This is a genomic window from Pseudomonas sp. NFX5, assembly GCF_049132125.1.
GTDB lineage: Bacteria > Pseudomonadota > Gammaproteobacteria > Pseudomonadales > Pseudomonadaceae > Aquipseudomonas > Aquipseudomonas marginalis.
In genome coordinates this window covers 335044-392714 of record NZ_JAFMZG010000031.1, presented here as the reverse complement: position 1 = coordinate 392714, position 57671 = coordinate 335044, and the positions used below count along the sequence as shown (strand labels likewise).

Annotated in this window: 50 protein-coding genes (2 of these 50 only partly in view); 20 read left to right on the top strand and 30 right to left on the bottom strand. The window is 55.4% G+C overall.

The features are described 5' to 3' along the window. Window positions 1–717, bottom strand: partial view of a CHAD domain-containing protein gene (locus J1N02_RS22475; RefSeq protein ID WP_065928093.1) — the 5' portion only. 45 nt of this gene lie to the left of the window's left edge; only the first 717 of its 762 coding nucleotides appear in the window; it begins with the start codon at window positions 715–717; the stop codon falls past the left edge of the window. Between the two features lie 44 nt (window positions 718–761). Continuing rightward, entirely contained in the window at window positions 762–1040 is a 279-nt protein-coding gene (locus J1N02_RS22470; RefSeq protein ID WP_017848818.1) for a hypothetical protein, read from the bottom strand. 216 nt (window positions 1041–1256) lie between these two features. Between J1N02_RS22470 and J1N02_RS22465 the strand changes: the two genes are divergently transcribed. Then, window positions 1257–2294 carry a patatin-like phospholipase family protein gene (locus J1N02_RS22465; RefSeq protein ID WP_065947440.1) on the top strand — a complete coding sequence of 346 codons (1038 nt, stop codon included), beginning with the start codon at window positions 1257–1259 and terminating at the stop codon, window positions 2292–2294. Between the two features lie 225 nt (window positions 2295–2519). Here J1N02_RS22465 and J1N02_RS22460 read toward each other — a convergent pair whose 3' ends face one another. The 6 genes from J1N02_RS22460 to kdpF all read right to left on the bottom strand — a co-directional run bounded on the left by J1N02_RS22460 (window position 2520) and on the right by kdpF (window position 10511). Next, on the bottom strand, window positions 2520–3209 hold the full coding sequence (locus tag J1N02_RS22460; RefSeq protein ID WP_027604142.1) for a response regulator: 690 nt from the start codon (window positions 3207–3209) through the stop codon (window positions 2520–2522). 37 nt (window positions 3210–3246) lie between these two features. Then, window positions 3247–5898, bottom strand: coding sequence for a sensor histidine kinase (locus J1N02_RS22455; RefSeq protein WP_027604143.1), 2652 nt, complete (start codon window positions 5896–5898; stop codon window positions 3247–3249). A 136-nt stretch (window positions 5899–6034) separates the two neighbouring features. After that, entirely contained in the window at window positions 6035–6580 is a 546-nt protein-coding gene (kdpC, locus tag J1N02_RS22450) for a potassium-transporting ATPase subunit KdpC (RefSeq protein ID WP_405126116.1), read from the bottom strand. A gap of 64 nt (window positions 6581–6644) precedes the next feature. Next, complete coding sequence (kdpB, locus tag J1N02_RS22445) at window positions 6645–8702, bottom strand: potassium-transporting ATPase subunit KdpB (protein ID WP_405126117.1); 2058 nt, start codon at window positions 8700–8702, stop codon at window positions 6645–6647. A gap of 15 nt (window positions 8703–8717) precedes the next feature. Further along, window positions 8718–10412, bottom strand: coding sequence for a potassium-transporting ATPase subunit KdpA (gene kdpA, locus J1N02_RS22440; RefSeq protein WP_065928096.1), 1695 nt, complete (start codon window positions 10410–10412; stop codon window positions 8718–8720). Between the two features lie 9 nt (window positions 10413–10421). After that, the gene (kdpF, locus tag J1N02_RS22435; protein ID WP_003218754.1) at window positions 10422–10511 is read right to left on the bottom strand and encodes a K(+)-transporting ATPase subunit F; all 90 of its coding nucleotides are present in this window, start codon (window positions 10509–10511) and stop codon (window positions 10422–10424) included. Between the two features lie 412 nt (window positions 10512–10923). Here kdpF and eat point away from each other — a divergent pair, with 412 nt between their 5' ends. Then, window positions 10924–12288 carry an ethanolamine permease gene (gene eat / locus J1N02_RS22430; protein ID WP_027604147.1) on the top strand — a complete coding sequence of 455 codons (1365 nt, stop codon included), beginning with the start codon at window positions 10924–10926 and terminating at the stop codon, window positions 12286–12288. Window positions 12289–12398: 110 nt separating this feature from the next. Further along, window positions 12399–12566, top strand: coding sequence for a DUF2897 family protein (locus J1N02_RS22425; protein ID WP_003172675.1), 168 nt, complete (start codon window positions 12399–12401; stop codon window positions 12564–12566). A 6-nt stretch (window positions 12567–12572) separates the two neighbouring features. Here J1N02_RS22425 and J1N02_RS22420 read toward each other — a convergent pair whose 3' ends face one another. Beyond that, window positions 12573–13421: an urea carboxylase-associated family protein gene (locus J1N02_RS22420; RefSeq protein ID WP_421147764.1), complete on the bottom strand. Its 849-nt coding sequence runs from the start codon at window positions 13419–13421 to the stop codon at window positions 12573–12575. A gap of 15 nt (window positions 13422–13436) precedes the next feature. Beyond that, window positions 13437–14081, bottom strand: a complete 645-nt coding sequence (locus tag J1N02_RS22415; RefSeq protein WP_092359056.1) for a GntR family transcriptional regulator — start codon at window positions 14079–14081, stop codon at window positions 13437–13439. A 131-nt stretch (window positions 14082–14212) separates the two neighbouring features. On the opposite strand from J1N02_RS22415, the gene J1N02_RS22410 reads away from it, so the two are divergent. Next, the gene (locus J1N02_RS22410; protein ID WP_419480218.1) at window positions 14213–14791 is read left to right on the top strand and encodes a TetR/AcrR family transcriptional regulator; all 579 of its coding nucleotides are present in this window, start codon (window positions 14213–14215) and stop codon (window positions 14789–14791) included. Between the two features lie 17 nt (window positions 14792–14808). Here J1N02_RS22410 and J1N02_RS22405 read toward each other — a convergent pair whose 3' ends face one another. Beyond that, window positions 14809–15141, bottom strand: coding sequence for a ComEA family DNA-binding protein (locus tag J1N02_RS22405; protein WP_027604151.1), 333 nt, complete (start codon window positions 15139–15141; stop codon window positions 14809–14811). Between the two features lie 525 nt (window positions 15142–15666). Here J1N02_RS22405 and J1N02_RS22400 point away from each other — a divergent pair. Genes J1N02_RS22400 through J1N02_RS22345 form a run of 12 tightly spaced genes read left to right on the top strand, consistent with a single transcriptional unit; the run spans window position 15667 to window position 29018 of the window. Continuing rightward, the gene (locus J1N02_RS22400; protein ID WP_065947437.1) at window positions 15667–17097 is read left to right on the top strand and encodes a mannose-1-phosphate guanylyltransferase/mannose-6-phosphate isomerase; all 1431 of its coding nucleotides are present in this window, start codon (window positions 15667–15669) and stop codon (window positions 17095–17097) included. Continuing rightward, entirely contained in the window at window positions 17090–18175 is a 1086-nt protein-coding gene (gene gmd, locus J1N02_RS22395) for a GDP-mannose 4,6-dehydratase (RefSeq protein WP_065947436.1), read from the top strand. The genes J1N02_RS22400 and gmd overlap by 8 nt, the downstream gene beginning before the upstream one ends. 20 nt (window positions 18176–18195) lie before the next feature. Continuing rightward, window positions 18196–19125 carry a GDP-L-fucose synthase family protein gene (locus tag J1N02_RS22390; RefSeq protein ID WP_098480028.1) on the top strand — a complete coding sequence of 310 codons (930 nt, stop codon included), beginning with the start codon at window positions 18196–18198 and terminating at the stop codon, window positions 19123–19125. Next, entirely contained in the window at window positions 19122–20291 is a 1170-nt protein-coding gene (locus J1N02_RS22385; protein WP_421147763.1) for a DegT/DnrJ/EryC1/StrS family aminotransferase, read from the top strand. Before J1N02_RS22390 ends, J1N02_RS22385 begins: the two co-directional genes overlap by 4 nt. Window positions 20292–20302: 11 nt before the next feature. Continuing rightward, window positions 20303–20989 carry an FkbM family methyltransferase gene (locus J1N02_RS22380; protein ID WP_421147762.1) on the top strand — a complete coding sequence of 229 codons (687 nt, stop codon included), beginning with the start codon at window positions 20303–20305 and terminating at the stop codon, window positions 20987–20989. After that, the gene (locus J1N02_RS22375) at window positions 20986–22002 is read left to right on the top strand and encodes a glycosyltransferase family 10 domain-containing protein (RefSeq protein ID WP_421147761.1); all 1017 of its coding nucleotides are present in this window, start codon (window positions 20986–20988) and stop codon (window positions 22000–22002) included. The genes J1N02_RS22380 and J1N02_RS22375 overlap by 4 nt, the downstream gene beginning before the upstream one ends. Then, window positions 21992–23446 (top strand): lipopolysaccharide biosynthesis protein, encoded by a 1455-nt coding sequence (locus J1N02_RS22370; RefSeq protein ID WP_421147760.1) that lies wholly within the window; start codon window positions 21992–21994, stop codon window positions 23444–23446. Before J1N02_RS22375 ends, J1N02_RS22370 begins: the two co-directional genes overlap by 11 nt. 2 nt (window positions 23447–23448) lie before the next feature. Beyond that, window positions 23449–24315 carry an alpha-1,2-fucosyltransferase gene (locus J1N02_RS22365; protein WP_421147759.1) on the top strand — a complete coding sequence of 289 codons (867 nt, stop codon included), beginning with the start codon at window positions 23449–23451 and terminating at the stop codon, window positions 24313–24315. Next, the gene (locus J1N02_RS22360) at window positions 24312–25268 is read left to right on the top strand and encodes an NAD-dependent epimerase/dehydratase family protein (RefSeq protein ID WP_421147758.1); all 957 of its coding nucleotides are present in this window, start codon (window positions 24312–24314) and stop codon (window positions 25266–25268) included. The genes J1N02_RS22365 and J1N02_RS22360 overlap by 4 nt, the downstream gene beginning before the upstream one ends. Further along, window positions 25258–26319 carry a glycosyltransferase family 2 protein gene (locus tag J1N02_RS22355; protein ID WP_421147757.1) on the top strand — a complete coding sequence of 354 codons (1062 nt, stop codon included), beginning with the start codon at window positions 25258–25260 and terminating at the stop codon, window positions 26317–26319. The genes J1N02_RS22360 and J1N02_RS22355 overlap by 11 nt, the downstream gene beginning before the upstream one ends. Before the next feature lie 32 nt (window positions 26320–26351). After that, window positions 26352–27794 carry a hypothetical protein gene (locus J1N02_RS22350; RefSeq protein WP_421147756.1) on the top strand — a complete coding sequence of 481 codons (1443 nt, stop codon included), beginning with the start codon at window positions 26352–26354 and terminating at the stop codon, window positions 27792–27794. 39 nt (window positions 27795–27833) lie between these two features. Continuing rightward, window positions 27834–29018 (top strand): glycosyltransferase family 4 protein, encoded by a 1185-nt coding sequence (locus J1N02_RS22345; RefSeq protein WP_421147755.1) that lies wholly within the window; start codon window positions 27834–27836, stop codon window positions 29016–29018. 35 nt (window positions 29019–29053) lie between these two features. Here the strand turns inward: J1N02_RS22345 and J1N02_RS22340 are convergent, their stop codons facing one another. The 17 genes from J1N02_RS22340 to mtnA form a co-directional block, all read right to left on the bottom strand. Further along, window positions 29054–31054, bottom strand: coding sequence for a polysaccharide biosynthesis protein (locus tag J1N02_RS22340; protein ID WP_065947430.1), 2001 nt, complete (start codon window positions 31052–31054; stop codon window positions 29054–29056). Window positions 31055–31144: 90 nt separating this feature from the next. Next, window positions 31145–32161 carry an MraY family glycosyltransferase gene (locus J1N02_RS22335; protein WP_146475754.1) on the bottom strand — a complete coding sequence of 339 codons (1017 nt, stop codon included), beginning with the start codon at window positions 32159–32161 and terminating at the stop codon, window positions 31145–31147. A gap of 101 nt (window positions 32162–32262) precedes the next feature. Further along, on the bottom strand, window positions 32263–33225 hold the full coding sequence (locus J1N02_RS22330) for a UDP-glucose 4-epimerase family protein (RefSeq protein WP_065947428.1): 963 nt from the start codon (window positions 33223–33225) through the stop codon (window positions 32263–32265). After that, window positions 33222–34421 carry a glycosyltransferase family 4 protein gene (locus J1N02_RS22325; RefSeq protein ID WP_421147771.1) on the bottom strand — a complete coding sequence of 400 codons (1200 nt, stop codon included), beginning with the start codon at window positions 34419–34421 and terminating at the stop codon, window positions 33222–33224. The genes J1N02_RS22330 and J1N02_RS22325 overlap by 4 nt, the downstream gene beginning before the upstream one ends. Window positions 34422–34490: 69 nt before the next feature. After that, complete coding sequence (locus J1N02_RS22320) at window positions 34491–35621, bottom strand: UDP-N-acetyl glucosamine 2-epimerase (RefSeq protein ID WP_065947426.1); 1131 nt, start codon at window positions 35619–35621, stop codon at window positions 34491–34493. A gap of 67 nt (window positions 35622–35688) precedes the next feature. Beyond that, complete coding sequence (gene wbjC, locus J1N02_RS22315) at window positions 35689–36807, bottom strand: UDP-2-acetamido-2,6-beta-L-arabino-hexul-4-ose reductase (protein WP_065947425.1); 1119 nt, start codon at window positions 36805–36807, stop codon at window positions 35689–35691. Window positions 36808–36810: 3 nt separating this feature from the next. Continuing rightward, window positions 36811–37845 (bottom strand): polysaccharide biosynthesis protein, encoded by a 1035-nt coding sequence (locus J1N02_RS22310; protein WP_065947424.1) that lies wholly within the window; start codon window positions 37843–37845, stop codon window positions 36811–36813. A 664-nt stretch (window positions 37846–38509) separates the two neighbouring features. Beyond that, window positions 38510–38806 (bottom strand): integration host factor subunit beta, encoded by a 297-nt coding sequence (gene ihfB, locus J1N02_RS22305; protein ID WP_003218804.1) that lies wholly within the window; start codon window positions 38804–38806, stop codon window positions 38510–38512. Window positions 38807–38937: 131 nt separating this feature from the next. Next, entirely contained in the window at window positions 38938–39222 is a 285-nt protein-coding gene (locus tag J1N02_RS22300) for a hypothetical protein (RefSeq protein WP_421147754.1), read from the bottom strand. Between the two features lie 151 nt (window positions 39223–39373). Then, the gene (gene rpsA, locus J1N02_RS22295; RefSeq protein WP_027604177.1) at window positions 39374–41059 is read right to left on the bottom strand and encodes a 30S ribosomal protein S1; all 1686 of its coding nucleotides are present in this window, start codon (window positions 41057–41059) and stop codon (window positions 39374–39376) included. Window positions 41060–41179: 120 nt separating this feature from the next. Next, complete coding sequence (gene cmk, locus J1N02_RS22290) at window positions 41180–41869, bottom strand: (d)CMP kinase (RefSeq protein ID WP_003172653.1); 690 nt, start codon at window positions 41867–41869, stop codon at window positions 41180–41182. Then, window positions 41866–44076 (bottom strand): bifunctional prephenate dehydrogenase/3-phosphoshikimate 1-carboxyvinyltransferase, encoded by a 2211-nt coding sequence (locus J1N02_RS22285; RefSeq protein WP_421147770.1) that lies wholly within the window; start codon window positions 44074–44076, stop codon window positions 41866–41868. The genes cmk and J1N02_RS22285 overlap by 4 nt, the downstream gene beginning before the upstream one ends. A gap of 28 nt (window positions 44077–44104) precedes the next feature. Beyond that, window positions 44105–45217, bottom strand: a complete 1113-nt coding sequence (gene hisC, locus J1N02_RS22280) for a histidinol-phosphate transaminase (protein ID WP_421147753.1) — start codon at window positions 45215–45217, stop codon at window positions 44105–44107. Window positions 45218–45226: 9 nt separating this feature from the next. After that, window positions 45227–46321: a prephenate dehydratase gene (gene pheA / locus J1N02_RS22275; protein WP_421147752.1), complete on the bottom strand. Its 1095-nt coding sequence runs from the start codon at window positions 46319–46321 to the stop codon at window positions 45227–45229. Beyond that, window positions 46321–47406 (bottom strand): 3-phosphoserine/phosphohydroxythreonine transaminase, encoded by a 1086-nt coding sequence (serC, locus tag J1N02_RS22270; protein WP_146475757.1) that lies wholly within the window; start codon window positions 47404–47406, stop codon window positions 46321–46323. Before serC ends, pheA begins: the two co-directional genes overlap by 1 nt. A gap of 110 nt (window positions 47407–47516) precedes the next feature. Next, window positions 47517–50171, bottom strand: coding sequence for a DNA gyrase subunit A (gene gyrA / locus J1N02_RS22265; RefSeq protein ID WP_092359021.1), 2655 nt, complete (start codon window positions 50169–50171; stop codon window positions 47517–47519). 421 nt (window positions 50172–50592) lie between these two features. Continuing rightward, complete coding sequence (mtnA, locus tag J1N02_RS22260; RefSeq protein WP_421147751.1) at window positions 50593–51663, bottom strand: S-methyl-5-thioribose-1-phosphate isomerase; 1071 nt, start codon at window positions 51661–51663, stop codon at window positions 50593–50595. Between the two features lie 109 nt (window positions 51664–51772). Here mtnA and J1N02_RS22255 point away from each other — a divergent pair, with 109 nt between their 5' ends. From J1N02_RS22255 to J1N02_RS22240, 4 genes are all read left to right on the top strand, one after another. Next, the gene (locus J1N02_RS22255; protein ID WP_074844549.1) at window positions 51773–53104 is read left to right on the top strand and encodes a TRZ/ATZ family hydrolase; all 1332 of its coding nucleotides are present in this window, start codon (window positions 51773–51775) and stop codon (window positions 53102–53104) included. 64 nt (window positions 53105–53168) lie between these two features. Then, the gene (ubiG, locus tag J1N02_RS22250) at window positions 53169–53867 is read left to right on the top strand and encodes a bifunctional 2-polyprenyl-6-hydroxyphenol methylase/3-demethylubiquinol 3-O-methyltransferase UbiG (protein WP_003172645.1); all 699 of its coding nucleotides are present in this window, start codon (window positions 53169–53171) and stop codon (window positions 53865–53867) included. Between the two features lie 4 nt (window positions 53868–53871). Then, window positions 53872–54543 (top strand): N-acetylmuramic acid 6-phosphate phosphatase MupP, encoded by a 672-nt coding sequence (mupP, locus tag J1N02_RS22245; RefSeq protein ID WP_027604184.1) that lies wholly within the window; start codon window positions 53872–53874, stop codon window positions 54541–54543. A gap of 188 nt (window positions 54544–54731) precedes the next feature. Continuing rightward, window positions 54732–55472, top strand: coding sequence for a YciK family oxidoreductase (locus tag J1N02_RS22240; RefSeq protein WP_027604185.1), 741 nt, complete (start codon window positions 54732–54734; stop codon window positions 55470–55472). A 121-nt stretch (window positions 55473–55593) separates the two neighbouring features. Here the strand turns inward: J1N02_RS22240 and J1N02_RS22235 are convergent, their stop codons facing one another. After that, window positions 55594–57108: an ABC transporter substrate-binding protein gene (locus J1N02_RS22235; protein ID WP_065939299.1), complete on the bottom strand. Its 1515-nt coding sequence runs from the start codon at window positions 57106–57108 to the stop codon at window positions 55594–55596. Continuing rightward, window positions 57090–57671, bottom strand: partial view of an ABC transporter ATP-binding protein gene (locus tag J1N02_RS22230; RefSeq protein WP_421147750.1) — the 3' portion only. The gene runs 438 nt beyond the window's last position; the window shows 582 of its 1020 coding nt (coding positions 439–1020); its start codon lies beyond the right edge, outside the window; it ends in the stop codon at window positions 57090–57092. Before J1N02_RS22230 ends, J1N02_RS22235 begins: the two co-directional genes overlap by 19 nt.

The following is a 57671-nucleotide window of genomic DNA, read 5'->3' as shown; positions in this document are numbered from 1 at the left end:
CCCTTCGGCCTTGGCCATGGTGCGATGCCAAATCGCAACACAGGGCTGCAGATCGGCTTGATGTTCGGCCTGGGCCAACCATTGCCAGCAGTCATGCCAATCACCCAGTGCCGCTTGGGCTTTCTTCAGGCGTGGCAGGGCATTGGCGGGCAACTTATCCAGCTGGGGGTAAGCCTCGGCGGCATAGCGCACACGCTTGATCAACAAGCGCAAACGGTGGCGATCATGGTCTGGGTCTTTCAGCGCTTGATCGAGTTTCTGCCATTGCCTGGCCAGGCGCTTCTCAATGCGCGGTCGCAAACCCTTGAGCAATTTCTGGTGCTCCGAGGCGCGGATAAAGCGCGGGAATGCATCAAGGATCAGCAGCAGATGGGCAACTTCCGGGCCTTGCGCCACCTGGCGATAGGCGTCGGGTTGCAGGCGCAGGCGTCGATCAGCGGCCTCGTGATAACCATGCTGATGCAAATACGCCGCCAGCACCTCTCGGTCGCGCAGCGGCGTCGTCAACTGGCCGACCGTGCCGGCGGCCAATTCAAGCTGTTCCACACCCGGCAGCCCGCGCAAAGGACGCAACAGACTGCGCAGGCGGCGCACGGTGGTGCGCAGATCATGCAGGGCTTCATCATCGGTGACTGCAGCGAGGCGAGCCTGGCAGCTCAGTAACCCTACTTCCAGGCCAATGACCTGAGCGACTAACTGATCGACCAAAGCTGACATCCTGCCCTCACTCTCAGATGAAAAATCCCACTCTGCTCTGCACGTTAACGCCCGGCGCGCGACTCACGAATATAGAACCGCGCTTTTTCGGCCTTGTTGGCGCAGCCTTCAAACGCCTCGAATTGCTGCTGGGTCTTGGCGCCAGTCAACAACGACAAAGCCTTGGAGTAGCTGACGGTGCCGGCAAAACCTTCGGCCTTGGCCAGGTCGAGCTCTTTCCAGGCGGCATCCAATTGCGAGCCACAGCTGTCGCGGTATGCGGTTTTCCCGGCACAACCCGCCAGGGCCAACATGATCACAGGCACACACATCCAGGCTTTCATCGATGACACCTCAAAATAAAGAAAAACAGTCGTACGCTGTAGACGTTGCCTACAAGAAAAAGTGCCTTGTCCTTAGCCTGAAATCGGTAGTACCTATTGCCAGAGCATACCCGAGCCTGGGCGCTATTCTTGAAAAATATTGCCAGGCGCAACCAAGATTGAAGCGGCCCCCACAATAGGCGCATTGTGGGCCCCCGTTTATGAAGGACATCGACCATGAAGAAACGTGTTGCCTTGGTGTTGGGTTCCGGCGGGGCCCGGGGCTACGCCCATATCGGGGTGATCGAGGAAATCGAACGGCGCGGCTACGACATCGCCTGTATCGCCGGTTGCTCCATGGGGGCCGTGGTGGGCGGGATCTACGCCGCCGGCAAACTGGACGAGTATCGAAACTGGATTGAAAGCCTCGACTACCTCGACGTGCTGCGCCTGGTGGACGTGAGTTTCCGCCTTGGGGCGATTCGTGGCGAAAAGGTCTTCGGGCAAATCCGCAAGATCGTCGGCGAGATCAATATTGAAGAGCTGCGCATCCCCTACACCGCCGTTGCCACCGACCTGACCAACCAACAGGAAATCTGGTTCCAGGAAGGCTGCCTGCACCAGGCCATGCGCGCCTCGGCGGCGATTCCCAGCCTGTTCACCCCGGTGATGCAAGGCAACCGCATGCTGGTGGACGGCGGCCTGCTCAACCCGCTGCCGATCGTGCCGGTGGTGTCGAGCCATTGTGACTTGATCATCGCGGTCAACCTCAACGCCACCAACCAGAAACACTACCAGTTGCCGGTGATCCAGCGCCCGCCGGCATTCAAGAGCCGCTTCAACAGCCTGGCGAAATCACTGGGGTCGCACCTGCCGTTTCGCCGCAAGCAGGCCGAGCAGTTGATGAAACTTGAGCAGGAAGCCTTGCAGGCCCAGGCGGCCGAGATCAATCCGTGGCTGGAGTCGGCCGAACCCGAATCCCAGCAACCTGCCGCCGCTCCGGAAAAGCCGGGGGCGCCGAAGTCGGCCACCGGTTCATTCATCATCGATAACGTCGGGCCGGCGTCATTGCTGGATCTGATCAACCAGAGTTTCGAGGTGATGCAGACTTCGCTGGCGCAATACAAGATCGCGGGCTACCCGCCGGATGTACTGATCAACGTGCCGAAGCGGGTGTGCCGGTTTTTCGAGTTCTACAAGGCGCCGGAGTTGATCGCACTTGGGCGGGAAATTGCCAGTGATACCCTGGATCGCTATGAGAGTGAGCAGCGCTGAGACAGCTGTGTCGCTAGAGCCGTGGTGAGCGGGCTTGCCCCGCGTTGGGCTGCGCAGCGGCCCCACTCAATGAGGAGCGCGCAGTGTCAGGTACTCCTTTGGGCCTGGTTTTGGGGCTGCTACGCAGCCCAGCGCGGGGCAAGCCCGCTCACCACAGAATCCACAGAATCCACAGAACCACAGAACCACAGAACCACAGAACCACAGAGAGGCTGACAGATCGCCTCAGGCACTCAATAATCGATACCCCACTCCAGCCTCGGTCACGATAAACCTCGGCTGGGTCGGATCGTCCGCCAGCTTCTGGCGCAGATGCCCCACCACAATCCGCAGGTAGTGACTGTCGTCGGTGTGGGTCGGGCCCCAGATGTCCTTGAGCAGTTGCTGTTGGGTGATCACCCGTCCCGGATGCCGCGCCAGTTGTGCCAGCACCGCGTATTCCTTGCGGGTCAGTGCCACCTCGGCGCCGTCCAGCAGCACGCGGCGATAGGCCAGGTCCACCGTCAAGGGGCCAAACTGCAGCGCCGCTTCCTGGGTCTCGCCCACCGGCGCCTGGCGCAACAAGGCGCGCACGCGGGCCAGGAACTCCTGGATGCCGAAGGGCTTGGTGACATAATCATTGGCGCCACCGTCGAGGGCTTCGACTTTCTGCCCTTCGCTGGCCCGCACCGACAGCACCAGCACCGGTACCGTCGACCACTCACGAAACTCGCGCAACACCTGCTGGCCGTCCATGTCCGGCAGGCCCAGGTCGAGCACCAGCAAGTCGGGTTTGCTCAACGCCGCCTGGGCCAGGCCTTCGTTGCCGGTACCGGCCTCGATCACTTTGTAGCCCTGGGAGGCCAGGCTGATGCGCAGGAATTTGCGGATCTGCGGTTCGTCATCAATGACTAAAATCGTCGCGGTCTGGCTCATGGCGTCCAATCAACATCCGTAGAGAAAACAGGGTAGCTCACGCCTCGCCTTCCAGGCCAGGCTGTGTCGGCAACGGCAGGAACAGCGTGATACAGGTACCGCGCCCCTCAATGCCATCGGCCACGCTGATATGCCCACCATGGGCGCCGACCATGCCCTGGCAGATCGCCAGGCCGAGGCCGGTGCCCTGCCCGCCTCGATCACCGCGTGCGGCGGTGTAGAACATGTCGAAGATCTTCGCCCGCTCATCCTCAGGAATACCGGGCCCCTCATCCGCCACGGCGAAAAACAATCGGTTATCCGAGACGCCGGCGCTCAGTTGCAATCGACCGTGGGGCGGTGAAAAGCGCGCGGCGTTTTCCAATACATTGACCAGTGCCTGTTCGATCAACGCAGCATGGACATAGAGCAGCGGCAACTCCGCCGGCACATCGGTGCTCACCTGCAGCGGTGCCAGCACCGCGCGCAAGCGCCCGAGCGCACTGCCGACAATATCGCCGGGCGACACCCAGTCCCGCGCCAGCTTCAGCGCGCCATGGCCCAGTCGCGTCATGTCCAGCAGGTTCTGGATATAGCGGTCCAGGCGCTCGGCCTCATCGCGGGTGCCTTCGAGCAGCTCGCGACGATCCTCCAGGGGGATGGCTTCGCCGAGCGCCAGCAGGCTGTCGATACTGCCGCGCATGGAGGTCAACGGTGTGCGCAAATCGTGGGACACCGACGCCAGCAAAGCGCTGCGCAGTTGCTCGGTTTCGCCATGCAAACGGGCGGATTCCAGCTCCTGGGCCAACTGCGCCCGCGCCAGGGCCTGGGCCAGGGGCTGGCTCAAGGCGGTGAGCAAGCGACGGCGTTGGCCGCTCAATTCCAGGCCAGGCTTGGCACTGACGCCGAGCAACCCGAGCGGGCCTTCTTCGCCCGACAACGGCCACCACCACCAGCGCCCGAACGGCAGGGTGCCGGTGCCCATACCTGCCGGCTGGTCATGCTGCCAGGCCCAATCGGCCGCAGCACGCTCGGCTTCGGTGAAGGTCAGCGGGCCGCCGGTCTCGACCTTCCATCCACCCTGGCCGTCGCGATTGACCAGGCACAGATCCAGGTCGCTCCAACCTTCCAGATGGTGGGCGGCGGCACTGATCACCGCCTGGCGGTCGGTGGCGGCGGTGAGTTTGCGCGACAGGTCGAGCAGTTCGCCGGTTTCTTCCTGGGTGTCGCGCAATGCCTGCAACTGACGGCGCTGGCGTGCGGCAAGATTGCCGGTGAGCGCCGCCATCAGCAGGAAGAACAACAGCGTCAGCACGTCCTCTTCGCGCTGGATGGCGAAGGAGAAATTCGGCGGGATAAACAGGAAGTCATAGGTCAGGAACGACAACGCCGCACACACCAGGGACGGCCCCAGGCTGCTGCGCACCGCCACCAGCAACACGGCGGCAAGAAACACCAGCGAGATATTCGGCAACGGCAGCGCGCTTGCCACGGCCCAGGCCACAGCGGCGGCGACGACAGTCGCAACCACAGCCAAGGCGTAATCGAACCACACCAGGCCGCGCACATCCGGCAGGCGTGGGGCTGCGGGCACATCGTCGCTGTCGAGGACGTTGATTTCCAAGCCCCGGGCATTACGCAACAGGCGCGCCGCCAAACCGCCACCGAACAGGCGACGCCGCCAACGCATTCGCGACTGCCCCACCAACAGCAGGCTGGCACGGCGTTCGGCGGCATGCTGGATCAAGGTCTTGGCCACCTCCCCCGCCCGCAGCAGCACCACTTCGCCGCCAAGGCGCTCGGCCAGTTGCTGGGCGTTTTGCAGGCGCAGGCGGGCCTGCTCATCCCGCGCACGGCCGTTGTCGATATGCACCAGGCTCCACGGCAAATGCCGGCGCTGGGCGACGCGACTGGCATGGCGCACCAGGCGTTCGGCCTGCGCATCGCCATCCACGCCCACCAACAGACGACCGCGCACCGCCGGCGCCGCCTGGCCGAGCTGGCGATAGCCCTGGGCCAAATCGTCGTCGACATGGGCGGCGGCGGTCTGCATCGCCAGCTCGCGCAAGGCCATCAGGTTGGTCTGGGTGAAGAACGCATCGATGGCGGCGCGGGCCTGCTCTGGCACATACACCTTGCCGTCGCGCAGACGCTCGAGCAGTTCGCGGGACGGCAGGTCGATCAGCAGCAGTTCGTCGGCTTCCTGCAGCACCCAATCCGGCAGGGTTTCGCGGACCTGCACACCGGTGATGCCGCGGACCTGGTCATTCAGGCTTTCCAGGTGCTGGACGTTGACCGTGGTAAACACGTTGATGCCGGCGGCGAGCAGTTCCTGAATGTCTTGCCAGCGCTTTTCATGGCGGCTGCCGGGGGCGTTGCTGTGGGCCAGTTCGTCCACCAGCACCAGCTTGGGCTTGGCGGCGAGCAGGCCGTCGAGGTCCATTTCTTCGAGCATCACGCCACGGTATTCGCTGCGCAACAGCGGTTGTTGCGGCAGGCCGCTGAGCAAGGCTTCGGTCTCGGCGCGGCCGTGGGTTTCAACCACGCCGGCGATCAGTTTGACGCCCTGGCGCAGTTGGGTATGGGCAGCCTGGAGCATGGCGTAGGTCTTGCCCACACCCGGCGCGGCGCCGAGGAAAACTTTGAGCCGGCCACGGCCGTCCCGGGGTAGATCGGCTAGCAGGGCATCGGCGCGGCCGGAGTCGCTCATGCTGGGGTTTCCTTCAATTGTTCAGACCCAGAGAAAATCCAATGTGGGAGGGGGCTTGCCCCCGATAGCGGTGGTTCAGTCGATACCTGTGTTGACTGACACTCTGCTATCGGGGGCAAGCCCCCTCCCACAGGGTTCAGAGTTTTTCCAGGGCCATGTTCAGCGCCAGCACATTCACCACCGGCGGCCCCACCAGGGGGCTTTCGATATGTTCATCCAGCAACCGTTGCAGGGTCGACACCGGCACATTTCGCGCGGCAGCCACCCGTGCCAGTTGATAGGCAATCGCCTGGGGTGGCAAGTGTGGATCAAGACCGCTGCCGGAGGTAGTCAGCGACACCAAAGGCACCGGGCCCTGGCCGGGCACCAACTGTTTGTTCGCGTCATCGAACACGCGGTTGGCCAAGGCCGGGTTGCTGGGGCCGAGGTTACTGGCGCTGCTGGAAACCGTCGCAAAGGCCCCCGCCGAAGGGCGCGGATGGAACCAGCTGTCACCGGTAAAGTCCTGGGCGATCAGGCTGGAGCCACGCACCTTGCCGCTGGCATCGCGCACCAGGCTGCCGTTGGCCTGGTCCGGGAAAGCGACTTGGGCGACGCCGGTCACCACCAGTGGGTAGGCCACGCCGGTGATCAGGGTCATGAGCACCAGCAGGCTCAGGGCCGGGCGGATTATGTTGGACATTTCAAATTCCTCAATTCGGTCTTTGCAACCTGTGGGCACCGGGGTGGCGCCCACAGGCATCGGGTCACACCAGGTGCAGCGCGGTCAGCAGCATGTCGATCGCCTTGATGCCCACGAACGGCACCAGCAACCCGCCCAGGCCATAGATCAGCAGGTTGCGCCGCAGCAACGCCGCCGCACTCGCGGCCTGCACACGCACACCGCGCAGCGCCAGGGGAATCAGCACCACGATGATCAGCGCGTTGAACACGATGGCCGAGAGAATCGCGCTCTGGGGGCTCTGCAAATGCATCACGTTGAGCAGGCCCAACTGCGGGTAGATCGAGGCGAACAACGCCGGCAGGATCGCGAAGTACTTGGCCACGTCGTTGGCGATGGAAAAGGTGGTCAACGCGCCACGGGTCACCAGCAACTCCTTGCCGATCTGCACCACGTCCAGCAGCTTGGTGGGGTCGCTGTCGAGGTCGACCATGTTGGCGGCCTCGCGGGCGGCCTGGGTGCCGTCGTTCATCGCCATGCCGACGTCCGCCTGGGCCAGTGCCGGGGCGTCGTTGGCACCGTCACCGCACATCGCCACCAGGCGGCCGTCGTTTTGCTCGTGACGGATGCGCGCGAGTTTTTTCTCCGGGGTCGCTTCGGCCAGCACGTCATCCACACCGGCTTCGGCAGCAATCGCAGCGGCCGTCAGCGGGTTGTCACCGGTGACCATCACCGTGCGAATCCCCAGCTTGCGCAGCTCGGCGAAACGTTCGCGGATACCGGGCTTGACCACGTCCTTGAGGTGGATCGCACCGAGCAATTTGCCGTCGGCACACACCAGCAAGGGTGTGCCGCCGCTCTGGGCGATCTTGTCGATTTCCCGTGCCAATGCCGGTTGCAGGTCGCCACGTGGCTGGCCGATAAACGCCAGCAACGAATCCACTGCGCCTTTGCGGAACACGCGGCCCTGGTAGTCGACACCGGACAAGCGGGTTTCGGCGCTGAACGGTACCGCGGTCAGTTCATCCAGGGATGGCTCGGCCTGCGGGTGCAGAGCCCGCAGGTATTCGACGATGGATTTGCCTTCTGCCGTGTCATCGGCCAAAGAGGCAAACAACGCACCTTCGGCCACTTCCTTGCCGCTGACGCCAGGCGCCGCAACCACCGCCGCACACCGACGGTTACCAAAAGTGATGGTGCCGGTCTTGTCCAGCAGCAACACATGCACGTCACCGGCCGCCTCCACGGCACGACCAGACTTCGCGATCACATTAAGGCGCACCAGACGGTCCATACCGGCAATACCGATGGCCGACAACAAGCCGCCGATGGTGGTAGGAATCAGCGTCACCAGCAGTGCGACCAAAAACACCAGGGGCAAGCTGCCATTGGCGAAGTGGGCGAACGGCTGCAAGGTCACGACCACCAGGAGGAAGATCAGGGTCAGGCCGATCAGCAGGATATCCAGCGCGACTTCGTTGGGGGTTTTCTGACGCTTGGCGCCTTCGACCAGGGCGATCATGCGGTCCAGGGTGGACTCGCCGGGATTGGCGGTGATGCGGATCAGCAGCCAGTCCGACACCAGCCGCGTGTTGCCGGTGACGGCCGAGCGATCGCCGCCGGACTCGCGGATCACCGGTGCGGATTCGCCGGTGATCGCCGCTTCGTTGACCGCTGCGATGCCTTCGATGACCTCGCCGTCGCCGGGGATCATTTCCCCGGCGGCCACACGCACCACATCACCTTTACGCAGACTGGTGGCCGGCACGACCTTGAAGCTGCCATCGGCTTCCTTACGCCGCGCGCTCAGGCCTTCGCTGCCGGCCTTGAGGCTGTCGGCACGGGCCTTGCCGCGTCCTTCGGCCAAGGCTTCGGCGAAGTTGGCGAACAGCACGGTGAACCACAGCCACACCGCGATTTGCACGGCCACATACGTCGGTACGGCGGTGTCGGGCACAAAGCACAGCACGGTGGTGAGGATGGCGGTCAGCTCGACCACCAGCATCACCGGCGAGCGTTGCAGCTGGCGCGGGTCCAGCTTGACGAACGCCTGGACCAGCGCCGGGCGCCACAGGGCCGAGACGGCGGTTTTGGCGGGTTCCTGGGTGTTGACCGGGGCCGCGTTTTTTGCAGGCATATTCATGTTCATATCCCCTTTTTAGAAGCCCATGCTCAAGTGTTCAGCGATGGGCCCCAGCGCCAGCGTCGGCAGGAAAGTCAGGCCGCCCACCAGCAAAATAGTCACGGTCAACAGGGTCACGAACAGCGGACCATGGGTCGGGAAGCTGTTCTGGCCAATCGGTGCGGTCTTCTTCATCGCCAGGCTGCCGGCCAGGGCCAGTACCGGGAGGATATAGCCGAAGCGGCCGATCAACATGCCCAGGCCCAGCATCAGGTTATGGAACGGTGTGTTGGCACTGAAACCGCCGAACGCCGAGCCGTTGTTGGCGCTGGCCGAGGTGTAGGCGTACAGCAACTGGCTGAAACCGTGAGGGCCAGGGTTGCTGATCGCGCCGGCAGGGCCGGGCAGGCTCGCGGCGATGGCACCCAGTACCAGCACACCCACCGGCATCACCAACAGGGTCACGACCAGCAACTGCACTTCCTTGGCCTGGAGTTTCTTGCCCAGGTATTCCGGGGTGCGGCCGATCATCAGGCCGGCCAGGAACACCGCGATCAACACGTTGAGCAACATGCCGTACATACCGGCGCCGACGCCGCCGAAGATCACTTCGCCGACCATCATGTTGACCAGCGCCACCATCCCGCTGAGGGGGTTGAGGCTGTCTTGCATGCCGTTCACCGAACCGTTGGACGCCGCGGTGGTGGTCACCGACCACAACACCGTGCCGGTGGTGCCGAAGCGCGCTTCCTTGCCTTCCAGCGGCGCGGTCTGCTCGACGGCCGGGTTGTTCAAGGTCGGGTTGGGCTGGTATTCGGACCACAGGGAAGTGGCGCCGCCGATTAGGAACAGCGCCAGCATGCAGCCGAGGATCGCGCGGCTCTGGCGCAGGTCTTTCACGTAGTGACCGAAGGTGAATACCAACGCCACCGGGATCAGAATGATCGAGGCCACTTCGAACAGGTTGGCCCAGGCGGTCGGGTCTTCAAACGGGTGCGCCGAGTTGACGCCGAAGAAGCCGCCGCCGTTGGTGCCCAGTTGCTTGATCGCAATCTGGCTGGCTGCCGGACCCAGGGGGATCACTTGATCCACGCCTTGCAGGGTCACGGCATCCACATAGTGCGCGAAGGTTTGCGGTACGCCCTGCCATACCAGGAACAGCGCCAGCACCAGGCACAACGGCAGCAGGCCGTAGAGCGTGGCGCGGGTCATGTCGACCCAGAAGTTACCCAGGGTCCTGGCGGATTTGCGCCCGATCCCACGGCACAGCGCGACCAGGACGGCCAGGCCGGTGGCCGCACTGACGAAGTTCTGCACGGTCAGGCCAGCCATCTGGCTGAGGTAGCTCAGGGACGCCTCACCGCTGTAGGACTGCCAGTTGGTGTTAGTCATGAAACTGACCGCGGTATTAAAGGCCAGGGTCCATTCCTGGCCCGGCAATTTCTGCGGGTTCAGTGGGAGATAGTCCTGGAACAGCAGGATCGCGAACAACAGCAAAAAACCCGCGAGGTTGAACGCGAGCAAGGCCAGCATGTATTTCTGCCAGCTTTGTTCCTGATGTTCATCCACCCCCGACAGGCGATAACAGGCTTTTTCGACAGGCCCCAGCACCGGACTCAGCCACGTGCGCTGGCCTTCCATCACCTTGTAGTAGAACCGCCCCAGGAACGGCGCCGGCACCAGTACCACGGCAAAGAAGGCAATGATCAGCCAATAGTCATAACTGTGCATGGCCAGCTCCTAGTTCCGATCCGCGCGTAACAGCGCAACCAGCAGATAAATGAACAGCGCCACGGCCAATAGCAGTGACACCCCGTCCAGAACGCTCATGGAAGTCTCTCCGTTTAGCGGCGAGTGCCGCGTGTGGGGCAATTGTCCGCAGGAGTGGCGTAAAGGAACGAGAGCGACGGGGTGGGCGGGGCGTAAAGATGGCGTAAAGAGTGGGTTTATGCGGGGTTTACAGGGGGGTATTTGGTGTCTGGGCGGGGGCTATCGGGAGCAAGTCCCCTCCCACACTTGACCGCGTTGTCATGCCGAGCGCCAGTCAACCTATGGCAGGGGGCTTGCTCCCGATAGCGCCGGCACCGTCACCGCCGCACCTAACTGGTGCGACGCCGGCAAATTTCAAACGCCAAACCATCCCCCACACGACAGTTGCGCCGCTTTACGACAATCATTCTCAGGCTGGCATGGCCGCTGCAACACCTTGAATCATTCCAAACCGTTCAGGGAGCGCAGCACAATGAACACACAACTCAAACCCACCTTGGGCACCCTGCATTTATGGGGCATTGCCGTCGGGCTGGTGATTTCCGGGGAATACTTCGGCTGGAGCTACGGCTGGGGCGTGGCCGGGACCTTGGGCTTCCTGGTGACCTCGCTGATGGTCGCCGCGATGTACACCTGCTTTATCTTCAGTTTCACCGAGCTGACTACCGCCATTCCTCACGCAGGCGGGCCGTTTGCCTACAGTCGTCGCGCCTTTGGGGAGAAAGGCGGCTTGATCGCAGGCCTCGCCACCCTGATCGAATTTGTCTTCGCCCCGCCTGCCATCGCCCTGGCGATCGGCGCGTATCTGAATGTGCAGTTCCCGGCCCTGGACCCCAAGCATGCGGCCGTCGGTGCCTACATCGTGTTCATGGGGCTGAATATTCTCGGCGTAAAACTCGCCGCGACCTTCGAGCTGGTGGTGTGCGTGCTCGCCGTCGCCGAGCTGCTGGTGTTCATGGGTGTGGTCGCGCCCGCGTTCAGCTTCAGCAACTTTGCCCTGAACGGTTGGGCCGGTTCCGATACCTTCGGCGCCCCGGCGATTGCCGGGATGTTTGCGGCGATTCCGTTTGCCATCTGGTTCTTCCTGGCCATCGAAGGCGCAGCCATGGCGGCCGAGGAAGCGAAAGATCCGAAGCGCACCATTCCAAAGGCCTACATCAGCGGCATCCTGACCCTGGTGATCCTGGCCATGGGCGTGATGTTCTTCGCCGGCGGCGTGGGCGACTGGCGCACCCTGTCGAACATCAACGATCCACTGCCGCAGGCGATGAAAACCGTGGTGGGCGACAACTCCGGCTGGCTGCACATGCTGGTCTGGATCGGCCTGTTCGGCCTGGTGGCGAGCTTCCACGGCATTATCCTGGGCTACTCGCGCCAGTTCTTCGCCCTGGCCCGCGCCGGTTACCTGCCCTCCTTCCTCGCCAAATTATCGCGTTTTCAGACACCACACAGGGCAATCATCGCCGGTGGCGTGGTCGGCATCGCCGCCATCTACAGCGATGGCCTGATCAACCTGGGTGGCATGACATTGACCGCGGCGATGATCACCATGGCGGTGTTCGGTGCCATCGTGATGTACATCATGAGCATGCTCAGCCTGTTCAAACTGCGTAAGACCGAGCCGCTGCTGGAACGTACCTTCCGCGCGCCGGGTTATCCGATCGTGCCCGGCATTGCGCTGGCGCTGGCCGTGGTCTGCCTGGTGGCCATGGCGTGGTTCAACACGCTGATCGGGCTGATCTTCCTCGGTTTTATGGCCGTGGGTTTCATCTACTTCCAGATGACCGCACAGGATCGTGCCGATGCGCCGGCAGACGCAATGTTGACCGGGCTCTAAGGTTTCAAGGCAGAACGGGCCTACACTGAACTACTCAGAAAGCCCGTCACTCAAAGTAGTTATTGCCGTGGGAAAATTCTCCGACGGTAATCTGCCTCAAGGAGAGCCTTATGCCGTGGTATGCGTGGTTGATTATGGTGGTTGCGATCGGGTCGATCGTCGGAGGGCTGATGATGCTGCGTGACAGCGCCAACAAGGTGGAACTCACCGACGAACAACGCAAACGCGTGGCCGAACGCAACGCCCAGGCGGACGCCAAGGACGCGCAGGACCGCTAGGACCGCTTACTCCCAATCCGCCTTGGCAATCTGCAACCCGTGCTGCCCTTTATAGGCAGCACGCTCCGGCTGGCTCCAGCCGTCCAGCAACTCGTCCTCCAGCCGATAGATCTCAACCCCCAACGGACGGCACACCGTCAGCGGGTCCTGCGCATCCGGGCCCCACATCGGCAGCGACAAATCCCCGCCCGGGCACGTCGACAGCGCGCAGAGCAAATCAATCTCGGCAAAGAACTCCAGGTAATCGCCCTTCTGCGCCGGGCAGGCTTTCATGAAATACATGTCGTCGTGATTGAGGCCCGTGCACTGGAAAATATTCAGCACGTCATGCACATCGAATTCCGTCAGACCATGGGGTAATACCGCGCGGGTCAGGTTGGAGTGGCAATGGTGATGGAAATCCTCGCCGGTGAGCATGCGGTTCACATAGGGATCGCACCGTGTCCCCAGCAAGTCATGCAGACGCCCGCCGTGCTCATCGATGCCGTAACTGGCCAGGCTGTCATCGGTGATGGTCACCAGTGGCCTTAGAAATGGCAGATTCGACCATAGCCGGTCATGAGTGCTCACATGCGCCCCCTGCAACTGACGGGTACGTGCAGCCCAAAGACGTTCGCGGGGGTCATTGGCGTTCCACACATTGAAGTCCCCCACCTGCGGGCCCACGGGCGTGGTGACACGAAACACATGCCCGGCGGGCACCTTCCACGCCCTGCCCGTGCGAATCGGTACCTCGAACTGCTCGATCAAGCTGCGCTGATCTTTTCGGTCACGAATGCGCTCGTAAAATGCCGCGTCGACCTGCAACGCCAAACCCTTGCTGACCTGATAAGCGGCCGGATAGTCTTTGTACATGATGCAGATCCTCGATCAGGGGTGGGTAAACAGGGCCAAGGACAGGTGTTCCGAATCATCCAGGTACAGGCTCATCGCCTCCCCTGCCGCCGGTTTGTCCTGCTCGACAAGCCATTGATAAATCTCACGGTCACGCTCCAGCCAGGGCGACTGGAAACGTTGCTCATCAGGCGCGGCGCAAAACACCAGGCGCAACTGGGCGATGACCTGGGCAAAAAACTCATCGAACAACGGGCTGCCCATCAACCCGACGATGTGCTGATGGAACAGCAAACTGTGGGTGGCCACCGCACGCCAATCCTCGCGCTCACGGGCCAGGGTGGTGGCGTCAATGGCGTTTTGCAGGCGCTCGGATTGCTCGGGCGTCAAGGCCTCGCTTCCGGCGATGGCCTGCAACTCCAGGGTACGGCGGACTACAAACAGGTCGCGGACTTCCTCCCGCTCCAACCGCCGCACCATGACGCCCTTGTTACGCACATAACGGGTCAACCCCTCCTGCCCCAGACGGTGCAAGGCTTCGCGAATCGTATTGCGCGACGCACTGTAGGCCTTGACCAGATCCACCTCGACCAATGCCATGCCTGGCAATAACCGCCCCGCAATAATGTCGGCACGCAGCTCCAGGGCAATCTGGTCGGCTAAAGACAAACTGAGCGTCATGACCACCTCACGATTGTTGAACAATCTTCCGTCTAGATGTAATCACATTTCATGCCAACGCACTGCATGCCGACGAGTGTGTAAAAAAGGTCAAGTTGGTTAAAATGCCCGCCTGTAACCGAGGCTGCCCCATGCGTTATTCACAAAACCACAAAGCCCAAACCCACCAACGCATCATCAAGGAAGCCTCTGCGCGCTTTCGCCGCGACGGCATCGACGCCACCGGCCTGCAGCCACTGATGAAAGCCTTGAACCTGACCCATGGCGGCTTTTACGCGCATTTCAAATCCAAGGGCGAACTGGTGGAGACAGCCCTGCAGGCGGCCGCCGCAGACCTGGACGCCCATTGCGACATGCTGTTCAGCCAGGAGCAGCCGCTGGGCGCGTTTATCGACAGTTACCTGTCGGAATGGCACCTGACCTCCCCGGACCAGGGCTGCCCACTGCCAACGATGTCCTCAGAACTGGGGCTCCGAGGCCAGCCCAGTGCGACTACAGACCAGGTACTCAACGCAAGGCTCAAGCAAATAGAAACGGCATTGGGAGAGGAGCGTTGCGATGCAGAGAGCCTGGTGATGATGTCGACACTGGTGGGCGCATTGGTACTGGCCAGGAGTGTTGAAGACCCTCAATTGGCAAGACAGATCATGGCCGTGGTGCGCGAACGCTTGAAAACGCAGAACCCGGAGGGCAAAAAGGCCGATCAATGACCGGCCTCCTGGATGAATCAGTTGATGGCCAGCCTATCGCGATTCTTTTCCAGCAGCGCCTTGCCAATCCCCTTCACTTCCAACAACTCATCCACCGCCGTGAACGGACCATTGCTTTCGCGATAGGCGATGATCGCCTGGGCTTTAGCGGCACCGATACCGAAGAGGTCACGACGCAGGGTTTCGGCGTCGGCAGTGTTCAGGTTGACCTTGGTGGACTGCTCGACCTTGGTCATCTGGGCGGTGATAGGGGTTGGAGCTTCGGGTTTGATGGACGGGGCTGCGGTGGTGGTGACTGAAAGGGTCGTGAGGAAGGCGAAGATTAGGGAGGTGAGGTAGGTGTTTTGCATTGGTGACGCTCCATGACAGTGTGAGAGAAAAGCAGCTTTCCGAGGCTGCTTTTCTAACTTAGGTGACTACAGAGCCATGTCAAAAATGACGAGGTTACAAAGTATGTGATGGGTAGGGTCATAGCGGACATCCGCCCCACAGATCAATGCAGTCACCGCCAATCGAAAACTGTAAGCCTCCAAAAAAAACAGCTAAAAAATGACGTCAGAGTCCTTGCATGAGGTAAAACTTGAAGCACGCCAAGCATAAGGTAAACTATTAGGTTAGCGTACCTGATGGCAATATAGAGTTAGTCAAAAAACTGGCAACTCGCCCTTAGAGGGTTTCACAAACGTCCGGCGAAAAGGATTTTTTGACTTGTATGAAACTGAAAAGCTCTTACGGCGTGGAGCCAGGCAGCTACCACAAAAAGACCAAGCATATCAACGCCGCTAGATATCTTTATAGATATTTCAATTCGTCGAGATCCACGTAGGTAATGCCATTTACTGGCTTTTTAGGCTTTTTGTTCAAGTAGACCACTGATGACATCTAACTCAATCACCCCGGTTATTCTCTGTGGCGGCTCTGGATCTCGGCTATGGCCGTTGTCACGCAAAAGTTTTCCAAAACAGTTTGTACCTCTAATCGGGGAGAAAAGCCTGCTACAACTGACACTGGAACGCGTATCTCTCCTCGCGGATCATGTGCTGTTAGTCGCTTCTGAAGATCACCGGTTTCTAGTCTCTGAGGGCCTTCACTCGACACAGTTGAAGGGCGCAGTGATTCTGGAGCCGTCTGCTCGGAACACGGCAGCCGCCATGACACTTGCAGCGCTGAGCAGTGTGAAAGAAGGGCGAGACTTACTGCTGTTTTGCCCAGCTGATCACCACATTCCGGATGCGGAAGCTTTCGCAAGAACCGTGCGGCTTGGCGTTGCTCACGCCCAAGGCGGAGCAATTGTCACCTATGGCGTACTGCCGAGCTTTCCCTCGACCGCTTATGGTTATATCCAGCAAGGCCTTGCTCAAAAGGATGGGTGTAGCCGCGTCGAACGTTTTATAGAAAAGCCCGATGCTGCCACCGCGCAGACCTTGCTCCTGCGGGGCGATGTCTTGTGGAATGCAGGGATTTTCCTGTGCAAAGGCACAGTACTGATTGATGCGATGGAACGCCATGCACCGGACATTCTGGAGGTCTGCCGAGCATCCTTCGATGAGGCAACGTCAGAACGGCTCGCAGGTGGAACATCTTTTATCCGCCCTGCTGCTTCGAGTTTTGCGACCTGCCGTGCAGAAAGCATTGACTACGCCGTAATGGAGCACCATGACCATGTAGTAGTAGCTCCATTCAGCGGGCAATGGAGTGACGTAGGTAGCTGGAATGCGCTGGCTGAAATGACCGAAGCCGATGAATTCGGTAACAGAATCCACGGCCAAGGTCGAATAAGCCAATCCCGAAACACGTTCATCCACGCGCCACACCGACCAGTCGTCGCATTAGGCACTGAAAACCTGTTGATTATCGATACCCCGGATGCAGTCCTGATAACCCACAGAGATCACGTAGAACACGTTAAAAACGTCGTCCTGCAACTGGAAAAAGAAAACTGCAGTCAGGCGATCACCCATCGAAAAGTTTCGCGACCCTGGGGTTGGTACGACAGTATTGATACGGGCGATCGCTTTCAGGTCAAAAGAATTGGTGTGAAACCAGGCGCCTCGTTGTCACTGCAAAAACACCATCACCGAGCCGAACACTGGATCGTTGTAAAAGGGACGGCCGAAGTGACACGCGGCGCTGACACTTTTATTTTGACCGAAAACCAATCCACGTACATCCCCATCGGGGAAATCCATCGCCTGAAGAACCCGGGAATGGTTGAACTTGAGATAATAGAAGTCCAATCCGGTAGTTATCTGGGTGAAAACGATATCGTTAGATTCGAAGACAATTATGGAAGAGCAAATGATTAAGAAAGCACTCATCACAGGCGTAACTGGACAAGATGGCGCCTATCTTGCTGAATTATTGTTGAGCAAGGGCTACGAAGTACACGGCATGAAGCGCCGGAGCTCGTTGTTCAACACCGCTCGCATCGATCATCTATTCCATGACGTACATGACAAGGGCCTGCCTTTTTTCTTGCACCACGGAGATATGACCGACTCGTCCAGCCTGACGCGCATTATCCAAAAAGTGCAACCGGACGAAATTTACAATTTGGCAGCGCAAAGCCACGTAGCGGTCTCTTTTGAAGAGCCTGAATATACTGCCAACTCCGATGCCCTCGGTGCGCTGCGTATTCTTGAAGCCATCCGAATTCTTGGCTTGGAAAAAAAGACCCGTTTCTATCAGGCGTCCACTTCCGAGCTTTACGGCCTCGTGCAAGAAACGCCACAGAAAGAAACCACGCCTTTCTACCCACGCAGCCCCTACGCCGTTGCGAAGCTATATGCCTACTGGATCACCGTCAATTATCGAGAGGCTTACGGGATCTACGCCTGCAACGGAATACTTTTTAACCACGAAAGTCCGATTCGAGGCGAAACCTTCGTCACGCGCAAGATCACTCGCGCACTTGCTCGGATAAAACTCGGCCTTCAAGAATGCCTGTACCTGGGCAATATGGATTCTTTGCGGGACTGGGGTCACGCAAAAGACTACGTAGAAATGCAATGGCTGATGCTGCAACAAGAAACCCCCGAAGACTTTGTTATTGCAACAGGCGTGCAATACAGCGTCCGTGATTTCGTTAACGCAGCGGCCAGCGAACTAGGCATTAATATTACCTGGCAAGGCTCGGGCGTAGACGAAAAAGGGTACAGCGAGGATGGTAAATGCATCGTGGCAGTAGACCCAAGATACTTCCGCCCAACTGAAGTGGAAACACTGCTGGGAGATGCAACCAAAGCGAAAACGAAGTTGGGTTGGACGCCAAAAATCACATTCGAAGAACTCGTCAGTGAGATGGTGCGCGAGGACCTTAAAAGCGCGGAGCGTGATGAGCTTGTCAATCAACACGGCTACACGACGTTCAGCTATAACGAATAATTGAGTTGGCTACCCATCCAATGAGCACGAAACGAATACTGTTGACAGGCGGAGGAGGAATGGTAGGGCGCAACTTGCTCGACCATCCCGAGATTGGCGAGTTTGAAGTATTAGCTCCGCGCAGCAGCGAGCTGGACCTGCGAGATTTTCTCGCGGTGCAGGCTTACGTTGAGCGGCATAAGCCTGACTTCATCATTCACGCGGCAGGAAAGGTAGGAGGGATCCAAGCGAACGTCAGGGAGCCTGTGAACTTCCTTCGAGACAACCTTGATATAGGTCGCAACGTCGTCAGCGCAGCACAGCTCGCAGGCGTGCCCCGCCTGATCAATCTCGGTAGCTCCTGCATGTACCCTCGCAACCATACCGGATCGCTCAGCGAAGATATGGTGCTGACGGGAGAACTGGAGCCGACCAATGAAGGCTATGCCTTGGCCAAAATAGTGACAGCGCGACTGTGCGACTATATTTCACGTGAAGATCAAGGACTTCAATATAAGACGCTGATCCCCTGCAATATCTTCGGACGTTTTGACAAATTCGATCCTGCTCACTCACACTTGTTACCGGCTATTATTCACAAACTCCATATAGCGAAGAAAACGGGGGCGCCCTCAGTCGATGTGTGGGGAGATGGTTCTGCCAGACGCGAGTTCATGTATGGGGGCGATTTGGCAGATGCACTAATACACGCAATTAAGCATTTTGAGTCGGTCCCTCGCTATATGAATATAGGTCTGGGTAACGACCACTCAATAAATGACTACTACCGCACTGCAGCCACAGTAATGGGCTATGAAGGGACGTTCGAGCACGACCTTACTAAACCTGTGGGCATGGCGCGAAAACTTGTGAACATCGAGCGCCAAATATCGTGGGGATGGAAGCCGCGACATAGTTTGCAAGAAGGTATTGAAAAGACTTATAGCTATTATCTGGAGCATCAACAATGAGCATTAAATTTCCGCTGGCTACCTCCTCATGGGAGAAGGAAGAGCTTGAAGCGATGCAGCGCGTCATCGCCACCGGCATGTTTACAATGGGTGAGCAGGTCAAGGCATTTGAACGGGACTTTGCGGAATTTGTAGGCAGTAAGCATTGTGTGATGGTGAACTCCGGATCGTCGGCCAACCTGTTGATTGTCGCGGCACTGTTTTACACGCAAAACGCCTCCATCAAGCTACAAAGAGGCGATGAGATTATTGTTCCTGCAGTTTCATGGAGCACTACCTACTACCCACTTTACCAGTATGGTCTGAAGATCAAATTTGTAGACATCGACCTCCACACGCTCAACTACGATCTCGAACAGCTCGAGCTTGCTGTAACGGATAAAACCCGTGCAATCATGGCGGTCAATTTACTTGGTAATCCAAACGATTTTGGGCGTATTCAAGAAATCATCGGCGATCGGAAAGTCGTGCTGATTGAAGACAACTGCGAATCCATGGGCGCAACTTATAACGGCAAACAGGCCGGTACATTCGGCGTAATGGGCAGCTTCAGCTCCTTCTTCAGTCATCACATCTCAACGATGGAGGGAGGCTTGATCGTAACCGACGATGAGGAGTTGTATCAGATCTTGCTGTCGCTTAGAGCGCACGGCTGGACTCGCAATTTGCCCAAGCAAAACCTGGTGTGCAGCGATAAAAGCGATGATCCATTTGAGGAGTCGTTCCGCTTTGTGCTGCCGGGATATAACGTCCGTCCTCTGGAGCTTGAGGGTGCGCTGGGCGTTGAGCAAGTAAAACGCTTGCCTAGCCTGATCGAAGAGCGGCGTAAAAATGGATTGCTGCTACAGGCCGCAATGACAGACCACCCAGACATTATTATCCAACGAGAGATTGGAGAGTCCAGCTGGTTCGGGTTTAGCCTAGTGATTCGCCCAGGCAGTAAGTTGACGCGCAAATATCTCGTAGAAAAACTTACTGACCTCGGCTTTGAGTGTCGACCAATTGTAGCCGGAAATTTTGCAAAAAATGAAGTGGTTAAATATTTCGACTCAGAAGTACACGGTGACCTGAAAAATGCTGAGCATATTGACCGATTCGGGTTATTTGTAGGCAATCACCACTTTGATATCTCTGAAGCATTTACAGCACTTACCTCAATCAAATAGCTGACAACAAAATGAAACTGACTAAAAAAATAAAAAATAAAATCCATCATCTTTACAAGTTACACGTAAAGAAAGAAAAGTTTTTAGTTGAGGTTCATAGATGGTTCAAGGACAAGGGGGATATGACGCTGAGATTAGACTACCCCCTCACCCCATCGAGTGTGGTTTTTGATCTTGGTGGATACCACGGAGATTTTGCCGCTGACATACATGAAAAGTACGGTTGCACTGTGTACATATTTGAACCTGTATCGGAGTTTTTTCAGATATGTGTTGATCGATTTAAGGGTAATGGAAAAATCCACTGCTTTAAATACGGTCTTTCAGCAATCGACACATGGATGGATATAGGTTTAGCGGAAAACGCTTCAAGCTTCCAATCACCACATACAAGCGGAAAAATGGAGCGTGTTGAAATTCGCTCCATCATCCCGTGCATTAGAGAGCTGGGCGTCGACAGTATCGACCTTATGAAAATAAATATCGAGGGGGGAGAATTTGAGGTTCTCGATGCGATGATTGACTCGAATTACACTGACAACATAACCAATCTGCAAATTCAGTTTCATAATTTCGTCGAAAATGCAGAAGAAAAAAGAAATGCACTGCGTAAGAAATTAAACTCAACCCACATCGAAACATGGAATTATGAGTTTGTTTGGGAGAACTGGAAAATAAAGGATACACAAAGTCAATGACAATGATCTATTCTGCCTTCGCAGGCAACGGACTTAAAAATAACGCGATATTTGACTTAACAAACAAGTCCAATCGCGACGACAGTTTTTATCCTTTCTACCAAATGCGTAAAAAATTTTTTGAGTACGGCATTGAGATCAACACTTTAGACTTGTCAGACATAACAAAAATAAAGTTTAGTTTGGATTTTGATGTACATCCAGCGTACTCATCCGCCACTCGCTATTTATTAATGCTGGAAACCCCACAGATTCGTGTAGAAAACGGAAGACCTGAAAACCTAGATAATTATCATAAAGTATTCACATGGAATGACAATTTAATAGACGACAAAAAATTTATAAAAATTAACTTTCCAAACCGGATAAAAAGCTTGCAACCTGACGGTTTTTTATCAAGGCCGATTTTCTGTTGCTTAATATCCAGCAATAGAGCACTGACTATCCATGACAGCCGCGATCTATATAAAGAGCGTGTTAAGGCTATTCGATGGTTTGAAAAAAACGCACCCGAAAATTTTCATTTATACGGTGGGGGATGGAATATCCCTGCAGCAAAAGGTGGAATAAGAGGAGCTATAGAACGTCGCTTTTGGAATTCCTTCACTAAACTTGTAAAGTTTCGCCCTTTCCCGAGTTATCGAGGGAAAATATGCAGCAAGCATGAAACACTTAAAAACACTCGTTTTTCTATTTGTTATGAAAACGTGAGAGATTTACCTGGCTATATTACAGAAAAAATATTCGATTGCTTTTTTTCAGGCTGCATTCCTATTTACTGGGGAGCAAGTAATATTTCAGACTACATCCCAGAAGACTGCTTCATAGACCGCAGAAAATTCAAAGATATGCCTGCGCTATACAATTACTTAGAAAACATTACAAATGAAGAATTCACCAACTACCAGAGGCGTATAGAACGTTTCTTGGATAGTGACTCCGCAACTCCTTTCGGCACAGACTTTTTTACGGAAACTATTGTCAAAACAATAGTAAAAGATCTTGGCCTATAAAAGTGAACTTCTAGTTATAAGTACGGGCCGCCTTGCTTCGACTGTAATAGCTCTGATATCAATCAAGGCCGTCACTTCGTACCTCTCTCCAGAACAATATGGAGAGCTTGCAATTTTAATTACTATTCAGATGTTATGCGGACTATTCTTAATAAATCCTGTTGGACAACATATAAACCTGCATACTCATAAGTGGTGGGACGACAACACTTTAATTCCACGACTAAAATCGTTTCGCACTTTCGTAACTTTATCGTCTTGTATAGGTTCAATTGTATCACTGGAAGCATTTAACGCAGGCACACCATATATCGCCCTACTAACCATGCTAGCGGTATTCACCATGGTTCTAGCTGCAACATGGAATGCGACCCTAATTCCTATGCTGAACATGCTTGGTTTCCGAAACCAATCAGTAAGTTGGTCGATAGTGTCATCGACAACTAGTTTAATTGCCTCTGTGCTGCTGGTAAAAATCTGGCCTTCTGCAATCTCATGGTTCACAGGCCAAGCAATTGGCTTACTTCTAGGAGCGATGGGCGCGAGATATGAACTCCTTAGAAAAACTCCAAAGGATGAATATGAAAAGAACACGGCTGTATTTTTACTTACCAAACATGAAATTCTAAAATACTGTATACCGTTATCACTTGCTGCAGGCTTGATGTGGATTCAATTGTCAGGTTATCGCTTCGCTATTGAATACTACTGGGGACTTAAAAAACTTGGCTATTTCGCTATTGGCTTACAGTTGGCGGGTCAAATATGGGCTCTGGCCGAATCACTCGCAATACAGTTCTTGTATCCATTTTTCTACCGTAGAGTCAGCGAAAACTCCAATAGTACCGAAATTGAACTAGCCGTTTCAGACCTTTTAAATACCCTTACACCGCTCTACCTACTTCTTGCGGGCCTGACAATTGCAATATCTCCGTTTTTACTAAAACTATTGGTCGCCGCGGAATATGCCGACGCATGGATATTTGTAGCCGTTGGATCGATAGTTGAGCTCTGCAGAGCACTTGGAAATGTGCTCGGTAATGCAGCACACGTCAGAAGAAAAACAATTCATCTAGCAGCGCCTTATGCGGTCGGTGCCGCTATAATTTTAGGTGGGATCATTAACGCAGGTGATCGACAGCTTGATATAAGCTGGGCGGGAGCAGCTCTAATACTAGGAGCTATCATGATGCTTATTACTATGACTGTAACGATGTACAACCAAGTGAAATTTAAACTCGACAAACCCCGAATTCTTATATCATTTCTAATAATGATGTCCTTGGCCTGCCTGGTAAACTATGCACCTGTGGCTTCCAGTTGGGTTACGGCACTAGGCTATAGCATTGGCATATCTTTTATCGTCGCAACTATACTGTTCATGATGCTGTGGAATAATCCCGCGACGCTAAGACTGCTTAGTGTGCAATTGAGGAAATTTTAAATATGATCATTGCACATATTATAGGCGGCCTAGGCAACCAGATGTTTCAATATGCAGCTGCCAGAGCACTGTCTGTCGAAAAAAATACAGGATTATTCCTTGACGTTACTTCTTTTGAATCATACGCCCTACATCAAGGCTTTGAGCTCAATAAAATATTTAGCGCCGACTTTAAAACAGCTAGCAACTCGGACATACAAAAAATTCTCGGTTGGCAAGCCCCCGCTGTCGTTCGTAGTATTCTGCACCGTCCCCGTCTTGCTTGGTTACGCAAAACCACATTGAGTATTGAACCATCATTTCAATACTGGCGGGGTTTTCAGGATTTATCGGACAACACCTATCTGAGTGGATACTGGCAGAGCGAACGCTACTTTAAAAATATTGAATCTATTATCCGAAAAGATTTTTCATTCAAGCTACCTATGAACAATGAAAATTCGCGCATTTCAAACTTAATCAGCAATACAGAGGCGGTGAGCCTACATATACGAAGAGGCGACTATGTGAATAACTCAGCATATAGCGCATGCTCTTTGGATTACTACCAGGCTGCCATAAGCCATTTTACTCACATGAATAAACCGCCAACATTTTTCATTTTTTCAGATGATATAAACTGGGTCAAAGAACATTTAAAAATAGAGCACCCTCACTGTTACGTAGATCATAACAATGGGGCAGCAAGCTACAACGACATGAGACTTATGAGTCTCTGCAAACACAACATCATTGCGAACAGTTCATTCAGTTGGTGGGGAGCTTGGCTAAATGCGAATAATGACAAAATCGTCATTACACCGAAAAGCTGGTTCAACACTAATAATCATATAGATGATCTTATCCCGCCGACCTGGATCAGCCTATGATCAGTAAATTCTCGCCAGGTCTAACCACACTCGTTATTGGGGGTGGAGGCTACATCGGTCACTTTCTTGTTGCACAACTGGTGGCGTCAGGGCGAAACGTGACGGTCCTTGGGCGAAGCGCTAAGCCGCGCTATGAGGTTCCCCTAGGGGCTAAGTATATAGCCGGAGATTTTGCCCATAAGAATCTTATTTGCAACATATTGAATACGCACCAGGAGGTGATCCATCTCGCTTATGCGACAGTACCCAATACATCTTTTGAAAACCCATTAGCTGATTTGGAGCAAAACCTCCCAGCTACTGTGCAGTTGTTTGCAGAGGTCGCTCGCCGTGGATTAAAGCTGGTACTCGTTTCCTCAGGCGGGACGGTGTACGGTGAAGCGCTATCTCTGCCTATAAGTGAAGAGCATCCCACAAAACCGATATCACCTTACGGTGTGACGAAGCTTACGTTGGAAAGTTATGCTTTTCTTTATGCTATGACCCATAATCTTCGGTTCACCTGTGTTCGCCCTGCAAATGCATATGGTACTGGTCAACGTCCGTTCATCGGTCAAGGCTTTATAGCCACTGCAATCGCCTCATCAATAAAAGGTTCTGCTATCAAAGTTTTTGGCCAGGCTGGAAGCGTGCGAGACTACCTCTACGTCAGTGATGTAGCCTCCGGAATATTTCATGCGTTGGAAAACGGTAAACTGTCGGAGATTTACAATCTAGGATCAGAAGTGGGCCTCAGTAATATGGATGTAATTGAAAAAATGAGACCTATAATGAAAGATATCGATTGCGATATCAAGGTTGAACATTTACCAAAGCGGGGCTTTGATGTGAGTACAAATATTCTCAATTCTCAAAAGCTCAAGAGCCACACAGGCTGGGGCCCTAAAGTTCATTTTCTAGATGGCCTTTTAACAACCAGAGATTGGCTATGGAAGCACCGTCATGAATTCTGATGAATGCAATACTGCACCACTTATTTCAGTGATTCTTCCGGTATATAACGGTGCTGCGCACCTGGCATCCGCGATCGATTCAGTATTAAATCAGACCGTGTCTAATTTCGAGCTGATAATCATTGATGATGGTTCAACGGATAATTCACTCAGCATCTTACGAGAGTACGAAAAAATAGATCGCCGCATTAGACTTTCTAGCAGAGTGAATGCTGGCCTCGCTAATACACTCAACGAATCCATCGCTCTAGCTACAGGCACGTGGATTGCGCGTATGGACCAAGATGATATCGCAATATCGACGAGATTTGAAAAGCAATTAGAGTATTTAAACTACTCAGGTGCCGACATCGTTGGAAGTTGGGTTAAACGATTTGGTACGACTGATAAACGCATTGTCAAACTGCCGGAATCCGACAGTGCAATTAAGATAGCTTTACTCTTCATATCACCTTTTGCACATCCCACAGTCATGATGCGCGCCGACTTTGTCAAGCGACTACAATATAGACACAAGTGGGATAAGGCGGAAGATTATGATCTCTGGGTTCGTGCGGCAATTTGCGGCTGGAAGATGGCTAACGTACCCGAGGTTCTGCTTAAATATCGAGTTCACACCACTCAAATTTCCACCTCCTCTGCTTTGCGGCAATTGAATTTATCAAGAGGCATTCAGGAAAATTATTGGAATCACTTGCTAACGCAATGGGGATGTGACACTTCATGTGTTAGCTCAGTTGTGAACATTTATAACAGTGGGTACAAGGTCTCCGTTGAGGATGTCGACATGGCGCTTACTTATGTCTTACAGCACTCCGAAAAAGAAACCCACGAGATGATATTCAAAAACGCATTTAGAATGTACATCAGGATCGCGGCAGATCACCCAAATTTAGCTGAGCGCTGGAAAAAGCTGTGTAATAATTTCTCAATTGTACCTTCAAAAAAATCTATGGTCACAATAAAAATATTGTGCTTTTTTAGAATTCGTCCGGAAGGAAAGTTTTTTATTGGAGCACGACGGGCGCTGGTCTTTCTAAATTTTAGATAAAAACCTCTTTCTAAATATAGAGACTTCTAATTATGAACGCACTTAAGATCTTCTCTCTCCACCTCCTTGCATGCAAAAAAGCAAAATACATTTTTATATTTTTTCTGGTGCTTTCGTGGTCAACATTATTTCTTTTAGCCACCTTTGAATACCCTGGCGACCAGTATAGTTATATTTTTTTCTCCCTTATATTCTTAGCTCTACTGCTGTCAGGACTATTTTCAAAGGTTAGTTATGGATATACTTTTTTATCAGTCATGTTATGGCTAGGATTTTGGTTGAAAGCCACACTTCATTTATTATTTAAGTATGACTATGTCGAGCCCATCGGCCAATTCAACGGATCAGGCGACGAATGGGACAATATATTGCTTGTAGCCTCTTGTGGTGTAATAGGCGTTTTGGCTGCTCGCTATTTTTATAATTTTGCAAATAAAAACCAGTCTACTTTAATTATAGAAACCCCTCCATTACCGCCAACCTTTTACAAAAAATTAAAACTCCCCCTTTGGATTATACTCATTTCATCAATAATCATACTTTCGGTAATAAATATTTATTTTTCATTCCAACAAATAGGAATAGTCCCGAAGACTATAATCTGGCCTCTGAATGCAATTTTTTCCTGGCTAATGTCTACTGGTTTCGCTATGGCCATAGCCACTTTATTGTGGTGGGAGTTCTCCCTAGCCAAAGCAAATATTTACATTGTATTATTATCTTTATTTGAAGCAACTTTCTCATCTATTTCCTTGCTGAGTAGAGGACTCTTTGTTTTTCATATCATACCAATTTTTATGGCAACTTTCTTAAATCGAAAACTAACAAAAAATCTCAACTTAAAATCCTCTGCCTTAATACTAATCTGCGCGCTCGCACTATACGCCGCCACATTTCCGCTAGTTAATTCCATTCGCGATTATCATTATTCCGGGCTGGTTCAAAAGCCCTCTATAAACTTTGAAATAAGTCTTTTCAAAAATAGCATACTAAAGCTTTCAAAGTTTTCTGTGGATCGATGGATTGGCCTAGAGGGGCTAATGGCAACATCTGCCTACAAGCAAAAAGATCGAACACTTTTCCTTTCAGTTCTAACTGAAAAAGTAGAAATTGGAAAAACTACGCAATTTCAAAATATCGCAAACTCAGATTATAGATTTTCAGATTCAGAAAAGTTCTTATTTGCTAGCTTACCTGGTCCTATTTCACTTTTCTACTTATCAGGCAGCACGCTAATTGTAATATCTTGCATGTTCTTAATCACATATACCGTACTGGTTAGTGAGCTTATAGTTCACAAAATCTTCTCAAACGCTTTTTTAACTGCTCTGTGGGCAAGTATAATATCTACTGCCGTGGCCCAAATGGGTATAAACGTACCAGGTTTATTATTTTATTTTTTTCTATGCTCACTCGGACTTTTCGCCATTTATCTTTCCCAAAAAATACATTTTCCTAGAAAACAATTTCATTAGCAATTCTTTATTAAAGTGTATAACTATCTCGGACCTAACATGAACAAGTTAAAAATATTAACATTTTCTTCCTATTATGTACCGGGCTATAAAGGTGGCGGCCCCGTCCGCACAATAGAAAATATGGTTGCTCATCTAGATGATTCTCTTGAGTTCTGGATCGTCACTCGTAATCATGACTTGGGCGATACAATACCCTACCATAGCATCCAGCACGAAGTTTGGCAGCGCCAAGGAAACGCCTATGTCTATTACCTACCTGCAGAAAAGCTCAACCTTTTAGGCATCCGTAAAATAATAAAATCCACACCTCATGACATCGTATATTTGAATAGTTTTTTTGATTGCAGATTTACTATCTTCCCACTTCTATACCGTTATTTATCGCGTGATCATTCGACACCTTTCGTTCTTGCCCCCAGGGGAGAGTTTTCTTCAGCAGCTTTAGAAATAAAAAAAATCAAGAAGAAACTCTACATTGCCATTTCTCAATTTTTGCGCCTGAGTAAAAATTTAACTTTCCAGGCGTCCAGTGAATTTGAAGCGAACGATATTGAAAAAGCACTAGGCATTGATAAGAGCGAGATAAAAATCGCCTCAGACTTACCATCTGTTAATTCACCGTCGCCAGCTTCGCTCAACCTCCAACCCCCGCATCAAACAGAAGAAAGCTCTTTGCGCGTTATTTTTCTATCGAGAATATCGCCCATGAAAAATCTCGATTTTGCTATAAGCATACTTGCAGAGACTACATGCAGCCTCCAATTTGATATTTATGGCCCGAAGGAAGATTTACCTTATTGGGCGCACTGCGAACAGTTACTTTCGTCCCTACCAGATCACATCCAATACAACTACTGCGGAACAGTAATGCCTGATGATGTTAGAGAAATATTCTCTGCGTACGATCTATTCCTCTTTCCCACACAGGGGGAAAACTATGGCCATGTGATCGCCGAGTCGATTAGCGCTGGAACGCCTGTTCTACTAAGTGATAGAACTCCTTGGCGTTCGCTTGAACAAGATAATCTCGGCTGGGTTTTACCGCTTGGCACGCCCCAGTCATTTGCACGGGTGATAGATGCATTTTCCAAGACAACACCTCAAGAAAAACAAGAAAAGCGCAGGCATATTCTCGACTTCTCTGAGCACAAGTTATGCGCTCCTGAATCAATCATTCAGAATCGTGAGTTGTTTGTCTCCTTGCTACCGCAGAATAAGTAATCTAAAGGCTTAGCAACCGGCGAAGCATCCCGTGATTATGGCTCTCGTCGCCTACGCTGCTGCTCATGCACCCAATCGACAATCTCTCCGTCAGGGGAATATCCACTGACGGACTCACGCAATAACTGACGCACCAGTAAATAATTATCATCGTTCACAGCACTGATCAGTTCGCTCAGTTTATTTTTGAGGGTTTCCCAAGAGAGATAGTCTTCATTTGCACTCATGATCATTGGGTGTCTTGTTGCAACGACGTCATCACCAATGAGAAGCTCCTCATACAGCTTTTCTCCTGGGCGCAGCCCGGTGAATTCGATGGCGATATCGCCGTGCGGATTTTTATCTGAACTAACACTTAATCCCGATAGGTGGATCATCTTTTCTGCCAGTTCCACAATTTTTACGGGCTCACCCATATCCAGGACAAACACATCCCCTCCCATTCCCATAGAACCCGCTTGGATAACCAATTGAGCTGCCTCAGGGATCGTCATGAAATAACGCGTGATTTTTGGATGGGTTACCGTTAGAGGTCCGCCAGATTTAATTTGCTTGTAGAATAGTGGAATCACAGACCCCGAAGACCCCAATACATTTCCGAATCGAACCATCGTAAACCGAGTTTTATTAACCCTTGATACGTTACTCGAATCGCCAAAAAGTACCGGCGCAACTTCTTTACTCAAAGCTTGTAATGTCAGCTCTGCGAGTCTTTTGGTACTGCCCATAATATTCGTGGGTCTGACAGCCTTGTCCGTCGAGATCAAAACAAAATTGGCGACCCCAGCCTCCAGAGCCGCCTGAGCAGTGTTGAGGGTGCCAATCACATTATTTAGAATACCTTCCGCAATATTATGTTCTACCATCGGCACATGCTTATAAGCTGCAGCATGATACACCGTGACCACACTCCAGCGTTTCATCACATCAAGGAGCTTCTCCTGGTTTCGCACAGAGCCGAGAATGGGGAGCAATTTTATTGATCTGGATTCCCTTATTACCCGCTGCTCCAGCTCTGACAAGATGCTATAGAGATTAAACTCACTATGATCAAACAGAATCAGCGATGTAGGTCCTAAAGATAAAATTTGCCGGCATAGTTCGGAGCCAATAGACCCTCCTGCACCGGTAACCATAACAACCTGGCCTTTAATGCAGTGTGCGAGCAGGTCTTCTTGGGGAGGGACAGAATCGCGACCGAGTAGATCGGCAATATCCACCTCTTGAATATCATCAACTTTGACCAAACCACTCGCAAGATCCATAAAACCAGGCACGCTCCGTACATGGAATGGAAACCTTTCGAGGTAACTTAAAATTTCACGACGCCTGGCACGAGAACAAGAAGGAATGGCCAAGAGAACCTCCCCCACTCCCGTCTCATCAATCATGCGTTGAATATTTTTTGGTTTGTATACCTGCAACCCGGAAATCACACGATCGGAGATACTGGCATCATCATCGATAAAGGCTACAGGACGCATAAGTCGCCCCATTCTTAAAGCAGCAACAAGTTGGTTGCCAGCGGCGCCCGCGCCATAGATGGCCACTTTGGGCAAGCCATCCTCACGACTAGTGAAAGGAACGTGCTGTGCGGCCGCGAACCAATCCCCAAGAAAATATTGACGCATGGCTAAACGCAGGCCACCGATCATAACCATGCTCAACCACCAGTAATTGAACACTATCGAGCGTGGGACTACAGTTTGGTGGTTGCTGTACACATACACGGCTAATGCCAGTACCAACGCCGAAAGAGTAACAGCCTTTATTATTGTAATAAGTGCATCATTACCGAAGTAACGCATCACCGCACGATACATTCCGAGCCGCACAAACAAGGGAATCGCTATCACTGGCGCACTGAGAAACAACCAAAGGTGGACTACAAATGGATTGCTTAGCTCGTCAATTCCCAAGCGTATGACGAACGCCATCCATAGGGCGAACCAAATCAACAGGATGTCAGTCGCTACCTGGAGAAACCGTTTTTGCCGGCGGGACATTCCCACCAGATATGCTCTTATCTTATCCATAACCCTTTGAATTACCTCAGTCCCTAGTAACGACTCAAAAACCAGCACCCTACGTATAGCTCATCTATTTAAAATCGCAGCCGGCACCTATTATGAAGGCGTTTCCAATTCACCGGCATGAAACTTCACGGCTAATATCACCAACGGCACATACGCTATCACCAGGCCAATAAGCCCGTTAAACCCCATGCCGACACACACAGCAATCGGGAGCAGCCAGAGTAAATTGATGAGCATAACGGTGATTGTAACTGGCATATGACGCCCAACTTTACGTGCAGCATACTGATATGCATGACTGCGGTGGGCCTCGTAGATTTTGTCTCCACGCAGTAAACGCCGGCCCAAAGTAAAGGTCGCATCAACGATAAATACGCCCAGCAAAATCAACCAAACCCAAAGCAACTCATTGGCCACCCATGCGGCCTGTAAAGAAAACACTCCAATCACGACACCTAGAAACCCGCTGCCGGCGTCTCCCATAAAGATGCGCGCGGGCGGAAAATTCCAATATAAGAAACCCAGCACTGCAATTGCCAGTAGGCCAGGAGCCATTATGAGTGCGTCGTGCCCAGCCAGCCAATAGACCAAGCTCGCCCCTGTGCAAGCACAAACTGCCTCAATGCTGGCGATGCCGTCGATTCCGTCCATGAAGTTATAGAGATTGAGCATCCAGACCAAGTACATGGCCGCCAACAGGTGTCCAAGCCAACCAAGGCTCAGATCAACCCCCGCAACGTTTAATGTGGGTAACCCCCCCATCCATAACAGTGCCCATGCCGCCGCTGCAAAATGCGCTAGTAAACGCCAACGCGCAGCGACATGCCCGTGATCATCGAGAAAACCGACCAAGGCAATCAATAATCCACTGCCCAGCAAAGGCAGTGCAGTAGCCCAACCTATAAGCCCCATAGATACCATCACACCCAATGCCACCAGGTAAGTAACGACAATGGCGACACCACCACCTCGTGGCGTAGGCACCGAGTGAGAACTGCGACAGTTGGGTATATCCATCAGGCTGCGTGTCAACGCATAGCGGCGTAGAACCCAAGTCAAAAATAACGACGCTATAAGCACCGTTGCGAACACCAACCAAATGGACATGTACGATCAGTTCCTGAAACAGAATGCTGGCAAAAAGAGATGCATCACTCGTCGCCGAGCCAATTCAAGCCGGTAGGGTTATTCGAAAATCGCCTATTTGCCTACTTTTTAACGTGCAAAAAATGCTGAGCAGCCTTTAACAAAGCTTGATCAACACTCACAGGCGCGACCCAGCCCAGAAGTTTCTGGGTTTTACCAATATCGACCTGCAGCGAGCCACAGAGGCGCTGAGAAAGTGCTTTGCGCCCCAGCAACGAGGCCCCGCACTCCAATATCCATGCTGGCACCGGTAATAAGCGTGCCGGAGTCCCCAGTGCAGCAGCCATTCTACGCAACAACTGAGTGGTAGAAAGATCCTCACCGTCACTGACCAGAAACGTCTCATTCGCGGCCAATGGGTGCTCGGCGCACGTCAGGATAAGGTCCACAAGATTATCCAAGGCGACCAGACTGCGCTGGTTATGGATGGCCCCAAAGGGCAGAGGTACACCTTTACTCAACCAGCGCATCATATTGAGAAAGTTGGCCTTCACTCCTGGTCCGTAGACAAGTGTCGGACGGATGATGACAACCTCCATTCCTGTCTGCGCAGCCAATAGCCTAAGAGCCTGTTCAGCCTCCATCTTGGAGATGCCATAAGGATCCACCGGAGCAGGCTCTGCATCAGCGGTGTAAGGCGCGCCCCGTCGCGTGCCTTCACCATTGACCTTGATCGAACTGACAAAGATAAAGCGCTTGGCTCCCGCCTGTGCAGCCTGCCTGGCGAGTTGCAGTGTCCCGTCGACGTTAACCTTGCGAAACTCCGCTAATGGATCAGCACTAGCGTCACTCATCACATGGACGCGCGCTGCACAGTGAACCACAACAGCACAATCGGTTACTGCCTCACTCCAGTCACACGCGGCATCAATCGCGTTTATCTTCACCATCCTCGTCGTACCGGGTAAATCGGAAAGGGCTTTACGGACAGCAATGACCGGCTCGAAGCGCCTATCCTGTACTACACGATCAAGCACGGCTCGCCCGACAAAACCAGATGCACCTGTCAACAACATAATTCTCATGATTTATTGCCCTGTCTCAAAGTGGCTTTTCTGAAAAGCGACTCAAGACGCTCGAACAACTTGGCTTTGGAGAAATGTTCAAGGTAGTAATCCCTACCAGACAGCCCCATACGCTCAAGCTCTGGGGCAGTTAAAGTGCCCATGGTGCGCACGATTTCGGCCAGCCCTCGGGCATCGCCTGAACCACAGGCCATACCGGCACCTGACTCAACAACCACTCTAGCGGCCTCACCATCAATCATCGCAATAATGGGCTTGCCCGAGGCCAGATAGGCCTGAACTTTGCCTGGGATAGTCCTTTCAAAAACCTCGTTGGTTTTTAATGACACCAGCAATGCGTCCGCCACAGAGAAAAGTGCAGGCATTTTTTCGAGTGGATGACGCCCCAACAACAAGACATTGCTCATCTGATGTTCAGATATGTGCTTGGTAAGCCATTCACTGGCCCGGCCATCTCCTACAATCACCCATCGGACCTGAAGATCTCCCTTGAGTGCTTTGGCCACTTCCAGTATTGCCGGGAAGTCCTGAGCCTCGCCAAGGTTGCCGGCGAACAAGATAGTGAAGACGGACTCATCACGTTGAAGCAGTTCGGAGGCTACTTGTACCTCCCCGGCAAAGTCGTCCTCGGCCCAACTTGGGAAGTACACAAGGCGATCGGCCGAAATCGAGCGGGTACAGTACTTTCTGACGTTTTCATCAAAGGCACGTGACTGCAACAATAGGTAGTCGGTGCGATTGTAGATCCAGGACACCACCTTGCCGACCATGCCAAGCAATTTCGGATGTTTGATAATGCCGACCGCACTCAAGGTTTCCGGCCACAAATCCAAGACCCACACAAATACCGGCACTTTTTTCAGGCGCCCAATCACCAGTGCGGGAATTGCCGCCATAATAGGAGATACGGCATACACGAAGATTGAGTCGAATGACTGACCGCGCAGCTTATAGCTGCCGACTATTGAGGCACTCGTAAAAAAAGAAAAGTAGTTCAAGGCCAGGGTGATGCTGCGCCTGCCTCGCGCCAGCATCGGCACGCGCACAACCCGAGCACCTCGATAATTAGAGAACTGCGCAGGGTCCCCACGGAAATCAGCATAGACCTTGCCTTCCGGATAGTTGGGCACGCCGGTGAGCACAGTCACCTCGTGCCCCATGGCGATAAACCCTTCGACCATGTTGTTGATTCGCATGTTTTCCGGCCAAAAATACTGAGTGACCACCAGAATCTTCAGCGGCTTTTCTTGAGCGAACCTATCCAATCAATATTGCTTCCATACTGTACGCATAACGTAATCACGATAGCTGTGGATAATCCTCACCACTTTTTCGGCAACATTCGGCATGCTGTAATCCGATACGAGGCGAAGCGTGCGCTCGTGACCACTCCCTTGACGTTCCAGGAGTTGCAAGGCTTGCATGACACGGTCCACTTCTAGGCCAACCATCATCACCGCCGCCTCCTCCATGCCTTCAGGCCGTTCGTGGGCTTCACGTATGTTCAGCGCCGTAAAATTGAGGATCGACGATTCTTCATTAATGGTGCCGCTATCTGACAGCACGGCTTTGGAGGTCAACTGCAGTTTGTTGTAATCCTTGAAACCCAGTGGCTTGAGCAGTTGCACGTTCTTGTGAAAAATGACGCCCATTGCGTCTACCCGCTTTTGAGTACGCGGGTGGGTGGTCACAATTACCGGCAGTTCGTAATGGGCTGCAACAGTGTTAAGGACGTCTACCAGCTTTAGGAAGTTCTTGTCCGAATCGATGTTCTCCTCACGGTGAGCACTCACGACAAAAAATTTGCCTGCGTCCAGGCCAAGACGCTCCAATACGCTCGAAGCTTCGATTCCCTCGCGGTAATAATTGAGCACCTCGTACATGGGGCTCCCGGTTTTGATCACCATATCCGGCGGCAGACCTTCACGCAGTAAATAATCGCGGGCAATACTGCTATAGGTCAGGTTTATATCCGCCGTATGGTCAACGATGCGCCGGTTAATCTCTTCCGGCACGCGCATATCAAAACAACGATTACCGGCTTCCATGTGGAACGTCGGGATTTTACGACGCTTGGCTGGAATGACCGCCATGCAACTGTTGGTGTCACCAAGCACCAATAGAGCTTCTGGCTGCTCGTGTTCCAGGACGCGATCTACGGCAATAATCACGTTACCGATAGTCTGTGCACCACTTGCGCCTGCTGCGTTGAGAAAGTGATCGGGCTTACGGATGCCAAGATCTTGGAAAAAAATCTCGTTTAGCTCGTAATCATAATTTTGCCCGGTATGTACGAGGATATGCTCACAGTGCTCGTCCAGCTTCGCCATCACTCGCGACAAGCGAATGATCTCGGGGCGTGTGCCCACAACCGTGACGACTTTTAGCTTTTTCATCTCAACACTCTTCCAAATTCATAAACGTCTGGATCATCAACCTAACCATCGGCTTCACACCTTGACTTCAGGCTTGAGTTCCAACCGGCAGAGCAAAAGTATCCGGTCGCTCGCGGTCGAAAATCTCGTTTGCCCAAAGCATTACGATCATTTCGTCATCACCTACGTTGGTAATATCGTGAGTCCAACCAGGTACAGTCTCTACGATCCGAGGCTCATCGCCGCTAGTGAATAATTCGTAAAAGTCGCCAGAAATGATATGGCGAAAACGGAAACAGGCCAGGCCTTTGATTACCAGGAATTTTTCGGTTTTGCTGTGGTGGTAATGGCCGCCGCGTGTGATGCCAGGATAAGCGGTAAAGTAAGAGAACTGCCCACTGTCTTTGGTCTTCAACATTTCCACAAAAACGCCACGTGGGTCTCCGTACTTAGGAACGTCATAAGCGAACTGTTCGACAGGCAGGTAGCTCACGTAGGTCGAATAGAGTGCCCGCACTAGCCCTGTGCCAACAGCTTCACTGATCAACGTGTCACGGCTTTTACGGAAGGTATGCAACTGATCCGCCAACTCCCCTACGGTAATGCTGTATACCGGACTTACCTGCGGATTTGAGTCAGCGAATGATCCGCCGTCCATAGCACTGACGAAACAATCAATAACATCATCGATGTAGACCAGGCTGATCACTGACTTAGGGTCATTGATCTGAACCGGCAAGCCCCGAGTGATGTTATGGCAAAAAGTTGCGACAGCTGAGTTGTAATCGGGACGTGCCCATTTACCAAATACATTGGGTAAACGCAGCACCTGAATGCGAGAACCGTGACTGGTGTGTAGATCCTGCAATAACTGCTCAGCAGCGAGTTTGCTGACGCCATATGGATTATCTCGATCAGCTTGGATCGACGACGTGTAAAGAACAGGTATTGGCTTGCCGCTCACCTTAATTGCTTCGCAAAGAGCAAGAGTCAAATCGGTGTTTCCAGTTTTGAACTCTTGCGGCAATAGCGGTCGATTGACCCCTGCCAAGTGAAAAATAAAATCGGATTCGGCCACCATGAGAGGTAACTGGGCGATGCTGTTATCTCGGGTAAAGGGCACTACCTCGATATCTTTACGCTCGCTCAAGTGCGCTATCAGATTCTTACCAACAAAACCATTAGCCCCTGTGACCAATACCTTCATTACTTACTCCTCCGGCGTAGCATGCTCGCCACGTTGGATAGCCTGCATAAACTCAAGTTTGAGCAAGAGGCGCTGCATACCTGCCACATCCAACCTTTCGGTATTGTGGGAGTTATAGTCTTCCGTACGAGAGATTTTCTCTTCACCAAGCTCCACAAACTTGGAGTAGTTCAGGTCACGTAAATCTGGCGGAATACGATAGTAGTCGCCCTTATCTTCAGCGCACGCCATTTCTTCGCGACTCAAAAGCGCCTCGAACAACTTCTCGCCGTGACGCGTGCCAATGACTTGAATAGGGTGCTCGGGCTTACCAACCATAGCGGTCAGTGCCTTGGCCAAAGTCTCGACGGTTGCCGCAGGTGCTTTTTGCACGAAAAGATCACCGTTACGGCCATGCGCGAATGCGTACAACACCAAATCGACGGCGTCCGCCAGTGTCATCATGAACCGAGTCATATTCGGATCAGTCAGGGTTAATGCCTGTTCTGAACGGATTTGCTCGATGAACAAGGGAATCACCGAGCCACGCGAAGCCATGACGTTACCGTAACGAGTGCCACAAATAACGGTTCTTTTATCATCGACATTACGGGATTTGGCAACCATTACCTTTTCCATCATAGCCTTGGATATACCCATGGCATTGATGGGATAGACCGCCTTGTCCGTACTCAAGCAAACCACACGCTTGACTGCGTTCTGGATTGCAGCTTCAAGAACATTTTCGGTGCCAATGACATTGGTCTTGACTGCCTCCATTGGGTGAAACTCGCAGGATGGGACCTGTTTGAGCGCTGCTGCGTGGAAAATGTAGTCCACTCCACGGGTGGCAGTGAGCACACTCTGATAATCGCGCACATCGCCAATATAGAATTTCAGCTTGGCATTAGCATAGCGCTTACGCATATCGTCTTGCTTCTTCTCATCGCGGCTGAAGATGCGAATTTCAGCGATATCGCTGCCAAGGAAGCGTTTAAGCACTGCGTTACCGAATGAGCCGGTACCGCCAGTGATAAGGAGCGTTTTTCCGCTGAACATAATGAGTCCTAGGGCAATCCGCACAGCACGACAAGCTTCTAGCCGGCAACTCACCTCAAGACCAGCAGACCGACAAGCCCCCTCGACTCCCCCCTGAAAACACGCTACAGATAAGAGTTAATGGGCTCAAGGAAAACGTCGAAGCTTGCCAGCATGCAGACTGAAAATCAGCGTTGTGTTGTGCAGTTAAAGATGAAGGGGGTGACGAAATTGATGAGTATTTTAAGCTCTACATCCTTAAAGTCAAAAACGAACACAAATAGATTGTGCGCAAGCTCGCACCCTCATCTTGATCGCAAAACAAAAAGGCCTGCCAACTCGAAGAAAATCCACAGAGACGTCTGCTGCACAGTCTTTTGAATAGGAGACTACAGAACTGCCTGACTCCTCCCACCGACAACGAAAATGACTAGTTTTTTCGATCAGATCTCTTGATACGCGCAATTAAACAGAGCACCGGCCCAACGATCAAACCGAGCATTAATGACAGCGCCATGAACACTGACACTGGAAGCTCAGCCGTAGACCAGCCAAAAAACGACAATGACGTACTTCGCTGGTTCTCCAAGACAAATGCAATTATGAGAAATGTTAAAACCAGCACAACGAACGCTATCAAAACGTGCTTAAACCTACGCATAAGCCCCTCCCAACCCAAAACGTCTCAGACCCCCTCCTCCTCATCCTCATTCACCCGATCCCGCAATTCCTTCCCCGGCTTGAAATGAGGCACAAATTTCCCATCCAGGCTCACCGACTGCCCAGTCTTAGGATTCCGCCCTACCCTTGGCGCGCGGTAGTGCAGCGAAAAACTGCCAAACCCACGGATCTCAATTCGATCCCCGGTCGCGAGGCACTGGGACATTTGCTCAAGCATGGTCTTGATAGCCAGCTCCACATCCTTGGATGAAAGCAGCCCTTGATGGGTGACAATTCGTTCGATCAACTCCGACTTCGTCATATTTTTCCCTTCTTTTTCAAGCAGCTAGGAAAAGCGCTTCGAAGGTTTTAGCATGACTTGATGAATTTGAACAGCCCATCTACCAACTTATCTGCCGTTTGAATAACGCCCGCCATGAGCGACCCACACTCTCAATTGCAGATCACGAGCATGGTACGAGTGACCGCTCCTGCAGGGTTCCAACCGAACAAGTAATCACCCTCTTCGTCCTTGGCGTCGCTGGACCTGGTGATGACCTTATAGCCCTGCATCCTGCATTCGCGGGCGGCGCGTTTCTCGCACTTATCCCAGTTGTTGCCCAACCCCGAGCAATCGACCTCAATGCCGCTGACACCGCGCCTCGCGTGAGTTTTGGCGCTGGTAATGGAACAGCCTGCAAGCATTACCACTGCGAACACCACGATAAGCCTGTTCATCGAAATCCTTAAAAACACGGGAGCGCCTTTATCAATACTCTATTCAGCTCTGACACCAAGGCGTCTGCCTTGGTTCTTGCGTGTTGATTCAACGAATTTCAGGCACAAAAAAGGGCGACCGAAGTCGCCCTTTTTAACAGCCTTACAGAACTTAGTTCTGTTTAGCCATTGCTTCGCGCAGCAGGGAGGCCATGGTGGTCTCGCCTGTTGCAGCTTCCGGAGCCGATTTCAGGCTCTGGATGGCTTCTTTCTCTTCCACTTCGTCTTTCGACTTGATGGACAGCTGGATCACGCGGCTCTTGCGATCGACGCTGATGATCTTGGCTTCTACTTCCTGGCCTTCTTTCAGAACGTTGCGCGCGTCTTCAACGCGGTCACGGCTGATTTCGGAGGCTTTCAGAGTCGCTTCGATATCGTCGGCCAGAACGATGATGGCGCCTTTGGCGTCAACTTCTTTCACAGTGCCTTTAACGATTGCGCCTTTGTCGTTCTCTTGAACGTACTCGGAGAACGGATCGCTTTCCAGTTGCTTGATACCCAGGGAGATGCGCTCGCGCTCTGGGTCAACCGACAGGATAACGGTGTCCAGCTCGTCGCCCTTCTTGAAACGACGAACAGCTTCTTCGCCAACTTCGTTCCAGGAGATGTCGGACAAGTGAACCAGGCCGTCGATGCCGCCGTCCAGACCAATGAAGATACCGAAATCGGTGATCGACTTGATGGTGCCGGAGATTTTATCGCCCTTGTTGAACTGGCCAGAGAAATCTTCCCATGGGTTAGATTTGCACTGCTTGATGCCCAGGGAGATACGACGACGCTCTTCGTCGATATCCAGAACCATGACTTCCACTTCGTCGCCGACTTGTACGACTTTCGAAGGGTGGATGTTCTTGTTGGTCCAGTCCATTTCGGAAACGTGTACCAGGCCTTCAACGCCTTCTTCCAGCTCAGCGAAGCAGCCGTAGTCGGTCAGGTTGGTAACACGCGCGGTGACGCGAGTGCTTTCTGGGTAACGGGCTTTGATAGCGACCCATGGATCTTCACCCAGTTGCTTCAGGCCCAGGGAAACACGGTTGCGCTCGCGATCGTATTTCAGAACCTTGACATCGATCTCGTCGCCAACATTGACGATTTCGGAAGGATGCTTGATACGCTTCCAAGCCATGTCGGTAATGTGCAGCAGGCCATCGACGCCACCCAGATCGACGAATGCGCCGTAATCGGTGAGGTTCTTGACGATACCTTTGACTTGTTGGCCTTCCTGCAGGGATTCCAGCAGAGCTTCACGCTCGGCGGAGTTCTCTGCTTCCAGGACGCTGCGACGGGAAACGACAACGTTGTTGCGCTTCTGGTCGAGTTTGATGACCTTGAATTCGAGTTCTTTGCCTTCCAGGTGCGTGGTGTCGCGCACAGGACGAACGTCGACCAAAGAACCTGGCAGGAACGCACGGATGCCGTTAACGTCGACAGTGAAGCCGCCTTTAACCTTACCGTTGATAACGCCCTTGACCACTTCTTCAGCTGCGAAGGCTGCTTCGAGAACAATCCAGCATTCAGCGCGCTTGGCTTTTTCACGGGACAGCTTGGTTTCACCGAAACCGTCTTCAACCGAGTCCAGAGCAACGTGAACTTCGTCACCGACATTGATTGTCAGATCACCAGCATCGTTGTAGAACTGTTCCAGCGGGATCAGAGCTTCAGACTTCAGACCAGCGTGAACGGTTACCCAGCGAGCTTGGTAATCGATATCAACGATAACACCGGTGATGATGGAGCCTGCCTGAAGGTTCAGGGTTTTTAGGCTTTCTTCAAAGAGTTCCGCAAAGCTTTCGCTCATTTTAATTCCTGTTGATAAGGGCGAAGAATACGCCCATCTCCACACCCCAGACGGTGTGGGTCAGTTTCAGTTAAAAGAAGCCACCGCAGGACTATGACTGGTCCCCTGCGGCCTTCTTGATCACCCGGCGATATCGCGAATGGCGATTTCACTCAAGATGCGTTCCAGCACCTGCTCGATGGACAACTCCGTGGAATCCAGCTGTATGGCATCAGCCGCCGGCTTGAGCGGGGCTACTGCGCGCTGGGTATCACGCTCATCGCGTGCACGGATCTCATCTAGCAGACTCGACAGACTAACACCATCGACTTTGCCCTTCAACTGCAAGTAGCGGCGGCGAGCCCGCTCCTCGGCGCTGGCGGTCAGGAAAATCTTCAGCGGCGCCTCGGGAAACACCACCGTGCCCATGTCGCGGCCATCGGCCACCAGCCCCGGCGGCTCCTGGAAAGCCCGCTGACGCTGCAACAGCGCATCACGCACCGCCGGCAGCGCAGCAACCTGGGAGGCCCAGGAGCCGACCTGCTCGTTACGCAGGTCATCGGTCACATCGTCCCCTTCCAGGATGATGCGCTGGGGATGACCTTCCGTCGCGCCGACGAATTGCACATCGAGATGCGCGGCCAGCAGCTTCAGGGATTCTTCGTTGGTCAGGTCGACGCCATGGTTGCGTGCGGCAAACGCCAGCAGGCGGTACAACGCGCCGGAATCCAGCAGGCACCAGCCCAGGCGCTTGGCCAGGATGCCGGCGATCGTGCCTTTGCCCGAGCCGCTTGGCCCGTCGATGGTAATCACCGGTGCTTTGATATTCACAATTGAGCCTCTTGGGCAACACGGATGCCGACTTGGGCACACAGTGTAAGAAAGTTCGGAAAAGACGTAGCAACATTGGCGCAGTCATGGATACGAATCGGCGCAGCCGCCCGCAGGGAAGCCACGCTGAAGGCCATGGCAATCCGGTGATCGCCATGGGCATGGACTTCACCACCGCCCATCAGGCCACCGTCAATGATAATCCCATCGGCGGTCGGTTCACACTTCACCCCCAACACCTGCAGACCGTCGGCCATGACCTGGATACGGTCGGACTCCTTCACGCGCAACTCTTCGGCGCCCCGCAAAATGGTCCGGCCTTCAGCGCAGGCGGCCGCGACGAACAACACCGGGAATTCATCAATAGCCAGGGGCACCAGCGCTTCCGGAATCTCGACACCCTTCAATACAGCTGCCCGCACCCGCAGGTCAGCGACAGGCTCGCCACCCACTTCGCGCGGGTTTTCCAAGGTGATATCGGCCCCCATCAACCGCAGGATATCGATCACCCCGGTGCGGGTCGGGTTGATGCCGACATGCTCCAGCAACAACTCGGAGCCTTCGGCAATCGAAGCCGCCACCAGGAAGAATGCCGAAGAGGAGATATCCCCCGGCACTTCAATATGGGCAGCCGTCAGTACATGACCCGATTCCACCGATGCGGTAGCGCCTTCCACCGCAACCGGGTAACCAAAACCGCGCAACATACGCTCGGTATGGTCACGGGTCGGCGCAGGCTCGGTCACCGCAGTTTGACCTTCGGCATACAGCCCCGCCAGCAACAGACAGGATTTGACCTGGGCACTGGCCATCGGCATTGCATAGCTCATGCCTTTGAGCGCCTGGCCGCCACGAATGGTCAGCGGCGGACGCCCTTCCGGCCCGGTCTCGATCACCGCCCCCATGTCCCGCAATGGCTTGGCCACGCGGTTCATCGGGCGCCTGGACAGGGAAGCATCGCCGGTCAACACACTGTCAAAGCGTTGGGCCGCCAACAAACCGGACAGCAGTCGCATGGACGTACCGGAATTGCCCAGGTAGATCGGCCCCGGCGCCGGCTTCAAGCCGTGCAAGCCCACACCATGAATGGTCACGCGCCCATGGTGCGGCCCTTCAATCACCACGCCCATGTCGCGAAACGCCTGCAGGGTCGCAAGGGCATCTTCACCCTCAAGGAACCCTTCCACCTCCGTCACGCCCTCGGCCAACGAGCCGAGCATGATCGAGCGATGGGAGATCGACTTGTCACCCGGCACCCGGATACGCCCGCTCAGGCGGCCGCCCGGGTTGGCAAGGAAAGTCAGGTCATCGGCGTTCACAGCGGTTTCCATATAGGCCCGGCGAGCCAGGATCTTGCTGAAATGCTCACGCGCCACCCGCGCACGGGTGAACACGCCCAATAATTGATGGCCATCCCCGGCATCGACCGCGTCGCGCAAGGCGTCGAGGTCACTGCGGAAGGTGTCCAGGGTGCGCAACACCGCTTCGCGATTGGCGAGAAAGATGTCGTGCCACATCACCGGATCGCTGCCGGCAATCCGTGTGAAGTCGCGAAAGCCGCCGGCGGCATAACGGAAAATCTCGAGGTTTTCGTTGCGCTTGGCCAGGGAGTCCACCAGGCCGAATGCCAACAGATGGGGCAAATGGCTGGTCGCCGCCAGCACTTCGTCGTGGCGCTCGACCTGCATATGTTCCACATCCGCCCCCAGCTCACGCCAGAGACGATCCACCACCGCCAGCGCGGCCGGATCGGTTTGCTCCAGCGGCGTCAGGATCACTTTATGGCGGCGGAACAGCTGCGCATTGGACGCTTCCACCCCGCTCTGCTCGGAACCGGCAATCGGATGGCCCGGCACAAAGCGCGACGGCATGCCACCAAAGGCCTGCTGCGCCGCCCGCACCACATTGCCCTTGGCACTGCCGACGTCGGTCAGGATCGCCTGGCCCAGGTCCATGCCGGCCAATACCGCCAGCAGTTTCTCCATCGCCAGGATCGGCACCGCAAGCTGGATGACGTCAGCTCCCTGACACGCCAGCGCCAGGTCCGCCTCGCAGCGATCCACCACACCCAACTCCACCGCCAGCTTGCGCGATTGCGGGTCCAGGTCCACACCGACCACTTCGCCGCACAGCCCGCTTTCGCGCAGGCCTTTGGCGAAGGAGCCACCGATCAAGCCCAGGCCGACCACCACCAGGCGACCGATCATAGGCACGGCAGGTTGCAATGCAGTGACATCAACCACGAGCCAGGACCTTGGCCAGCGCCTCCAGGAAGCGACTGTTTTCAGCCGGCAAGCCGATGGTGATCCGCAGGTGGTTCGGCATGCCGTAGTTGGCCACCGGCCGCACGATCACACCTTCGCGCAGCAGCCCCTGGAATACCGGGGCGGCCACTTGACCAAGGTCGACACAGATGAAGTTGCCCTTGGAGGGAATCCAGCCCAGGCCCAACGCACGGAAGCCATCCTGCAACTGCAGCATGCCGCTTGCGTTGATGCGGCGACCTTCTTCCAGGTACTCGGCATCCTTCACCGCCGCACAGGCTGCCGCCAGGGCGAGGCTGTTGACGTTGAACGGTTGGCGCACGCGGTTCAGCACATCGGCCACCACCGCTGTCGACAAGCCATAGCCGACCCGCAGCGACGCCAGGCCATAGGCCTTGGAGAAGGTGCGCGACACCAGCAGGCTCGGGTAGGCCGCCAGGAAATCCAGGCCGTTCGGCAGGTCGCTGCCTTCGGCGTACTCGATGTAGGCCTCGTCCAACACCACCAGCACATGCTCAGGCACGTCCTGCAGGAAGTCGTTGAGCGCCTGCGCATCGAACCAGGTGCCGGTCGGGTTGTTCGGGTTGGCGATAAACACGACGCGGGTCTGGGCGTCGATGGCGGCCAGCATGGCCGGCAGGTCGTGGCCCCAGTCCTTGGCAGGAATCACACGGGCGTCGGCACCGACCGCCTGGGTGACGATCGGGTAGACCGCAAACGCGTGCTCGCTGAACACGGCGTTCAGGCCCGGCGCCAGGTAGGCACGCCCGACCAGCTCGAGGATGTCATTGGAACCGTTGCCCAGGGTGACCTGGTTCAGCTCGACCCGGCATGTTTCTGCCAGCAGGGACTTGAGGGCGAAGCCATTGCCGTCCGGGTAACGGGTCAGCTCGGCCAATTCTTCGCGAATCGCCGCCAATACCTTGGGGCTTGGGCCCAGTGGGTTCTCGTTACTCGCCAGCTTGACGATCTTGGAGGGGTCCAGGTTCAACTCACGCGCCAGCTCGTCCACAGGCTTGCCCGGAACGTAAGGCGACAGTTGTTGCACGCCCGGCTGGGCCAGGGCGAGGAAGTTGCCACTCATGTTAAAGCCTCACAAAACCGCTTTCGGGTAAGAGCCCAGCACCTTGAGTGCCACGGCTTCCTGACTGATCTTCTCCAGCACGCCCTTGACCAGCGGATCGCGGTGGTGGCCGATGAAGTCGATAAAGAACACGTAAGTCCATTTACCGCTGCGCGAAGGACGCGTCTCGATGCGCGTCAGGTCAATCCCGTTGTCGTGGAACGGCACCAGCAGCTCATGCAGCGCGCCGGGCTTGTTGCTCATGGAGACGATGATCGAAGTCTTGTCGTCGCCGGTCGGCGGCACTTCCTGGCTGCCGATCATCAGGAAACGCGTGGAGTTGTCCGGGCGATCCTCGATTTTCTCGGCCAGGCGCGTCAGGCCATACAGACCTGCCGCCATATCACCGGCGATCGCCGCCGAATTCCATTCACCCTTGACCCGCTTGGCCGCTTCGGCGTTGCTGGACACCGCCACGCGCTCCACATTCGGGTAATGCGCATCCAGCCACTTGCGGCACTGGGCCAGGGATTGGGCGTGGGAATAGATGCGGCTGATACTGTCGGTCTTGGTGTTCTCACCCACCAGCAGGTGATGGTGGATGCGCAGCTCGACTTCGCCGCAGATCACCATGTCGTGCTCAAGGAAGCTGTCCAGCGTGTGGTTGACCGCCCCTTCGGTGGAGTTTTCCACCGGCACCACGCCAAAGTTCACCGCGCCGGCCGCCACCTCACGGAACACCTCGTCGATGGCCGCCATGGGCTTGCTGATCACCGCGTGGCCGAAGTGCTTCATGGCCGCCGCCTGGGTGAAGGTGCCTTCCGGGCCGAGGTAGGCCACTTTCAGCGGCTGCTCGAGCGCCAGGCACGACGACATGATTTCACGGAACAACCGCGCCATCTCTTCGTTGCCCAGCGGGCCCTTGTTACGCTCCATGACGCGCTTGAGCACCTGGGCTTCACGCTCCGGCCGGTAGAACACCGGCACTTCGCCCTCCGCCAGGGACTCCATCTTCACCCGTGCCACTTCCTGGGCACAGCGCGCACGCTCACTGATCAGCTCCAGGACTTTCTCGTCCAGGCTGTCAATGCGTACACGCAGGGCCTTGAGTTCTTGTTCAGACATTAGCCGTGTTCCTTTTCAAACTCTGCCATGTAGGCAACCAGCGCGTTGATCGCATGGATGTCGACAGCGTTGTAGATGGAGGCGCGCATGCCACCCACCGAACGGTGGCCCTTGAGGTTCAACAGGCCACGGGCGTCGGCACCGGCCAGGAATGGCTTGTCCAGGCGGTCATCGGCCAGGCGGAACGGCACGTTCATCCACGAGCGATCGGTGAGGTTGATCGGGTTGCTATACAGGCCGCTGGCGTCGATGAAGTCATACAGGGTGCGCTTCTTCTCTTCGTTGAGCTTGCCCATGGCCGCCACGCCGCCCTGCTCTTTCAGCCACTCGAACACCAGGCCCGACAGGTACCAGGCGAAGGCCGGCGGGGTGTTGTACATCGAGCCGTTGTCGGCCGCGACCTTGTAGTTGAGCATGGTCGGGCACAGTGAACGGGCGCGACCCAGCAGGTCCTCACGGACGATATTGACCAGGATGCCGCTCGGACCGATGTTCTTCTGCGCACCGGCGTAGATCATGCCGTAGCGCGACACATCGATAGGCCGCGAGAGGATGTCCGAGGACATGTCGCACACCAGCGGAACGTCGCCGACGTCCGGCACCCAGTCGAACTCCAGGCCGCCAATGGTTTCGTTCGCGACGTAGTGCACGTAGGCCGCGTCCTTGGACAGCTTCCATTCGTTCTGACCGGGAATGGCGAAGTAGTCGTAGGGCTTGGCGGTGCCGGCCACATTGACATGACCGTAGCGCGAAGCCTCTTCAATGGCCTTCTGCCCCCAGATGCCGGTGTCGATGTAGTCGGCCGTGCCGTCTTCCGGCAGCAGGTTCAGCGGGATCTGGGCGAACTGCTGGCTCGCGCCGCCTTGCAGGAACAGCACTTTGTAGTGGGATGGAATGTCGAGCAAGTCGCGCAGATCCTGCTCGGCCTTGGTGGCAATGGACACGAACTCATCACTGCGATGGCTCATTTCCATCACGGAGAGGCCTTTTCCATGCCAGTCGAGGAGTTCACCCTGCGCGCGCTGCAGGACTGCTTCAGGAAGCGCCGCGGGACCGGCACAGAAGTTATAGGCTCTCTTGCTCACATCCAATCTCACTCTGATCTGGTGGGGTGGTGCAATAAATCGGGTTTCAATACTTTCATAAGGGACAAACAACAAGGGGGCGAATCTTCATCCGCCCCCTGTGTGTCCGCTTATTCCTGCGGTTCTTCTTCGTCTGCGGCAGCATCGAGGGTTGGCTCGTCGACGCTGTCATCGCCGGCTGCGATCACCTCGCCTTCGAACTCCTCACCTTCCAGCTCTTCGCCTTCGACTTCCGATGGTTCCTGGACACGCTCCAGGCCGACCAGTTTTTCGTCCTTGGCCAGCTTGATCAAGGTCACACCCTGGGTGTTACGGCCCAGGCTCGACACTTCGGCCACACGGGTACGCACCAGGGTGCCCTGGTCGGAAATCAGCATGATTTCCTCGCCATCGAGCACCTGGACCGCGCCGACCAGACGGCCGTTGCGGTCGTTGCTGACCATGGCGATAACGCCCTGGCCGCCACGCTTGTACTCCGGGAACTCGCTGATGGCGGTGCGCTTGCCATAGCCACGCTCGGAAGCGGTGAGGATCTGGCTGCCTTCTTCCGGGATCAGCATCGAAATCAGCTTCTGCCCTTCCGGCAGGCGCATGCCGCGTACACCGCGGGCGGTACGGCCCATGGCGCGAACGTCGGATTCCTTGAAGCGGGTGACCTTGCCGCCGTCGGAGAACAGCATGACTTCACGCTCGCCATCGGTGATGGCCGCGCTGATCAGCACGTCGCCTTCGTCCAGCTCCAGGGCGATCAGGCCCACGCTGCGCTGACGGCTGAAGGATTCCAGCGGGGTCTTCTTCACGGTGCCTTTGGCGGTGGCCATGAAGATGAAGTGACCTTCGGTGTATTCCTCGACCGGCAGCATGGTGGTGATGTATTCATCACTGTCCAGCGGCAGCAGGTTGACCAACGGACGACCACGGGCAGCACGGGAAGCTTCCGGGATTTCATAGGTCTTGAGCCAGTACACCTTGCCCTTGCTGGAGAACAGCAGCAGCGTGGTGTGGCTGTTGGCGACCAGCAGGTGGGCGATGTAGTCCTCATCCTTCACGCCAGTAGCCGATTTACCTTTACCGCCACGACGCTGGGCCTGGTACGCAGCCAATGGCTGGGTCTTGGCATAGCCACCGTGGGAGATGGTCACCACGCGCTCTTCTTCCGGGATCATGTCACCCAGGGTCAGGTCGAGGCGGGCATCGAGGATTTCGGTGCGGCGCACGTCGCCGTATTCGGCGCGGATCACTTCCAGCTCTTCGCGGATCACTTCCATCAGGCGCACGGCGCTGTTGAGGATGCGGATCAGCTCGCCGATCTGGTTGAGAATCTCCTGGTACTCGGCCAGCAGCTTCTCGTGTTCCAGGCCGGTCAGGCGGTGCAGGCGCAGTTCCAGGATGGCCTGGGCCTGTTCCGGCGACAGGAAGTACTTGCCGTCACGCAGGCCGTATTGCGGGTCCAGTGTCTCCGGGCGGCACGAGTCGGCGCCGGCACGTTCAACCATCGCCACCACGGCGCTGGATTCCCATGGCATCTTGATCAGCGCTTCCTTGGCTTCCGACGGCGTCGGCGAAGCCTTGATCAGGGCGATGACCGGGTCGATGTTCGACAGCGCTACAGCCTGGCCTTCCAGGATGTGGCCGCGCTCGCGGGCCTTACGCAGCTCGAACACGGTACGGCGGGTAACCACTTCGCGACGGTGACGTACGAAGGCTTCCAGCAGGTCCTTGAGGTTCAGGATGCGTGGGCGGCCGTCGATCAGTGCAACCACGTTGATACCAAACACGCTTTGCAGCTGGGTCTGGGCGTAGAGGTTGTTGAGGATCACCTCAGGCACTTCGCCACGACGCAGCTCGATCACCACGCGCATACCGTCTTTGTCGGATTCGTCGCGCAGCTCGGTGATGCCTTCGAGTTTCTTCTCTTTAACCAGCTCGGCGATCTTCTCGATCAGACGCGCCTTGTTCAACTGGTACGGGAGTTCGGTGATGACGATCTGCTGGCGGCCACCGACCTTGTCGATGTCCTCGATGATCGAGCGGGCGCGCATGTAAATACGGCCGCGACCGGTGCGGTAGGCTTCGATGATGCCGGCGCGACCGTTGATGATCGCGGCGGTCGGGAAGTCCGGGCCCGGGATGTATTGCATCAGCTCATCGACGGTCAGCTCAGGGTTGTCGATGAGGGCCAGGCAACCGTCGATGACTTCACCGAGGTTGTGCGGCGGGATGTTGGTGGCCATGCCCACGGCGATACCGCTGGAACCGTTGACCAGCAGGTTGGGAATCTTGGTCGGCATGACCGCCGGGATCATTTCGGTGCCGTCGTAGTTCGGCACCCAGTCCACGGTTTCTTTATGCAGGTCGGCCAGCAGCTCGTGCGCCAGCTTGGTCATGCGCACTTCGGTGTATCGCATGGCCGCGGCGTTGTCGCCGTCGACCGAACCGAAGTTGCCCTGGCCGTCTACCAGCAGGTAGCGCAGGGAAAACGGCTGGGCCATCCGAACGATGGTGTCGTACACCGCAGTGTCGCCGTGAGGGTGATACTTACCGATCACGTCACCGACAACACGGGCAGATTTCTTGTACGGCTTGTTCCAGTCGTTACCCAGCTCGCTCATTGCGAACAGCACGCGCCGGTGCACGGGCTTCAAGCCATCGCGCGCATCAGGCAGTGCCCGACCGACAATTACGCTCATCGCGTAGTCGAGGTAGGACTGTTTCAGCTCGTCTTCGATATTGACCGGGAGGATTTCTTTGGCCAGTTCGCCCATGAGAAGCCTGATTCCTTTTTCGGGTGAAACCTCGTCGCATCCATATGGGACGAACGAAGCTCGCCGTCGCCGGCACACTGCCTGACAACGACTTACGACAAATCAACGAGTTATGACACGGATCTGCACGTTATGGGCAACCCCTGGGGGCGGCCCTGGAAACCGCCGGATGTTATCACAATCGCCGCCACGCACCTATCCCCCTGATGCGCATGGATACTAGTAATTTGACGGATGACAGGCTTGAGGAGGCCGAGAGGGGCTCAGAGATGGGGTGGTGCTTTTTTTTGAGGGTGGATCCGAGGGTTTTATTGACTTTCAGGGCCAATCGGGGGCAAGCCCATTCCACACGTTAATTGTGAACAGTCAAAATGTGGCAGGGGGCTTGCCCCCGATAGCCACTTCACAGACACCAAAGCCTTCAATGCAGCCGCTTACGGCACATCAGCTTGGCCAATTTCGCCGTATCCGGCCGCTCAACCACGCCCTTCTCAGTCACGATCACATCGATCAGGTCGGCCGGGGTCACATCAAATACCGGATTAAACGCATTGACCTCCAAGCGCTGCCCCATGACCTCCAGCAGTTCACCGGGATCGCGCTCCTCCAGGGCCACATCGTCACCAGTGGCCATCATCAAGTCCAGGCTCGAACTCGGCGCCACCACCATGAAACGCACGCCGTGGTGCATGGCGCACACTGCCAATTGATAAGTGCCGATCTTGCTGATCACATCGCCATTGGCGGCAATGCAATCGGCGCCGACGATCACCCAGGTGATGCCCTTGGTCTTGAGGAGATGCGCACCGGCCGAGTCGGCATTCACGGTGACCGGGATCCCCTCGCCCGCCAGCTCCCAGGCGGTCAGCCGCGAGCCTTGCAGCCATGGGCGGGTTTCATTGGCGTAGACGTGCTCGACCAAGCCTTCCAGAAAGGCCGCGCGAATCACCCCGAGGGCCGTTCCGACACCGCCGGTGGCCAAGGCGCCGGCGTTGCCATGGGTCAAGATCGCCTGGGCGTTGCCCTGATGCTTGCGAATCCGCTCAACGCCCAACTGGGCCATGACGAGGTTGGCTTCCCGGTCGCTTTCATGGATAGCGATCGCTTCGGCCTCCAGCACCGCCAGCGGATCGGCGTGCTTCTTGACGCGATCCAGGCGATCGCGCATGCGCTTGAGCGCCCAGAACAGGTTCGAGGCGGTCGGACGGGTATCGGCCAGTAGTGCGTAGTCCTCTTCCCAGGCGGCCTGCCAGTCACCGCCCTCGGCGATGCGCTCGCGAGCGGCGAGCACCAGGCCATAGGCCGCGCTGATGCCGATGGCCGATGCGCCACGCACCACCATGGCACGAATGGCCGCAGCCACTGCATCGACCGTGGAGCAGGCCACCCAGCGTTCCTGGGACGACAGGGCGCGTTGATCGAGCAGGTGCAGCGTGCCATCACGCCAATCGATGGCCTTCACTTTCTCCGCTGCCAACAGTCGATCGCGCATCCATCACCCCATACTCATCAACAAAAGCCGCCGATTATAGCGATCCGCCAGCCAGGACGCTCGGGTATACTTCGCGCTTCTTTTATAGCTGCCCGGGAAGAAGCCTGCGATGACCTCCACTGCCGCCCCGCTCGACTTATTGCTACTGCCAACCTGGCTGGTACCTGTCGAACCCGCCGGCGTGGTGCTCAAGGACCATGGCGTGGGCATCCGCAATGGGCGTATCGCCTTTATCGGTCCACGGGCTGCGGCATTGAAGCTGTCGGCCACTGAAGTGCGCGAACTGCCGGGCATGCTGCTCAGTCCGGGCCTGATCAACGCCCACGGGCATGCGGCGATGAGCCTGTTTCGCGGCCTGGCCGATGACCTGCCCCTGATGACCTGGCTGGAAAAACACATCTGGCCCGCCGAAGCCAAGTGGGTCGACGAGGCCTTCGTGCGTGACGGCACCGACCTGGCCATTGCCGAGCAGCTCAAGGGCGGTATCACCTGCTTCTCGGACATGTACTTCTACCCCAAGGTCGCCAGCGATTGCGTGCACAACAGCGGCATGCGTGCGCAGATCGCGATTCCGATCCTCGACTTCCCGATTCCCGGCGCCGGCACCGCCGATGAGGCGATCCGCCAGGGCATCGAGCTGTTCGGCGACCTCAAGCACCATCCGCGCATCAAGATCACCTTCGGCCCCCACGCGCCCTACACGGTGTGCGATGCCAACCTGGAAAAGATCCGGGTCATCGCCGAAGAGCTGGACGCCGCGATCCATATGCATGTGCATGAAACCGCTTTCGAGGTACAACAGGCCGTCGAACAGACCGGCGAGCGGCCATTGGCGCGCCTGGGACGCCTGGGCTTGCTGGGCCCGCGCTTCCAGGCGGTTCATATGACCCAAATCAGCGAGGACGACCTGGCTTTGCTGGTAGAAAGCAACACCAGCGTGATCCATTGCCCGGAATCTAACCTGAAACTGGCCAGTGGCTTCTGCCCGGTGGAGCGTCTATGGCAGGCGGGCGTCAATGTGGCCATCGGCACCGACGGCGCCGCCAGCAACAACGACCTGGACCTGCTGGGTGAAACCCGTACCGCCGCGATGCTGGCCAAGGCCGTCGCGGGTTCGGCCACCGCCCTGGACGCCCACCGCGCGCTGCGCATGGCTACGCTCAACGGTGCACGTGCCATGGGCCTGGAGAGCGAAATCGGCTCCCTGGAAGTGGGCAAGGCGGCGGATATGGTTGCCTTCGATCTGACCGGGCTGGCGCAACAACCGATCTACGATCCGGTCTCACAGCTTATATATGCCACCGGACGCGATTGCGTGAAACACCTTTGGGTCGCCGGCAAGCAGTTGCTCGACGACCGGCAACTCACCCGCATGGATGAACAACAGTTGACCGCCACGGCGATTGCCTGGGGAAAACGCATCAGCGGGCACACCGAATAACGCTGGCTCTGAACCTGCGTGTTCAGGACCGACAAACCGATTTATCAGATTTAGAGGATTCACCATGAGCAACGTCGACCACGCCGAAATCGCCAAGTTTGAAGCCCTGGCACACCGCTGGTGGGACCGCGAAAGCGAGTTCAAACCCCTGCACGACATCAACCCGTTGCGGGTCAACTGGATTGACGAACGCGTCAACCTGGCCGGCAAGAAGGTGCTGGACGTCGGTTGCGGCGGCGGCATCCTCAGCGAAGCCATGGCCCAGCGCGGCGCCACCGTGATGGGGATCGACATGGGCGAAGCGCCGCTGGCCGTGGCCCAGTTGCACCAGCTGGAATCCGGCGTGAGCGTGGAATATCGCCAGATCACCGCCGAAGCCCTGGCCGAGGAAATGCCCGAGCAGTTCGACGTGGTCACCTGCCTGGAAATGCTGGAGCACGTACCAGACCCATCGTCGGTGATCCGCGCCTGCTTCCGCATGGTCAAGCCGGGCGGCCAGGTGTTCTTCTCCACCATCAACCGCAACCCCAAGGCCTACCTGTTCGCGATCATCGGCGCCGAATACATCATGAAGCTGCTGCCGCGCGGCACCCACGATTTCAAGAAATTCATCCGCCCGTCCGAACTGGGTGCGTGGAGCCGCCAGGCCGGGCTGACCGTCAAGGACATCATCGGCCTGACCTACAACCCGCTGACCAAGCACTACAAACTGGCCAGCGACGTTGACGTCAACTACATGATCCAGACCCTGCGCGAGGAGTAAGCCTGTGAAGTTGCGAGCGGTTCTCTTCGACATGGACGGTACCCTGCTGGACACTGCGCCGGACTTTATCGCCATCTGCCAGGCGATGCGCGCCGATCGCGACCTGCCGCCGATCAACCCACAGCATATCCGCGATGAAATCTCCGGCGGTGCACGGGCGATGGTGGCCGTGACCTTCTCGATGGACCCGGAATCCCCCGGCTTTGAAGAGCTGCGCCTGGAATTCCTCGAGCGTTACCTGAAGGGTTGTGCGGTCCACAGCACATTGTTCGACGGCATGGCCGAGCTTCTGGAAGACATCGAGAAGGCCAAGCTGATCTGGGGCGTGGTCACCAACAAGCCACTGCGCTTTGCCGAGCCGATCATGCAGCAACTGGGCCTGGCCGAGCGCTCGGCGCTGCTGATCTGCCCGGACCATGTGAAAAACAGCAAGCCGGACCCGGAGCCGATGATCCTGGCGTGCAAGATGCTCGGCCTGGACCCGGCCAGCGTGCTGTTCGTGGGGGATGACCTGCGCGACATCGAGTCCGGCCGCGACGCCGGCACCCGCACGGCGGCGGTCACCTATGGCTATATCCACCCGGACGACAACCCGCGCCATTGGGGCGCGGATGTGGTGGTGGACCACCCGCTGGAACTGCGCACGGTGCTGGATAACGCACTGTGCAGTTGCTGATGGCTCACTCACTCTACTGACTAAGGAATATCCAATGTGGGAGGGGGCTTGCCCCCGATTGCAGTGTGTCAGTCACTGCATTTGGTGACTGATATACCACTATCGGGGGCAAGCCCCCTCCCACATTTGGATCTTCACTGCGCTCAAGATGGGTGTTTGTAACCCGCTGAATTCTGTCGAGGCTTTTTATGTTTGATTACTCTGCACGTCCAGAACTGCTCAAAGGCCGGGTGATCCTGGTGACCGGCGCCGGTCGCGGAATTGGTGCGGCGGCGGCGAAAACCTACGCCGCCCATGGCGCGACCGTGCTGTTGCTGGGCAAGACCGAAGCCAACCTGGCCCAGGTGTATGACGAGATCGAAGCGGCCGGCCACCCGCAGCCGGTGGTGATCCCCTTCAACCTGGAGACCGCCCTGCCCCATCAATACGATGAGCTGGCCGCGATGATCGAAAAAGAATTCGGCCACCTCGATGGCCTGCTGCACAACGCCTCGATCATCGGCCCACGTACGCCGATCGAGCAGCTGTCCGGCGAGAACTTCATGCGGGTGATGCACATCAACGTCAATGGGATGTTCATGCTCACCAGCACGTTGTTGCCGCTGCTCAAGCTGTCCCAGGATGCGTCGGTGGTGTTCACCTCCAGCAGCGTCGGGCGCAAGGGCCGGGCGTATTGGGGGGCTTACGGGGTGTCGAAATTCGCCACTGAAGGCTTGATGCAGACCCTGGCGGATGAGCTCGAAGACGTGGCTGCAGTAAGAGCCAACAGCATCAACCCGGGCGGCACGCGCACCAGCATGCGGGCCCAGGCATATCCAGGGGAGAACCCGATGGAAAGGCCGGCACCGGAAGAGATCATGCCGGTGTACCTGTACCTGATGGGGCCGGACAGTACCGGCATCAATGGGCAGGCGTTTGACGCGCAGTGAAACCAAATGTGGGAGGGGGCTTGCCCCCGATTGCAAAGTGTCAGTCACTGTATCTGTGACTGACCCACCGCTATCGGGGGCAAGCCCCCTCCCACATTTGTATTGCGGTGTTCTCTGGGCCTTAGTTTTTCACGACATCTTCAAGCGTGAAACGACCCAACGGGTTTTGCAGGAAGTTGCTCACATTCTTGCGTGAGATGTTGATGTACGGGCTGTAGTACAGGTCGATCCAGTTCACATCCTGTTTCGCCAGTTTCTGCAATTCGACATACATCTGCTCACGCTTGACCGGGTCAGCCTCGATGCGCGCCGCCGCCACCAGCTCCTTGACCTTGTCGTTCTTGTAGCGGGTCATGTAGTTCTGGTTGGTGTCGTGGCCCAGCACGAAGGTGGTCTTCTGGTCCGGGTCGAGGATGTCGTTGGTCCAGTACATCACCGAAATATCGTACTCACCGTCCACCAGCATCTGCCAGCTTTGGGTCGGGTCGACCTTCTGCAGGTTGGCGGTCACGCCGACCTTGGCCAACTGGTCCTTGATGATCACCGCGATCTGCTCGTCGGCTTCGTTGCCGGCGTTGACCACATAGTTGAGCTTCAAGTCCTTCGCGCCAGCCTTTTCCAACAGTTTCTTGGCGGCGGTCGGGTCATACGGGCGTTGCAGGTTGTTGGCGTAGTGGAACAACGAGCCTTTCGGGATGTAGGAATAGGCCACAGTGCCCTGACCGTAGGTCGCGGTTTTCACCAGCGACTGCTTGTCGATGGCCATGTCCAGCGCCTCGCGTACTTCCTGCTTGGCCAGCAGACCGTGGGCGTGGTTGATCAGCAGGTGATCTTCACGGGTGGACGGGTCGGAGTGGATCACCACGTTCTTGTCTTTCTTCAGCTCTTCAACCCGGGAAAACGGTACGAAGATCGCCGTGTCCAACTCGTTGTTCTGCACCATGCGCATCCGCGTGTTGTCGTCGGTCACGGAGACCCACTCCACGCCATCCAGGCTGACCTTCTTGGCCTGCCAGAAGTTCGGGTTCTTCTTCAGGATGACCCGGTCGCCCTTGCGCCATTCGTCCACGGTAAACGCGCCGGAGGTCACCGGATTTTCCGAGTAGGCGTCTTCACCCATTTTTGTCATGGCTTTTTCCGACAGGATCGACACCGTCGGCGAAGCCAGTTGCGACAGGAAGGCGACTGCCGGGGTCTTCAGTGTGACAACCAGGGTTTTCGAGTCCGTCGCCTTGGCGGTGTCGATCAGGTTGAAGGGATCAGCCCACAACGAAGCCTTGTTATCGCGGATGCGCAACAGGCTGAACGCCGCATCCTCGGCGGTGATCGCCGAGCCATCGGAGAACTTCGCATCGCGCAGCTTGAAGGTGTAGGTCAGGCCGTCCTTGGAAATATCCCAGCTTTCAGCCAGGCCGGGCTCCATCTTGGTCCCCAGGTTGTCCACGCGCACCAGGGTGTCGTAGACGTTGGCAAATACCCAGGTATCGCGGTTCTGCGCGCTTTTGATCGGGTCGAACGTGGTGCTGTCTTCACGGCAACCGATGGTGAGGACGCCGGCGGCTTGCGCCAATCCGGCAGTGAGGGACCACGCGGTCAACGTAGCAGCGGCGAGCAACTTCAAGTGGCGCGATTGCATGTCATAACTCCTTGTTCATGATGGGCAGGAAGGGTCAACGGTTCTTCAAGCACGCAACTGTATCGATGCTCGTGCTGGGAATGGGTAGGCGGCAACACCACGGAACACATCGTCCGGGCGTACCGGCAACGCGGGTGGAAGGCACAGCCCGTAGGCAAATTCAGCGGGCTCGGCGGCTCGCCAGGCAACAGCTGCGTCGGCAAAGGCCGGTGCGGATCGATCTCCGGAATCGCCTCGATCAACGCCGCGGTATACGGATGGCGCGGCGCGGTGAAGACCGCTTCCACCGGCCCTTCCTCGACGATCTTGCCCAGGTACATCACCGCCACGCGGTCGCACAGGCGCCGCACGATGGCCAAATCGTGGGCGATAAACAGGATCGCCAGGTTCATGCGCTGTTGCAGTTCCAACAGCAGGTTGATGATCTGGCCCTGGATCGATACATCCAGGGCCGCCACGCATTCATCGGCGATGATCAAGCGAGGCTCCACCGCCAGCGCCCGGGCAATACCGACACGCTGGCATTGGCCGCCACTGAGGGCGCCGGGTTTGCGACTGGCCAG

Bases quoted from the DNA above. Each gene is read 5' to 3' on its own strand.
- J1N02_RS22470 (WP_017848818.1), bottom strand. From the start codon at position 1,040: ATGAAAGCCTGGATGTGTGTGCCTGTGATCATGTTGGCCCTGGCGGGT.
- J1N02_RS22465 (WP_065947440.1), top strand. From the start codon at position 1,257: ATGAAGAAACGTGTTGCCTTGGTGTTGGGTTCCGGCGGGGCCCGGGGC.
- J1N02_RS22460 (WP_027604142.1), bottom strand. From the start codon at position 3,209: ATGAGCCAGACCGCGACGATTTTAGTCATTGATGACGAACCGCAGATC.
- J1N02_RS22455 (WP_027604143.1), bottom strand. From the start codon at position 5,898: ATGAGCGACTCCGGCCGCGCCGATGCCCTGCTAGCCGATCTACCCCGG.
- kdpC (WP_405126116.1), bottom strand. From the start codon at position 6,580: ATGTCCAACATAATCCGCCCGGCCCTGAGCCTGCTGGTGCTCATGACC.
- kdpB (WP_405126117.1), bottom strand. From the start codon at position 8,702: ATGAATATGCCTGCAAAAAACGCGGCCCCGGTCAACACCCAGGAACCC.
- kdpA (WP_065928096.1), bottom strand. From the start codon at position 10,412: ATGCACAGTTATGACTATTGGCTGATCATTGCCTTCTTTGCCGTGGTA.
- kdpF (WP_003218754.1), bottom strand. From the start codon at position 10,511: ATGAGCGTTCTGGACGGGGTGTCACTGCTATTGGCCGTGGCGCTGTTC.
- eat (WP_027604147.1), top strand. From the start codon at position 10,924: ATGAACACACAACTCAAACCCACCTTGGGCACCCTGCATTTATGGGGC.
- J1N02_RS22425 (WP_003172675.1), top strand. From the start codon at position 12,399: ATGCCGTGGTATGCGTGGTTGATTATGGTGGTTGCGATCGGGTCGATC.
- J1N02_RS22420 (WP_421147764.1), bottom strand. From the start codon at position 13,421: ATGTACAAAGACTATCCGGCCGCTTATCAGGTCAGCAAGGGTTTGGCG.
- J1N02_RS22415 (WP_092359056.1), bottom strand. From the start codon at position 14,081: ATGACGCTCAGTTTGTCTTTAGCCGACCAGATTGCCCTGGAGCTGCGT.
- J1N02_RS22410 (WP_419480218.1), top strand. From the start codon at position 14,213: ATGCGTTATTCACAAAACCACAAAGCCCAAACCCACCAACGCATCATC.
- J1N02_RS22405 (WP_027604151.1), bottom strand. From the start codon at position 15,141: ATGCAAAACACCTACCTCACCTCCCTAATCTTCGCCTTCCTCACGACC.
- J1N02_RS22400 (WP_065947437.1), top strand. From the start codon at position 15,667: ATGACATCTAACTCAATCACCCCGGTTATTCTCTGTGGCGGCTCTGGA.
- gmd (WP_065947436.1), top strand. From the start codon at position 17,090: ATGATTAAGAAAGCACTCATCACAGGCGTAACTGGACAAGATGGCGCC.
- J1N02_RS22390 (WP_098480028.1), top strand. From the start codon at position 18,196: ATGAGCACGAAACGAATACTGTTGACAGGCGGAGGAGGAATGGTAGGG.
- J1N02_RS22385 (WP_421147763.1), top strand. From the start codon at position 19,122: ATGAGCATTAAATTTCCGCTGGCTACCTCCTCATGGGAGAAGGAAGAG.
- J1N02_RS22380 (WP_421147762.1), top strand. From the start codon at position 20,303: ATGAAACTGACTAAAAAAATAAAAAATAAAATCCATCATCTTTACAAG.
- J1N02_RS22375 (WP_421147761.1), top strand. From the start codon at position 20,986: ATGACAATGATCTATTCTGCCTTCGCAGGCAACGGACTTAAAAATAAC.
- J1N02_RS22365 (WP_421147759.1), top strand. From the start codon at position 23,449: ATGATCATTGCACATATTATAGGCGGCCTAGGCAACCAGATGTTTCAA.
- J1N02_RS22360 (WP_421147758.1), top strand. From the start codon at position 24,312: ATGATCAGTAAATTCTCGCCAGGTCTAACCACACTCGTTATTGGGGGT.
- J1N02_RS22355 (WP_421147757.1), top strand. From the start codon at position 25,258: ATGAATTCTGATGAATGCAATACTGCACCACTTATTTCAGTGATTCTT.
- J1N02_RS22350 (WP_421147756.1), top strand. From the start codon at position 26,352: ATGAACGCACTTAAGATCTTCTCTCTCCACCTCCTTGCATGCAAAAAA.
- J1N02_RS22345 (WP_421147755.1), top strand. From the start codon at position 27,834: ATGAACAAGTTAAAAATATTAACATTTTCTTCCTATTATGTACCGGGC.
- J1N02_RS22340 (WP_065947430.1), bottom strand. From the start codon at position 31,054: ATGGATAAGATAAGAGCATATCTGGTGGGAATGTCCCGCCGGCAAAAA.
- J1N02_RS22335 (WP_146475754.1), bottom strand. From the start codon at position 32,161: ATGTCCATTTGGTTGGTGTTCGCAACGGTGCTTATAGCGTCGTTATTT.
- J1N02_RS22330 (WP_065947428.1), bottom strand. From the start codon at position 33,225: ATGAGAATTATGTTGTTGACAGGTGCATCTGGTTTTGTCGGGCGAGCC.
- J1N02_RS22325 (WP_421147771.1), bottom strand. From the start codon at position 34,421: ATGCGAATCAACAACATGGTCGAAGGGTTTATCGCCATGGGGCACGAG.
- J1N02_RS22320 (WP_065947426.1), bottom strand. From the start codon at position 35,621: ATGAAAAAGCTAAAAGTCGTCACGGTTGTGGGCACACGCCCCGAGATC.
- wbjC (WP_065947425.1), bottom strand. From the start codon at position 36,807: ATGAAGGTATTGGTCACAGGGGCTAATGGTTTTGTTGGTAAGAATCTG.
- J1N02_RS22310 (WP_065947424.1), bottom strand. From the start codon at position 37,845: ATGTTCAGCGGAAAAACGCTCCTTATCACTGGCGGTACCGGCTCATTC.
- ihfB (WP_003218804.1), bottom strand. From the start codon at position 38,806: ATGACGAAGTCGGAGTTGATCGAACGAATTGTCACCCATCAAGGGCTG.
- J1N02_RS22300 (WP_421147754.1), bottom strand. From the start codon at position 39,222: ATGAACAGGCTTATCGTGGTGTTCGCAGTGGTAATGCTTGCAGGCTGT.
- rpsA (WP_027604177.1), bottom strand. From the start codon at position 41,059: ATGAGCGAAAGCTTTGCGGAACTCTTTGAAGAAAGCCTAAAAACCCTG.
- J1N02_RS22285 (WP_421147770.1), bottom strand. From the start codon at position 44,076: ATGATCGGTCGCCTGGTGGTGGTCGGCCTGGGCTTGATCGGTGGCTCC.
- hisC (WP_421147753.1), bottom strand. From the start codon at position 45,217: ATGAGTGGCAACTTCCTCGCCCTGGCCCAGCCGGGCGTGCAACAACTG.
- pheA (WP_421147752.1), bottom strand. From the start codon at position 46,321: ATGTCTGAACAAGAACTCAAGGCCCTGCGTGTACGCATTGACAGCCTG.
- gyrA (WP_092359021.1), bottom strand. From the start codon at position 50,171: ATGGGCGAACTGGCCAAAGAAATCCTCCCGGTCAATATCGAAGACGAG.
- mtnA (WP_421147751.1), bottom strand. From the start codon at position 51,663: ATGCGCGATCGACTGTTGGCAGCGGAGAAAGTGAAGGCCATCGATTGG.
- J1N02_RS22255 (WP_074844549.1), top strand. From the start codon at position 51,773: ATGACCTCCACTGCCGCCCCGCTCGACTTATTGCTACTGCCAACCTGG.
- ubiG (WP_003172645.1), top strand. From the start codon at position 53,169: ATGAGCAACGTCGACCACGCCGAAATCGCCAAGTTTGAAGCCCTGGCA.
- J1N02_RS22240 (WP_027604185.1), top strand. From the start codon at position 54,732: ATGTTTGATTACTCTGCACGTCCAGAACTGCTCAAAGGCCGGGTGATC.
- J1N02_RS22235 (WP_065939299.1), bottom strand. From the start codon at position 57,108: ATGCAATCGCGCCACTTGAAGTTGCTCGCCGCTGCTACGTTGACCGCG.